The sequence below is a fragment of the Leucothrix pacifica genome (genome assembly GCF_003172875.1).
Lineage (GTDB): Bacteria > Pseudomonadota > Gammaproteobacteria > Thiotrichales > Thiotrichaceae > Leucothrix > Leucothrix pacifica.
Genome location: NZ_QGKM01000003.1, coordinates 1 through 57,671 on the forward strand (window position 1 = coordinate 1; position 57,671 = coordinate 57,671).

56 protein-coding genes and 1 pseudogene (1 of these 57 running past the window's edge) are annotated in these 57,671 nt (G+C 45.6%); 20 read left to right on the top strand and 37 right to left on the bottom strand.

The window, feature by feature from the left end:
• Nucleotides 1-539: 539 nt before the first annotated feature.
• Complete coding sequence (locus DKW60_RS00995) at nucleotides 540-875, top strand: hypothetical protein (protein WP_109835803.1); 336 nt, start codon at nucleotides 540-542, stop codon at nucleotides 873-875.
• A gap of 145 nt (nucleotides 876-1,020) precedes the next feature.
• On the opposite strand, the gene DKW60_RS01000 is transcribed toward DKW60_RS00995, so the two are convergent.
• The 6 genes from DKW60_RS01000 to DKW60_RS01025 all read right to left on the bottom strand — a co-directional run bounded on the left by DKW60_RS01000 (nucleotide 1,021) and on the right by DKW60_RS01025 (nucleotide 7,564).
• Nucleotides 1,021-1,782: a toll/interleukin-1 receptor domain-containing protein gene (locus DKW60_RS01000; RefSeq protein ID WP_109835804.1), complete on the bottom strand. Its 762-nt coding sequence runs from the start codon at nucleotides 1,780-1,782 to the stop codon at nucleotides 1,021-1,023.
• Between the two features lie 300 nt (nucleotides 1,783-2,082).
• Entirely contained in the window at nucleotides 2,083-2,943 is an 861-nt protein-coding gene (locus tag DKW60_RS01005) for an ATP-binding protein (protein ID WP_219988593.1), read from the bottom strand.
• Between the two features lie 123 nt (nucleotides 2,944-3,066).
• The gene (gene vapC / locus DKW60_RS01010) at nucleotides 3,067-3,465 is read right to left on the bottom strand and encodes a type II toxin-antitoxin system tRNA(fMet)-specific endonuclease VapC (RefSeq protein ID WP_109835806.1); all 399 of its coding nucleotides are present in this window, start codon (nucleotides 3,463-3,465) and stop codon (nucleotides 3,067-3,069) included.
• Nucleotides 3,465-3,761, bottom strand: coding sequence for a type II toxin-antitoxin system RelB/DinJ family antitoxin (locus DKW60_RS01015; protein ID WP_181389542.1), 297 nt, complete (start codon nucleotides 3,759-3,761; stop codon nucleotides 3,465-3,467). The genes vapC and DKW60_RS01015 overlap by 1 nt, the downstream gene beginning before the upstream one ends.
• A 99-nt stretch (nucleotides 3,762-3,860) precedes the next feature.
• Entirely contained in the window at nucleotides 3,861-6,680 is a 2,820-nt protein-coding gene (locus DKW60_RS01020) for a 2-oxoglutarate dehydrogenase E1 component (RefSeq protein ID WP_219988594.1), read from the bottom strand.
• Nucleotides 6,681-6,790: 110 nt separating this feature from the next.
• Complete coding sequence (locus tag DKW60_RS01025) at nucleotides 6,791-7,564, bottom strand: gamma-glutamyl-gamma-aminobutyrate hydrolase family protein (RefSeq protein ID WP_109835809.1); 774 nt, start codon at nucleotides 7,562-7,564, stop codon at nucleotides 6,791-6,793.
• Nucleotides 7,565-7,788: 224 nt separating this feature from the next.
• Between DKW60_RS01025 and DKW60_RS01030 the strand changes: the two genes are divergently transcribed.
• Complete coding sequence (locus DKW60_RS01030; protein WP_109835810.1) at nucleotides 7,789-8,490, top strand: GntR family transcriptional regulator; 702 nt, start codon at nucleotides 7,789-7,791, stop codon at nucleotides 8,488-8,490.
• A gap of 70 nt (nucleotides 8,491-8,560) precedes the next feature.
• Here the strand turns inward: DKW60_RS01030 and DKW60_RS01035 are convergent, their stop codons facing one another.
• A complete protein-coding gene (locus DKW60_RS01035) occupies nucleotides 8,561-10,252 on the bottom strand; it encodes a sulfatase-like hydrolase/transferase (protein WP_109835811.1) in 1,692 nt (563 codons plus the stop codon).
• Nucleotides 10,253-10,603: 351 nt separating this feature from the next.
• Here DKW60_RS01035 and DKW60_RS01045 point away from each other — a divergent pair, with 351 nt between their 5' ends.
• A complete protein-coding gene (locus tag DKW60_RS01045; protein ID WP_109835813.1) occupies nucleotides 10,604-11,044 on the top strand; it encodes a VOC family protein in 441 nt (146 codons plus the stop codon).
• 10 nt (nucleotides 11,045-11,054) lie between these two features.
• Nucleotides 11,055-11,825, top strand: coding sequence for a hydroxyacylglutathione hydrolase (gloB, locus tag DKW60_RS01050; protein ID WP_109835814.1), 771 nt, complete (start codon nucleotides 11,055-11,057; stop codon nucleotides 11,823-11,825).
• Here gloB and DKW60_RS01055 read toward each other — a convergent pair.
• From DKW60_RS01055 to DKW60_RS01065, 3 genes are all read right to left on the bottom strand, one after another.
• The gene (locus DKW60_RS01055; protein ID WP_219988595.1) at nucleotides 11,822-12,064 is read right to left on the bottom strand and encodes a hypothetical protein; all 243 of its coding nucleotides are present in this window, start codon (nucleotides 12,062-12,064) and stop codon (nucleotides 11,822-11,824) included. The genes gloB and DKW60_RS01055 overlap by 4 nt on opposite strands.
• Nucleotides 12,065-12,075: 11 nt before the next feature.
• Entirely contained in the window at nucleotides 12,076-12,597 is a 522-nt protein-coding gene (locus DKW60_RS01060; protein WP_109835815.1) for a GntR family transcriptional regulator, read from the bottom strand.
• A gap of 405 nt (nucleotides 12,598-13,002) precedes the next feature.
• Nucleotides 13,003-13,767: a GntR family transcriptional regulator gene (locus tag DKW60_RS01065; RefSeq protein WP_109835816.1), complete on the bottom strand. Its 765-nt coding sequence runs from the start codon at nucleotides 13,765-13,767 to the stop codon at nucleotides 13,003-13,005.
• Between the two features lie 204 nt (nucleotides 13,768-13,971).
• On the opposite strand from DKW60_RS01065, the gene DKW60_RS01070 reads away from it, so the two are divergent.
• The 3 genes from DKW60_RS01070 (at nucleotide 13,972) to DKW60_RS01080 (ending at nucleotide 17,731) form a co-directional block, all read left to right on the top strand.
• The gene (locus tag DKW60_RS01070) at nucleotides 13,972-15,159 is read left to right on the top strand and encodes an MATE family efflux transporter (protein WP_109835817.1); all 1,188 of its coding nucleotides are present in this window, start codon (nucleotides 13,972-13,974) and stop codon (nucleotides 15,157-15,159) included.
• A 215-nt stretch (nucleotides 15,160-15,374) separates the two neighbouring features.
• The gene (gene pyk / locus DKW60_RS01075) at nucleotides 15,375-16,817 is read left to right on the top strand and encodes a pyruvate kinase (protein ID WP_109835818.1); all 1,443 of its coding nucleotides are present in this window, start codon (nucleotides 15,375-15,377) and stop codon (nucleotides 16,815-16,817) included.
• 140 nt (nucleotides 16,818-16,957) lie between these two features.
• The gene (locus DKW60_RS01080) at nucleotides 16,958-17,731 is read left to right on the top strand and encodes an SMP-30/gluconolactonase/LRE family protein (protein WP_109835819.1); all 774 of its coding nucleotides are present in this window, start codon (nucleotides 16,958-16,960) and stop codon (nucleotides 17,729-17,731) included.
• Between the two features lie 98 nt (nucleotides 17,732-17,829).
• Here DKW60_RS01080 and uxuA read toward each other — a convergent pair whose 3' ends face one another.
• The 5 genes from uxuA to DKW60_RS01105 form a co-directional block, all read right to left on the bottom strand.
• Nucleotides 17,830-19,011, bottom strand: a complete 1,182-nt coding sequence (gene uxuA, locus DKW60_RS01085; protein WP_109835820.1) for a mannonate dehydratase — start codon at nucleotides 19,009-19,011, stop codon at nucleotides 17,830-17,832.
• Between the two features lie 19 nt (nucleotides 19,012-19,030).
• Nucleotides 19,031-19,942: a sugar kinase gene (locus tag DKW60_RS01090; protein WP_109835821.1), complete on the bottom strand. Its 912-nt coding sequence runs from the start codon at nucleotides 19,940-19,942 to the stop codon at nucleotides 19,031-19,033.
• Nucleotides 19,943-19,996: 54 nt separating this feature from the next.
• Complete coding sequence (locus DKW60_RS01095) at nucleotides 19,997-20,746, bottom strand: FadR/GntR family transcriptional regulator (protein ID WP_219988596.1); 750 nt, start codon at nucleotides 20,744-20,746, stop codon at nucleotides 19,997-19,999.
• Between the two features lie 110 nt (nucleotides 20,747-20,856).
• Complete coding sequence (gene mutM / locus DKW60_RS01100) at nucleotides 20,857-21,669, bottom strand: bifunctional DNA-formamidopyrimidine glycosylase/DNA-(apurinic or apyrimidinic site) lyase (RefSeq protein ID WP_109835822.1); 813 nt, start codon at nucleotides 21,667-21,669, stop codon at nucleotides 20,857-20,859.
• A 2-nt stretch (nucleotides 21,670-21,671) separates the two neighbouring features.
• Nucleotides 21,672-22,181 (bottom strand): DUF4340 domain-containing protein, encoded by a 510-nt coding sequence (locus DKW60_RS01105; RefSeq protein ID WP_109835823.1) that lies wholly within the window; start codon nucleotides 22,179-22,181, stop codon nucleotides 21,672-21,674.
• Between the two features lie 226 nt (nucleotides 22,182-22,407).
• On the opposite strand from DKW60_RS01105, the gene phbB reads away from it, so the two are divergent.
• The 3 genes from phbB to DKW60_RS01120 all read left to right on the top strand — a co-directional run bounded on the left by phbB (nucleotide 22,408) and on the right by DKW60_RS01120 (nucleotide 25,417).
• Nucleotides 22,408-23,130 carry an acetoacetyl-CoA reductase gene (phbB, locus tag DKW60_RS01110; protein WP_109835824.1) on the top strand — a complete coding sequence of 241 codons (723 nt, stop codon included), beginning with the start codon at nucleotides 22,408-22,410 and terminating at the stop codon, nucleotides 23,128-23,130.
• Between the two features lie 224 nt (nucleotides 23,131-23,354).
• Nucleotides 23,355-24,059, top strand: a complete 705-nt coding sequence (locus DKW60_RS01115) for a response regulator transcription factor (protein ID WP_109835825.1) — start codon at nucleotides 23,355-23,357, stop codon at nucleotides 24,057-24,059.
• The gene (locus tag DKW60_RS01120; RefSeq protein WP_109835826.1) at nucleotides 24,056-25,417 is read left to right on the top strand and encodes an ATP-binding protein; all 1,362 of its coding nucleotides are present in this window, start codon (nucleotides 24,056-24,058) and stop codon (nucleotides 25,415-25,417) included. The genes DKW60_RS01115 and DKW60_RS01120 overlap by 4 nt, the downstream gene beginning before the upstream one ends.
• Nucleotides 25,418-25,469: 52 nt before the next feature.
• Here DKW60_RS01120 and DKW60_RS01125 read toward each other — a convergent pair whose 3' ends face one another.
• Entirely contained in the window at nucleotides 25,470-25,877 is a 408-nt protein-coding gene (locus DKW60_RS01125) for a hypothetical protein (protein WP_109835827.1), read from the bottom strand.
• A 261-nt stretch (nucleotides 25,878-26,138) separates the two neighbouring features.
• Here DKW60_RS01125 and DKW60_RS01130 point away from each other — a divergent pair, with 261 nt between their 5' ends.
• Both DKW60_RS01130 and DKW60_RS01135 read left to right on the top strand, forming a co-directional pair.
• Nucleotides 26,139-26,747, top strand: a complete 609-nt coding sequence (locus tag DKW60_RS01130; protein WP_109835828.1) for an SCO family protein — start codon at nucleotides 26,139-26,141, stop codon at nucleotides 26,745-26,747.
• 129 nt (nucleotides 26,748-26,876) lie between these two features.
• Nucleotides 26,877-29,729, top strand: a complete 2,853-nt coding sequence (locus tag DKW60_RS01135) for a response regulator (RefSeq protein WP_109835829.1) — start codon at nucleotides 26,877-26,879, stop codon at nucleotides 29,727-29,729.
• 14 nt (nucleotides 29,730-29,743) lie between these two features.
• Here the strand turns inward: DKW60_RS01135 and DKW60_RS24575 are convergent, their stop codons facing one another.
• From DKW60_RS24575 to DKW60_RS01185, 11 genes and pseudogenes are all read right to left on the bottom strand, one after another.
• Entirely contained in the window at nucleotides 29,744-30,697 is a 954-nt protein-coding gene (locus DKW60_RS24575) for a hypothetical protein (RefSeq protein ID WP_342767106.1), read from the bottom strand.
• Between the two features lie 48 nt (nucleotides 30,698-30,745).
• Nucleotides 30,746-30,862: pseudogene (locus tag DKW60_RS24450) on the bottom strand (hypothetical protein); the annotation flags it as partial.
• Between the two features lie 14 nt (nucleotides 30,863-30,876).
• A complete protein-coding gene (locus DKW60_RS01145; protein ID WP_109835831.1) occupies nucleotides 30,877-31,137 on the bottom strand; it encodes a hypothetical protein in 261 nt (86 codons plus the stop codon).
• Between the two features lie 139 nt (nucleotides 31,138-31,276).
• Entirely contained in the window at nucleotides 31,277-32,425 is a 1,149-nt protein-coding gene (locus tag DKW60_RS01150) for a deoxyguanosinetriphosphate triphosphohydrolase (protein ID WP_109835832.1), read from the bottom strand.
• Nucleotides 32,422-33,495: a 3-dehydroquinate synthase gene (gene aroB, locus DKW60_RS01155; RefSeq protein WP_109835833.1), complete on the bottom strand. Its 1,074-nt coding sequence runs from the start codon at nucleotides 33,493-33,495 to the stop codon at nucleotides 32,422-32,424. Before aroB ends, DKW60_RS01150 begins: the two co-directional genes overlap by 4 nt.
• Nucleotides 33,476-34,012 (bottom strand): shikimate kinase, encoded by a 537-nt coding sequence (locus DKW60_RS01160; protein WP_109835834.1) that lies wholly within the window; start codon nucleotides 34,010-34,012, stop codon nucleotides 33,476-33,478. The genes aroB and DKW60_RS01160 overlap by 20 nt, the downstream gene beginning before the upstream one ends.
• A 126-nt stretch (nucleotides 34,013-34,138) precedes the next feature.
• Nucleotides 34,139-36,295: a type IV pilus secretin PilQ gene (locus tag DKW60_RS01165; protein ID WP_146203414.1), complete on the bottom strand. Its 2,157-nt coding sequence runs from the start codon at nucleotides 36,293-36,295 to the stop codon at nucleotides 34,139-34,141.
• 66 nt (nucleotides 36,296-36,361) lie between these two features.
• Nucleotides 36,362-36,844: a pilus assembly protein PilP gene (locus DKW60_RS01170; protein ID WP_245929528.1), complete on the bottom strand. Its 483-nt coding sequence runs from the start codon at nucleotides 36,842-36,844 to the stop codon at nucleotides 36,362-36,364.
• A 53-nt stretch (nucleotides 36,845-36,897) separates the two neighbouring features.
• The gene (locus DKW60_RS01175; protein ID WP_245929529.1) at nucleotides 36,898-37,524 is read right to left on the bottom strand and encodes a type IV pilus inner membrane component PilO; all 627 of its coding nucleotides are present in this window, start codon (nucleotides 37,522-37,524) and stop codon (nucleotides 36,898-36,900) included.
• The gene (locus DKW60_RS01180; protein ID WP_109835836.1) at nucleotides 37,514-38,092 is read right to left on the bottom strand and encodes a PilN domain-containing protein; all 579 of its coding nucleotides are present in this window, start codon (nucleotides 38,090-38,092) and stop codon (nucleotides 37,514-37,516) included. Before DKW60_RS01180 ends, DKW60_RS01175 begins: the two co-directional genes overlap by 11 nt.
• Nucleotides 38,092-39,141, bottom strand: coding sequence for a pilus assembly protein PilM (locus DKW60_RS01185; protein ID WP_109835837.1), 1,050 nt, complete (start codon nucleotides 39,139-39,141; stop codon nucleotides 38,092-38,094). The genes DKW60_RS01180 and DKW60_RS01185 overlap by 1 nt, the downstream gene beginning before the upstream one ends.
• Before the next feature lie 189 nt (nucleotides 39,142-39,330).
• Here DKW60_RS01185 and DKW60_RS01190 point away from each other — a divergent pair, with 189 nt between their 5' ends.
• Nucleotides 39,331-42,105, top strand: coding sequence for a penicillin-binding protein 1A (locus DKW60_RS01190; RefSeq protein WP_109835838.1), 2,775 nt, complete (start codon nucleotides 39,331-39,333; stop codon nucleotides 42,103-42,105).
• 90 nt (nucleotides 42,106-42,195) lie between these two features.
• Here the strand turns inward: DKW60_RS01190 and hemE are convergent, their stop codons facing one another.
• Together hemE and rpsU are read right to left on the bottom strand one after the other, a co-directional pair.
• A complete protein-coding gene (gene hemE, locus DKW60_RS01195; RefSeq protein ID WP_109835839.1) occupies nucleotides 42,196-43,263 on the bottom strand; it encodes a uroporphyrinogen decarboxylase in 1,068 nt (355 codons plus the stop codon).
• 219 nt (nucleotides 43,264-43,482) lie between these two features.
• A complete protein-coding gene (rpsU, locus tag DKW60_RS01200; RefSeq protein WP_109835840.1) occupies nucleotides 43,483-43,698 on the bottom strand; it encodes a 30S ribosomal protein S21 in 216 nt (71 codons plus the stop codon).
• Nucleotides 43,699-43,927: 229 nt separating this feature from the next.
• On the opposite strand from rpsU, the gene DKW60_RS01205 reads away from it, so the two are divergent.
• From DKW60_RS01205 to DKW60_RS01220, 4 genes are all read left to right on the top strand, one after another.
• Entirely contained in the window at nucleotides 43,928-44,218 is a 291-nt protein-coding gene (locus tag DKW60_RS01205) for an outer membrane protein assembly factor BamE (RefSeq protein WP_181389543.1), read from the top strand.
• Between the two features lie 74 nt (nucleotides 44,219-44,292).
• Entirely contained in the window at nucleotides 44,293-45,282 is a 990-nt protein-coding gene (locus tag DKW60_RS01210) for a cell envelope integrity protein TolA (RefSeq protein WP_109835842.1), read from the top strand.
• 48 nt (nucleotides 45,283-45,330) lie between these two features.
• Nucleotides 45,331-45,822 carry a single-stranded DNA-binding protein gene (gene ssb, locus DKW60_RS01215; protein ID WP_109835843.1) on the top strand — a complete coding sequence of 164 codons (492 nt, stop codon included), beginning with the start codon at nucleotides 45,331-45,333 and terminating at the stop codon, nucleotides 45,820-45,822.
• A gap of 84 nt (nucleotides 45,823-45,906) precedes the next feature.
• A complete protein-coding gene (locus DKW60_RS01220; protein WP_109835844.1) occupies nucleotides 45,907-46,158 on the top strand; it encodes a CDGSH iron-sulfur domain-containing protein in 252 nt (83 codons plus the stop codon).
• Here the strand turns inward: DKW60_RS01220 and DKW60_RS01225 are convergent, their stop codons facing one another.
• Complete coding sequence (locus DKW60_RS01225) at nucleotides 46,159-46,449, bottom strand: YhbY family RNA-binding protein (protein ID WP_245929530.1); 291 nt, start codon at nucleotides 46,447-46,449, stop codon at nucleotides 46,159-46,161.
• A gap of 25 nt (nucleotides 46,450-46,474) precedes the next feature.
• Between DKW60_RS01225 and rlmE the strand changes: the two genes are divergently transcribed.
• The 3 genes from rlmE to glmM all read left to right on the top strand — a co-directional run bounded on the left by rlmE (nucleotide 46,475) and on the right by glmM (nucleotide 50,690).
• Complete coding sequence (gene rlmE / locus DKW60_RS01230) at nucleotides 46,475-47,101, top strand: 23S rRNA (uridine(2552)-2'-O)-methyltransferase RlmE (protein WP_109835846.1); 627 nt, start codon at nucleotides 46,475-46,477, stop codon at nucleotides 47,099-47,101.
• A 109-nt stretch (nucleotides 47,102-47,210) separates the two neighbouring features.
• Nucleotides 47,211-49,124 (top strand): ATP-dependent zinc metalloprotease FtsH, encoded by a 1,914-nt coding sequence (gene ftsH / locus DKW60_RS01235; protein ID WP_425451276.1) that lies wholly within the window; start codon nucleotides 47,211-47,213, stop codon nucleotides 49,122-49,124.
• Nucleotides 49,125-49,352: 228 nt separating this feature from the next.
• The gene (gene glmM / locus DKW60_RS01240) at nucleotides 49,353-50,690 is read left to right on the top strand and encodes a phosphoglucosamine mutase (RefSeq protein ID WP_109835848.1); all 1,338 of its coding nucleotides are present in this window, start codon (nucleotides 49,353-49,355) and stop codon (nucleotides 50,688-50,690) included.
• Between the two features lie 218 nt (nucleotides 50,691-50,908).
• Here the strand turns inward: glmM and DKW60_RS01245 are convergent, their stop codons facing one another.
• The 7 genes in view from DKW60_RS01245 to ccoN are tightly spaced (at most 59 nt apart) and all read right to left on the bottom strand, a layout consistent with a single transcriptional unit that may run on beyond the window.
• Nucleotides 50,909-53,419 (bottom strand): heavy metal translocating P-type ATPase, encoded by a 2,511-nt coding sequence (locus DKW60_RS01245; RefSeq protein ID WP_109835849.1) that lies wholly within the window; start codon nucleotides 53,417-53,419, stop codon nucleotides 50,909-50,911.
• Complete coding sequence (locus DKW60_RS01250) at nucleotides 53,419-54,192, bottom strand: FixH family protein (protein ID WP_109835850.1); 774 nt, start codon at nucleotides 54,190-54,192, stop codon at nucleotides 53,419-53,421. The genes DKW60_RS01245 and DKW60_RS01250 overlap by 1 nt, the downstream gene beginning before the upstream one ends.
• Nucleotides 54,193-54,207: 15 nt before the next feature.
• Nucleotides 54,208-55,620 (bottom strand): cytochrome c oxidase accessory protein CcoG, encoded by a 1,413-nt coding sequence (gene ccoG / locus DKW60_RS01255; protein WP_109835915.1) that lies wholly within the window; start codon nucleotides 55,618-55,620, stop codon nucleotides 54,208-54,210.
• Nucleotides 55,621-55,679: 59 nt separating this feature from the next.
• On the bottom strand, nucleotides 55,680-56,603 hold the full coding sequence (ccoP, locus tag DKW60_RS01260; protein WP_109835851.1) for a cytochrome-c oxidase, cbb3-type subunit III: 924 nt from the start codon (nucleotides 56,601-56,603) through the stop codon (nucleotides 55,680-55,682).
• 1 nt (nucleotide 56,604) lies between these two features.
• Nucleotides 56,605-56,799, bottom strand: coding sequence for a cbb3-type cytochrome c oxidase subunit 3 (locus DKW60_RS01265; protein ID WP_109835852.1), 195 nt, complete (start codon nucleotides 56,797-56,799; stop codon nucleotides 56,605-56,607).
• 33 nt (nucleotides 56,800-56,832) lie between these two features.
• Nucleotides 56,833-57,591, bottom strand: coding sequence for a cytochrome-c oxidase, cbb3-type subunit II (gene ccoO / locus DKW60_RS01270; protein ID WP_219988597.1), 759 nt, complete (start codon nucleotides 57,589-57,591; stop codon nucleotides 56,833-56,835).
• 27 nt (nucleotides 57,592-57,618) lie between these two features.
• Nucleotides 57,619-57,671 carry the end of a cytochrome-c oxidase, cbb3-type subunit I gene (gene ccoN / locus DKW60_RS01275; RefSeq protein ID WP_109835853.1) on the bottom strand. Its footprint extends 1,396 nt past the window's final position, so the window shows 53 of its 1,449 coding nt (coding positions 1,397-1,449); the start codon falls outside the window, past its right edge — the gene reads right to left on this strand; it ends in the stop codon at nucleotides 57,619-57,621.

The following is a 57,671-nucleotide window of genomic DNA, read 5'->3' on the forward strand; positions in this document are numbered from 1 at the left end:
CTACTTTCAATCATAACTCATGCTCAATATGTAAACAATCAAGTTCTGAAAAATATGCAATGTATAACAAAGCTTCTAGAGGCACGGTAGTTGGATAAAGGCATGGTTCAGAAGTTAAACATGCAGTAAGTGGCCAGACAAATATATTTTTATAGAATGAACCAAGTGATGAAGGTTAGATACATATAACGACACATAAGCTAAAATTCATCACTATATGAACCATTATTCAGCAGCTAAACACTTTGGCATCAGCGAAGAAGATATCATTAACATTGATGGGAGAATAATCCATGAACAAATGAATAAACATAGGACAAACAGTATTTTTGGCGTAAACGTTGTTACCGATGAAACACTGACCAGGAAAATCGCTAATATAATTATTAAAAGACACAACCTGAACGAAACAGATGCAATGGCTTTAGCTAATGACAGAATGAAATCTGTAAGAAATTCTAAGAGAATTAACAAAGCGATATTATTTATTGTAATTTGCGCCATCACTTTTTGGATACAATCTTAATCAAGGAAGTATTATGGGACTTTTCGATATATTCAAAAAAAAACCTCTCCCACCAAAGGTTGAAAAGGCCGAAGGTGATGTTTTTGCTGAAGCAGGCTACAAACCCATTGCTACAGTACAAGTAATTAAAGGCATAGATGCACAGTATATCTATACTGTAGGTAATACTTTTACCATGTACGAGATAGGTAAGTATAATACTAGTCATATCCATACATATGAAACTATAGAATTAGCCAGCCAAGGTGCTCTTGATTACCTTACTCATACTAATTCACAAGGCTTTACAAATTGCCTTCATATTGAAAATTCAGCACACAACGCTATGCTAAAAAGTGGGTTGATCTGAATTCTGGGCATTTTAGCCCCAAGGCACAGATCGGACTAATCGAGGTTTAATTGCCTGGGTTGTTCTAGTTTGAGGGGTATGCTTATGCTGCGCGGCGTTGTCCTTAGGGGTTGGAGGCTAGATACCTCCGGCTACTTGATTTAGCCTATTCTAGTGTAGCCGCATCAAAATGCGAGGCTTCTATGTCGTACCCAAATTCCTTACAAAGTTTTAGCAATCTTTTCCACTGCTCACTATCTACACTATCCTTGTCATGCGACTTGTAGAACATTACTTTGGTTAAAGATATTATTATGTCTTTCCTTGAGTAACACGTTCCATATATATAAATCGGGAAATGATTATCTGGAAATTCTGCAGCTTCAAATATATTGAAAGCGAGGCCGTCAGTAGAATTTACAAGTAGCTCTCCTCTACCTTGGAGGAATCGCCACTGCGGATTTTCATAACATGGTGTTACACCGACAATAGGTGAATTGTGTGAGATTACCTTGGAAATTTTCGTCGCTATTTCTGAGATACTAGCAATACTGTTCAGTGCGATAATCCCAGATAGTCCCGGATTCCATTTGTCTACTTCTTCTTTAGTTGTGCCATGGTAAAGCGGTAGAAGCCTTTTCCCCTCTTCAATATGTTGCCGGTGAAGAAGATCCATTTCATAGCCAGTCCACTTCTTGCTAAGGTACGCTGGGGACAATAATAACACCCCACACATTGACGAATTTATTCCAACATTAATAGAATCGAGCAATCTATCCCCGATTTCTAGAGACAAAGGCGCAAACCAAACACTGAAACCTCGATATTGCAAAGCCTCGGCTAGTTTTTTTGCATACTCTTCATCTTCAGTTGCATAGCTAATGAAAGCGTCGTATGGATATTTATTCATATAGGTATTTTGATTCATTTTTACATCTAGAGTACACCCTATTTAGAGGACTCAATTCACAGTTTTTAGATGGATTCACAAAACATCTAAACCCCACTTAAACTATCTCCGGAGATAATCACAAAGAAAACAAATTTTTAGACTCGATTTTGACGGCAGTGCTTCACTAACCACAGAAAGCACTACCTAACTTACACAAACTCAGCGATTCATGATTCGGGTAGTTTACTTAGCTTATCAACACCCATTGATTAAGTGACCATTGGCTCAACACTAGCTACTTTGAGAAGACAGACATTAAATGCGCTCTTGTTTGATTTACGCCTGATCACCCAAATACAGCGTTAAACGGAATAACTCACCAATATTTTCAAAAGCGATTCTATCTTGCATCGCCTCCAGCATCATGGGGATGCCTCTACCTAGGCCATCAAAGTAACGTAGGTTATCGAGAAACTTCACCAAAAAAACATTGCGAGGGGCTGAGTTTCCGTAACGGATTTTCTCTAGCGTCAGCGTATTGGGTAGGCCACCAGGTGATGTGATTTCAACGCGGTCACTGTAGATATAGACTTGAGTTTTACGGTGGCTGATTGAGTAATCACGGTGCATCACCGCATTCACTATCGACTCCCGTAATACTTTGGGTGAGGCCGCTAGACTCTCTTTTCGCTTCGCACCTTCTATGGTTGAAGGTGTCGGCAGGTAGAGCTGTAGTAAACCAAGGGTTTTATCAATGAGTTCTGGCAAGGTGCCTGTAATTTCTTTTTTATCAGCCAGATCATCCGTAATGCTTGTGCCTTTAAAAACCGCAAACACGATACTGCTCTGTGGCAAGCGTCGTTGTGGTTGCTTACCAAACATGAGTAACCCACCAACACTGACTACCCACTCACCCTCATGTTGAATCAGAATGTCAGTATTGACCAATAAACGCTGCTGTTCATCATCGCTTAAATCAATGAAAGCAGTGCTGTAATAACTGCGGTAATAAGCATCCACCGCTTCCTTATCGATGTAACTCATATCAGTATTCGCCACGGGGGAAATATCGAAATGAATCAGGCCCGCTTGTTGGAATAGTCGTGAGAGCTCTTCTTTATCGGATTTGAACTCAATATGAGCATTTTCACCTTGCTCTAATAAAGCTTGAATGGTGGTAGTTGGGTCAGTGCTCACGTTCTTCATCTCCGGTTACTGTTCCAGAAGCATTAGACGCTGAAATTCTTCTTCAATCAAGCGGACTTTCCAATGCCCATTGAGAAAGGTAATTCTTAAAGTGTGAAGCATGGGAGAGCGGGATTATGACTGCCAGTCTTCTAAACGCAACCCTATGACACGAGAAAACTCACGGGTATTGTTAGTAACTAAAATAGCATCGTAGGTGCGGGCAAGCGCAGCAATCAACAGATCATTTGGCCCTATGAGTTGACCTTGTGATGCTAGAACCGCTTTTATTTGGCCGTATTCTTCGGCGCAGAAGTCATCAAAAGGAAGGCTTTCTAATGGGGCACAGAAGAACTTCACGCGTTCCAAGTTCGATTCGACTTTTTGGCTTTTACGTGCACCGTAAAACAGTTCTGATTTTACGATGCTGCAAACTTTAAGCTGGTGAGGTTGGTGTCTGTGAAATCGTTCAGCGACTGGCCCAGTAGGGCGGTTGATGATTTGAATGCAAGTATTCGTATCTAACAAATACATTATTCAAACTCCAGTCGCGTTTCATAGTCGCCTTGTTCTGGTCGAACGATACCCTCACCTTCCCAAGCTGCTAAGCCTTCGAAATAGCCTTCAGGCCATTGGCTAACTTTGGGTGCAGTTTGTGGCGAAGAGGGGTCAATGAGTGTGACGGAAAAAGGCAAGCCACGCTTCATTTTGATTTGTTCGAAGTACATGGTAATGGCTTGCGTTGTTGTCATGCCTAAACGAGACAATATTGATTCAACATCATCTTTTAATTCAGGCGCGATACGTGCATTAATGGCTGCAGTTTTCATGACTATCACCTCTTTGTATTGCGTTGAAATTACATTGCAATACATATTGTAGCGTTAGTTTTCCTGAAAAACCAGCTCGATGCTTACTATCTCACACAACTAGCTTAACCCTTCCAACCCCAAAGCCGCATCAACCAAAGTCTCCTGCTGCCTCTTATGAACCCCCAACGACCCAACCGCAGGAGCAGCAGACGCAGGCCGGCTAACACAAGAAACTGCCAACTTACTAAACACCTCAAAGCGATGTCGAATACCATCCCAGGCACCTTGGTTTACCGGCTCTTCCTGACACCAGATCAATGCTTCAAGGTTAGGATATTGCTCAAGCACTGCATTTAAATGATCCTTAGGAAATGGGTAGAGTTGTTCCAGACGAAGCAATGCCACCGAGCCCAATTCCAGCTCCCGCCGTTTTTCCAGTAAGTCATAAAACACCTTGCCACTACTCACGATCAGACGAGTCACTTGCGCCTTGTCCGCCCTCTGCACATCCGGATCATCAATAACCGGTTTAAACTCACCCTCAGTAAAATCAACCACCTCACTCACCGCCAACGGATGACGCAATAAGCTTTTCGGAGTAAATACAATCAGCGGCTTACGATATTGACGCAGGCGCTGGCGCCGCAGCATATGAAACACTTGCGCGGGCGTTGTCGGGATACAAATCTGAATATTGTGCTGAGCGGCCAGTTGAACGAATCGCTCCAGACGCGCCGATGAATGCTCCGGCCCCTGCCCTTCAAAACCGTGCGGCAGGAACATTACCAAGCCACATAAACGCTGCCATTTTTGCTCACCGGAACTAATAAACTGGTCAATCACCACCTGAGCGCCATTGGCAAAGTCGCCAAACTGCGCTTCCCAGATCACCAGATTATTGGGCACGGCGGTTGAATAACCATACTCATAAGCAAGCACCGCCTCCTCCGACAACAAGGAGTCAATCACGGTAAATTTACCTTGAGCGTGACCGGTATGTTCCAGCGGAATCCATTGTTGACGGCGTTTCTGATGATGAATTACCGCATGACGGTGCGAGAAAGTACCGCGTCCGCAGTCCTGTCCGGCCAGACGAATATTAATCCCGTCTTGCAACAGCGAAGCATAAGCCATGGTCTCCCCGAATCCCCAATCTGCCGCAATCTCACCACGCCCCATGGCGGCACGTGATTCATAAATTTTACGCACTCGCCGGTGAACTTCAAACGCCTCCGGAATCTTCGCCAGCCATTGCTCAGCCAACTGCGTGAATCTGTTTTTTGGGAACGTGGTATCGACATGATCCGTCCAGTGAGCGGCTTTATACACCTCCCAAAGGTTACGCACTTGTGCAGGCAAACCAGCATCGGCGACCGCCTCCCGATGAAAACGCCCCACCACCTGACCTTCCGATAAATGATCACGATAGTCAGCAACCATGGCTTTATCTTCAGCCGCAGTAATCACACCCTCTTGCTGCAACTTCGCGGCATATTTTTCACGGGTAGTCGGCAATTTGCGGATAATGTCGTACATCACCGGCTGCGTCATCGCAGGCTCATCGGCTTCATTGTGACCAAGCCGTCGATAACACACCAAGTCCAGCACCACATCCTTATGGAAGATTTCACGGTAGTCCAGCGCGACTTTGGCGGCATAAATCACCGCTTCCGGATCATCCGCATTCACATGAATAATCGGTGCATTGATCATCTTGGCAACATCGGTCGGATAATAGGTGGAGCGACTATCCATCACCGTGCTGGTGGTAAATCCAATTTGGTTATTCACCACGATATGAATCGTGCCATGTGTGCGATAGCCGCGCGTCTGCGCCATGCTAAAGGTCTCCATGACCACACCTTGTCCGGCAAAGGCGGCATCCCCGTGGATCACCACGCCCATTACCTTTGTGCCATCGGTATCCTGTCGACGCTCTTGTCTGGCCCGCACGGAGCCTTCAACCACCGGACTTACAATTTCGAGATGGGAAGGATTGAATGCAAGCGCCAAATGCACACCACCACTTGGGGTACTGACATCCGCAGAATAGCCCTGATGGTATTTCACATCACCGGTGTAAGCACTGTTATGGTTCTTTCCGGCAAACTCATTAAACAACTCTGCCGGCGGTTTGCAGAAGACATTAATCAGCACATTCAGGCGGCCACGGTGTGCCATGCCCAAGACGATTTCCTGTAAACCTTTGGCCGCGCCTTCCTGCACCAGTGTTTGCAACAGAGGAATCAGGCTCTCACCACCTTCCAGACCAAATCGCTTTTGCCCGACATAGCGTTTATGCAGGAACTGTTCAAAACCTTCAGCTTCAGTGAGTTGCTCCAATAGCTGTTTACGCGCCGCATTATCAAAATATTCAGACGCTTCCATCGGCTCAATCCGTGACTGAATCCAGCGTTTTTCCTGAACATCCATCATGTGCATATATTCAAAACCGATGCTGCTCAGATAGGTCTTGCGCATGGCTTTGATAATGTTTTGGAGTGTCGGCTGTTGATCCATATTAAATGAGCCGGGATCAAATACCGTATTTGGATCGGTATCTTCTAATTCGTGATATTCCAGCAGTAATTCCGGTACCATGACTTTGTAAGCATAATCGCCTAATGGGTTGGTATCGGCCTGTAAGTGCCCGAGATAACGGTATGCGCTAATCAGCTGTGACACTTTGGCCTGCAGGCTTCGCCGCTCCAAATCAACCAGACGGCTCTGTGCATCATCGCTGATATCATTGAGTGCCGAGTGTCTGTTGTGCTTTACGGACTGATTAGCAGATTGATCCGTCTGATTATCCAGCTGCTGAAAGTAGGATTGCCAAGTCTCATTTAGCGATGCCGGATCATCTTGATATTGCTCATAAAGCTGTTCCAGATACACGGCGTTTTGCCCATCGAGAAAGTTTTCATTATTGTTATTCATTCCTGCCACTCCTGTTTTTTGTATTATTATCATTACAGGTCAGGTGTGACTACCGGCAGAGCCTTGCCCTATCTCTATTTATCTCAAATATAGCCCCAATGAAATATCCGCTACATACGTTGGCGAATCGCATCACCAAAGGCTTTAAAGATCGCGGCATAAAACGGCGTCTGTGCAAACTGCCACTCAGGATGCCACTGAACCCCAAGCACAAAGCGACTCTCATCATCCAGACGAAACGCTTCGATCAAACCATCCGGCGCGCGGGCTTCGACAAATAAACCATCTGCTAGTCGATCGATCCCCTGACCATGGATAGAGTTCACCTGAGTCACTTCCGCACCCGCTAGTTTGGCTAACAAGCCTCCCGGTGTTAAATGCATATCGTGCGCCATTTGGTATTGTCCGGCGGTGTCCAGCGTGGAATCTTCGCGATGATCAAAATAGCCCTCGACCTCCTGCACCTGCTGATGCAGCGTTCCACCAAAAGCCACATTCAACTCCTGAAAACCACGACACACCGCAAGGATTGGAATATCCATTTCAATGGCCAGATGGATCAGTTGCAGCGTGGTTTCATCGCGTTGCAGATCACGTGGTAAGTCAGGTGTTTCCAGCTCAGCGCCATAACGGGCTGGGTCAACATTAGCGACACTACCCGGCAGGAAAAGGCCATCCAGCTTGCTTAGCACCTCACGCAAATCAACGGCTGAATCAACCGCTTGCAATTGTTCACCCTCAGCCAGCGCCGGAATGATGAAAGGAAAACCTTGTGAGCCGTGTGCGACAGCATTGATGTACTTCTCACCAACACAATGAAAAGGCATCCCTTTAACGTCTTTAACATCAGCCGGAATGCCGATCAGTGGAATTGAGTGAGTCATAGTGAGATATCCTGCCAATATAAAATCGCTAATATGTGATCACAAATATTAACAAGCTTATGATAATACCGCACCTTTCTTTGATAGCCATTTTTCAGTCATTTCTGTTCTTAAATGAAACAGCAGGTATGCACCAAGCAGAGACGATAATGCTATACTGCTTAGCACGCTACACCTTGTGATCACAATAGCCGTGTCATTTAACTGAGAATCTTGCCCAAACAATGCCAGCAAAAACGACATACTCTCTCAGCCCAATCGAAAAATCAGACTCTCAAAACGTTAATGAGTGGGTCTATCAAACGCTTCGCAAAAACATTATGTCGGGCGAAATATGCCCCGGTAGTGCGCTGACTATTCGTGGAGTTGCTGAAAAGCTGGATGTCAGCCCAATGCCGGTGCGTGAGGCATTGCGTAAATTGGCGTCAGAAGCTGCGGTGGAAATAAAAGATAATCGCCGCATCAGTGTGCCGCTAATTTCACCGGAGAAGTTTAAGGCATTGTTTTCGCTTCGCACCCTGCTGGAAACACATGCTGCAGAGAACGCACTGCCCTACTTTACTGATGAGAAAATTGCTGAACTGGAAGCCTTAGATAATGATGTCGATGATGCTTATGCTGCCGGGGATATTGCCGCTGGCAGTCTGGCGAATCAGGCGTTTCACCGCTTTATGTATGAGCAAGACCCAAACCAAGTCTGCCTGCCCATGATTGAAAGTGTCTGGCTGCAACTGGGGCCATTTGTACGCATTGGTCTCAGCAAACTGGAGTCTTATTACGACTATGACCGGCATCAGGAAGCGATTCAGGCGATTCGCGAGGTGGATGCATTTGCTCTACGCCGCGCGATTGAGTCGGATATTCTTGATGGTCTGTCGATGATTCGCAATGTTGATCAGATTTATGAGGATCTCAAGCCTAAATAGCTCGAAACGTCGACTGAAGCAGATGCAGGCCCAGCTGATGTATAACCAGACGAGGAGGCCAATACAAAAACTATTCCAGACTAAGCCGTTGCTCTGCAGCTCTGCCTTCATATCTCACCATTAACTCTCGCTCAATCTCCGTCCCATCATAGACACCCAGCACCACACCTCTGCGCCGTGACGTACCCCGCATCGCTCTGACCTGTTGCTCAGATACCGTGGTTCTTTGGTTTAAGCGGCGATTCCACTCATTAAATCGCTGGTACATAAGGTCAATTACCGCCAAATGCTCCGGCAATGTGCTTTCCCCCAAATCATTTAACTCACGAGGATCAGCCTCACGGTCAAACAACATAGGCCGAATACCACCCTCTGCATGCATAAACTTCCAACGTTTATCAGCGACCATAAACAAACGCGCGTCACGTGGTGCAATATCTAATTTAACCGCTGCAGGCGTCATCGAATAATCGTATTCACTCACCACATACTCACGCCAGTCAGTTAGCGGTTGTCCCTGTAGAATCGGCATTAATGAGCGCCCTTCCAGAATATGATCAAGCTGATCTTTTAACACACCACCACTGGCTTCATAGAAAGTCGCAGCAAGATCAATACTTTCGACTAATTCATCGCAGACCGTTCCCCGTGTACTATCTGCCTGCTCCGACGGGTCATAAATAATCATCGGTACTTTCACCGATGGCTCATGGAATAAGTCCTTCTCACCTAGCCAGTGATCGCCCATATAATCACCATGATCCGCCGTGACCACAATCATGGTGTCATTCATGCGACCGGTTTCTTCGAGGTGCTGAAATAAACGACCCAGCTGATCATCAGCTTGTTTAATCAATCCCATATAAGCCGGAACCACGGATTCCAGTACTTCATCCCGTCGAAATGCCTGACCAATGACATTATTCATAAACGCCTGATACACCGGATGCGCGTTGTTTTTCTCAGACTCTGCACGGTTCGGTGCAATCACATCCTCTTTGCCATACATACCGTGATACGGCGCAGGCACGATATAAGGCCAGTGTGGTTTGATATAGGATAAGTGACACAACCAAGGCTTGCTGTCAGGGGTATTCATTTGGTCAATAAAATCAATACAGCGCGAGGTCATATAAGGCGTTTCTGAGTCCTCTTCCCGAATATTTGCAGGTTTATCTGCATGCATCATCATCCAGCCCGACGCGATATCACCCTGATCATCTACCCCTGAGTTTGCGTAGTCATGCCAAGGATTATTGCCACCGTAACCTTTGGATTTGAGGTATTCGTTATAGGTGGATTTTTGCTGATCATAGAAACCATCCGGTCCTTCTGCCCACAGGCCATCATCGCGATCAAACACATCAAAGCCGCACTCGGCCACTCTTGCGCCAATCGTACTGTCCGGTGAAATACCTAATCTCGCCATGCCTTCAACATCGGCACGCATATGTGTTTTACCAATGAGGTAGGAATCCATTCCCTGTGTGCGCAGATGATCACCAATAGTCATTTCGCCAACTTTTAGCGGAAAGCCGTTCCACTGTGCGCCATGACTCGATGGATAACGTCCTGTATAAAAACTCATTCGTGAAGAACCACACACCGGCGACTGCACATAACAATTCGTAAAGCGGACTCCATTTGACGCCAGCCTGTCCATATTAGGGGTTTTTAAATGCGGGTGCCCATAGCAGCTGAGATAATCAAACCTCAGCTGATCAAACATGATAAAAAGAATATTCTTAGCATTAGATGTCATAGCATATAACCTAGCCCAAAAATTGCATTACCCAGAGTAAAATAGCAGTGAAGTGAATCATTTAAGCAAAAAAAAACATTTATATCAAACATTTAGTAATCATCACTCATTTTTATAGGGTAATCAGCCAAAATGCTCACGTTTATCAGCATTAATTATACCAAAGACATCAAGTCAAAAAACAACAATATTGAATACCCACAATGCATTAGAGATCCTGCAATGGATCCATGGCAATCACATCAAGATCTGTCAGATCAGACAATTGTCCGACTGATCTCACAGAAACAATTACCACCAAAGCAGCTAGCCTTGTAAACTAATCGCCAAATCGATTTCAGGAGCAAGCGCATGCAATACCTTCACACAATGATTCGGATTAGTAACGTTGAAGAGTCCCTCGACTTTTTCTGCAATAAACTCGGCATGGTATTACTCAGACGTAACGACTACGAGGAAGGCCGCTTCTCGTTGATTTTTCTATGTGCACCGGGTGATGAGGAGCGCGTGAGAGAAACACGTCAAGGAGAATTGGAACTCACCTATAACTGGGACCCGGAAGAATATACCGGTGGCCGCAACTTTGGGCATCTGGCTTATCGGGTCGACAATATTTATGAAACTTGTCAAAAGCTGATGGACGCAGGCGTTACCATCAACGTCCCTCCCCGCGATGGTCACATGGCCTTCGTCAGATCACCGGACAATATTTCTATCGAGCTACTACAAGCGGGTGACTCATTAGCGCCGGCTGAGCCTTGGGTCTCTATGGAAAACAGTGGAACCTGGTAAGGACGAACAGATGAGTAAGTTAGAATTTTTCCAATTCCCCTATAACTGGGATGATAACTACGGTGTATTGATTCACTCTCCCGACACAGGTGAAACGGCTTGTATTGATGGTGGAATCGCTGAGACGTACCAGCAAGCACTGGATGAAAAAGACTGGAAGCTGACCCACATTTTTGTCACACATCACCATGCGGATCACACCACTGGTGTTGTCGAACTCAAAGAAACCAATAATGCCAAGGTCATCGGCCCTAGCTATGTTGGTGCTCGCCCAATTAAGGGGATTGATGAGTCGGTAAGTGACGGAGACCGCTTTGAATTTGCGGGCGTTGAAGTTCAGGTTATACACACACCGGGACATACGATGGATTTGATTTGTTATTACATTCCATCCGAGGGCGTCATTTTTGTGGGTGATACGTTGTTTGCCTTAGGTTGTGGTAAAGCTTTTGAAGGCACGCCGGAGATGATCTGGGAAAGCCTGAAGAAATTACACGCGCTGCCACCGGAAACACTGATTTACTGCTCCCATGAATACACGCAGGAAAATGCAGGTTTTGCGATTCAGATTGACCCAAACAATGAAGCACTAAAAGCACGTATCGAAGAGATTAACCGTTTACGTGCGGATGATATTCCAACAGTGCCGTTTACATTAGCAACCGAGCTTGCAACAAATCCGTTCTTGCGTGCGGATGATGCGGGGATTCGTGAGCAACTGGGAATGAAAAACGCGCCTGAGGTGGAAGTCTTTACAGAAATCCGCCGGAGGCGCGGCTAAATTGCCCGGATAAAGTCATCATTTTCAAACAACGTCTGAAAGTGTTCAAAACCAATCCATGGACTTCCGTCGATACCTTTAAAGATACTGTAGTCTTTAAAAGCAATTTGTAATCCGTACATCGGTTTATACAAAAAGACGATAAACCAGATAATCGTCGGGGCCAGCATTAAATATAATTGCCATTCCCGCTTAAGGTGCTGAACTAACCATTGGGACTTGCTCAGTGAGTTAGACATATATCCTCCTACTAGAGTCCTTCGGGATGGTCAAAGACGTTACCGGTGTCACCGTCAAATACTTTGATCATTTCAGGCTTGAAGTGAAATGCGTTGACCTCTTCGAGATGCTTGATATCACCACGGGTCTCTGCTTTCACAACAAAAGGCTTGTCCATTTGCAAACCAATATTCCAGTTACCCCGTTGCTGAGCTGCTCGTCTTACAGCGCCAAATTCCAGCTGCAAACGGATAAAGCAAGCTTCGACATAACGGTCGATTTGTATAGGGGTTACAAAAGTTCCTCGCTTAGGAACAATCGATACCAGCCCAACGCTTTGCAAACGAATCATGGCTTCACGAACAGGTGTCTTACTAGCCATCAATGCTTCTGCAACTTCCTTTTCAGAAAGCCTTTGTCCCGGATAGAGCTGAATGGTGATGATCAGCTCTTTGAGTATGGAAAATACCTGCGAGGTCAGCGACTTTTCCGGATCTAATATCTTACCTTCCAGCAAGTCAGAAATCGGCAATATGTGGCCTATAGACTTCACAAACGTTTTCTCTCCTCAATGATGAGCCGTGAAATATCTCATAGCCCTATCTAATATCTCAGATGATGAGATTTTCAAAAAAGATAATTTACAAGTTATTTTAAAAATAAATATTTATTAACACAGACTGAAGAAGTTAAACAATCACAGACGACACTCAAATAAATTTTTTAAATTATTGTTTTTATTAAATAAATTTCAATTTATATACTTTTCAACAGAACACTGGTTTATTTCGAAAATAGCCAGTCTTAAGATCGAAAAGAGCTCTTTACAAATCAGTAAAATTTGTAAAAAAATAGATATCATGACTAGATTTAACTAAGATATTAGTTATTAAATGAAGTGAAATTTGAGAGTCGGACGAATGTCTGACTCAGCATAATGCCTTAAAAATAGGCACGATCAACGGCTATTACGTGGCCGTTTTCCTGTCGCGTTTAGCGTCTCAATGAAATCGAGCAGCTCTGGATTTGCTGACAATGTATCAATCTCAGTTTCCAGTGAACCGATATGATTAATGATGGCCGCCTCAGCAGCATCCGGAGAGCCGGCACGAATTGCGGCAACAATCGCCTGATGCTCTTCGATGACCTGAGCACCACGACGGATCTTATAAATTCGTTTGAGATGTCTGATGCGGTACACATCAGATTGAGACTTCTTCACAAGCTTCCAAACACCGGGGACACCTGCCATTTCGTAGAACGCTTTATGCAAGGCTTCATCATACTTAAAGAATAGTTCGTGCTCTTCGTTTTCAAGCGCCTTAATCTGCCGACTGACCATCGACTCCAGATTGAGCACGCCTTTTAAGTCGTTACTTCGTTCTGCGGCACGTCGTACTGCCCCTACTTCAAGCTGAAGACGCGTGAAACAAGCTTCAATATAGCGCTCCAGACTGATGGGAGAGACATATGAACCACTCTTGGGGACAACTTTGACAAGTCCGGTGTCTTCAAGCTTAATCAACGCCTCACGGACGGGTGTCTTACTGGCTTTTAAGGCTTCGGATATCTCTTTTTCAGACATGATCTGTCCGGGCTTGAGTTGGATGGTAACTATTAACTCCATCAAAATACTGTATATCTGTTGCACCAGACTCTCTGAGGAGTCAAGTACGACACCCTCTAATAACTCTGAAACAGTATTGTCTTTCAACTTGGCCATTTTATTATCCTACTAACTATTCTTACAATTCTAACATACTAATTGGCAAATCTGACATATTAGATGTTATTATGAACCACTAACGTATTCGTTCACAGTATATCTGATGCATGAGATATATCAGACTATATCATTAAATACTTTAATAACTTAACTTCATTGCGATCATTACTAAACAAAGCTCCTCAAACCTGAGACAACTGAATGACCCAGGACGTACCCGGCAGACAACAAGTATTCACTTTGGCATGGCCCATTGCGATGAATGCAGTTCTGTTACAGTTAATTTTGGTGATCGATACTGTGCTGGTAACACCGCTTGGTGAAGAGTCACTAGCAGCCATGGGGCTTGCAGCGGGCTTGGGCATTGTGTTTATTTTGACTTATGCTGAGCCACTAATTTATTCAATCGCCGAAACAGAGCCAATGGCTGCCAAATCCTTCGGCTACCTGAAAGTATTTTCTGTGGTGTTGATTGGTGTCGCTCTGAGCCAAAACATCACCGTCTATTTCAATGCAACCGGCAATAGCAAACTCCCGTTCTACGCGAATCTTTTTGAGCTGCCCGTTAATGTCGTTGTCAGCTACATTTTAATCCATGGCTTGCTTGGGCTACCGGCCCTGGGATTGATTGGTGCAGCACTCGGCTCTGCCGTGGCAGTCTTGTGCCGCACCCTATTTCTGCTAGCGTTTTACGCCAAACAATATATGCAGCCGAATGAAGCGATTCAAAGACTGACAGGGCATGACGTCAAGTACCACCTGAAATATGCGACTCCGATTGCCGGTACATTTGTCAGTGCCGTACTGGCTTCCAGCGTGTGTATGCTGATCTATGCCAGGCTCGGTATCAATCAGTTTGCTGCACTCACCTTGATTACGCCGTGGATTAAAGTTGCCGGACACCTTTCTACTGCCTGGGCACAAGCCACCAGCATCATCGTTGGTCAACTACTGGGGAATAAACGTTGGGAGCTACTGGATAGTTTCATCAGTAAGGCCTGGCGAGCCTCATTCATCATTAGCATTGTCATTTCGCTGGCTTATCTGAGTATGTTTTTCTTATTTGAATGGATATACCCGGAACTGCAACCCGAAACCCTCAGTACACTCTGGCAATTTATGCCGATTTTGGTATTGGTTCCCTTTATAAGAACGTCCAACACGATTTGTGGCAACGTAATGCGAGCTGGTGGTGATGCGAATCATATTTTCTGGATTCATGCGCTAACGCAATGGCTAATCATTGTGCCACTCTCCGCGCTACTGGTTTTGTATCAGGAAATGAGTGCAGTCTGGGTGTTCGCGCTCATCTTATTGGAAGAACTGATTAAGGGCGTCCCATTTCATGTACGGATGCATGGAGGGCAATGGAAGAAAAGTCTGGCCTGATACCTGAATCATTGTTTCATGATTTTTACAGGCCAAATCACAAAATATATTTATTTATGTAGTAAAACTACATAAAATCATACTTAGATCGCAGAGAAAGCATGAATGGCTGCTATAATGCCACCAAGATACATACTATTTGTACAAATTAACAAGAATCAAATGTACTTTCTCTACAAAAAAAGAGTATTTGATTAAAGGATATTAAAAGCACTATGAGACGCACTAAAATTGTCGCCACCCTTGGCCCAGCTACAGACACACCTGAAAGTATTGAAAAACTCATCGCTGCAGGCGCTAACGTCGTACGCTTAAACTTCTCTCACGGTTCACCTGAGGAGCACGCGCATCGCGCACAGATGGTACGCGACGCCGCAGCTAAGCTAGGCAAGGTCGTCGGCATTCTCGGTGACTTACAAGGCCCTAAAATCCGTATCGATCGTTTCCGCGACGGAAAAATCACACTCGCCACTGGTGATGCGTTCTATCTGGACAGTGATATGGGCGTTGAGGACGGTAATCAGGAAGGTGTTGGCCTTACTTATAAGACCTTGCCTCAGGAAGTTCACGAAGGCGATGAACTACTACTGGATGACGGTCGTATTGTATTTGTCGTAAAGAGCGTTGTTGGTAACCGTATTCATTGCGAAGTGGTCAACGGTGGTATCTTGTCGAATAACAAGGGGATTAACCGCCGCAATGGTGGTTTGTCTGCAGACGCACTGACTGAGAAAGATATTCGTGATATCAAAACAGCGGCTGACATTAATGTTGATTTCCTGGCTGTGTCATTCCCACGCTCTGCTGAAGATATGCACTACGCACGACGCCTGATGAAAGAAGCTGGCGGTAAAGCGGCCATGGTTGCAAAACTGGAGCGTGCTGAAGTGGTTGACCAACCGGTGCTCGATGAAATTATCTGCGCGTCTGATGTGCTCATGGTTGCTCGTGGCGATCTGGGTGTTGAGATCGGCGATGCTAAGCTACCACTAACTCAGAAAAACATTATCAACCGTTGTCGCAGCTTGAACCGCATCATCATTACCGCGACACAGATGATGGAAACCATGATCGACAACCCAATCCCGACACGTGCTGAGGTATTCGACGTGGCGAACGCGGTGATCGACGGAACTGACGCAGTCATGCTGTCTGGTGAAACAGCAGTGGGTAAGCACCCGGATAAAGTTATCTCAATCATGAATGAGATCTGCGAACAAGCTGAACTATCACGTGACGCGACCGTTTCTGCTCACAGACTAGAGTCGCAGTTCCAACGCGTCGATGAAGGCATTGCGATGGCAACAATGTACGCCGCTAACCACATGAACATCAAAGCAATCGGTGCACTGACAGAGTCAGGCTCAACAGCTCGCTGGATGTCTCGTATCAGTTCAGGTATTCCTATTTTCGCACTGACCAATCACGAAAAAACCTGTCGCTTGGTGAGCTTGTACCGTGGTGTTTACCCGGTGCTACTGACTGAAAAGCTGTCTAACCCATTGGTTGCCAATCAGGTCGTTATCAATCATCTGCTAGAAGCTGAAGTCGTTTCTAACGGTGATAATGTAATCGTCACTAAAGGTGACTTGATGGGTCACGATGGTGGTACTAACCAGATGAAAATCATCAATGTTGGAAATCACAAAGCCGCATAAGTCGTGAGCAACAAGCGCGACTAAGCAAGACAATGCCGCAATCGTTGATGTAGCTATATCAATGCTTGTGGCATTTTTCGTTTTACCTCTGCGGTAAGAGTCTTCCGACAACTGCAACCAAACCCACCAATAAGGAATCTATGAGCCAAATAGCCATCGACTGCGTGTTGGATATCAAAGCTGACATTGGGGAGAGTGCCGTTTGGTGCACCGAAACACATTCACTTTTTTGGGTAGATATTCCGAAAGGAACTCTGAACAGCTTTGACCCGACAACCGGACACAACCAAAGCTGGTCAATGGGTGAAAGCTTAGGCTGCTTTGCACTGACCAATCGCGCGACAATTGTGCTGGCGCTTGCTTCTGGTTCAGTGTATTGCTTGGATGTCATCACAGATCAGGATGAGCCTGAAGACAAGGAAGCAGCCGTAAACGTACGAAAGATCATGAGTGGATTTCATATTCCGAATGGCATGGCATTCTCTCCGGATGGAAAGACTGCCTATATTTCGGACTCCTTTCCTGAGATCCGTACGATATGGGCTTATGACTATGATCTGACGGATGGCGTTTGGTCAAATCAGCGAGTCTTTTTCGATACCAAAGGACGTCCGGGGCGACCTGACGGTGGCACTATTGATGCTGATGGTTGTTACTGGATGGCGGGCGTCAGTGGCTGGGAGCTAGTGCGTATCACACCAGCAGGAAAAGTTGATATGGTGATTGAGTTTCCGGTTGAAAAGCCAACCAAAATCGCATTTGGTGGTGACAACCTAGACACCCTATTTGTGACGTCTTTGGGTTGTGACATCACTGAAGGCACTCACCAACCTCATGCGGGCGGCTTGTTTGCTCTAACCGTACCAGGCGTAACCGGTTTGGCAACACCACGCTTGCCGCTTGGTCGTACATAGACCGACATCAATAAACAAAAAATCCCCAGTAACAATGATTGCAGAGCAAGGTTTCACTGGAGATTTATTGCTGATATTTGGAGAATTATCAGTCTTCGCTAAGCGGCCGTCAATCGCTCCACCGCCTGCACCACGCCTCTGAGCTCAGCCATCCCTTTTAAGCGCCCCAGATACGAATATCCCGGATTCACTTGTGACCCTTCCTCAAATACCAGCAAATGCCCATGATCCGGTCTCAGGAAAATGTCATTGCTACGACGCTCATTTGCTTTAGCGTCTTTCTCAGCGGCTAATAAGGCCTGAATAATCGCAATCATGTCCAGATCACCATTCAGGTGCTCCGCTTCATAGAATGAGCCATCACTATCACGACGAACATTTCTGAGATGAGTAAAGTGAATACGGTCAGCATACTTGCCCGCCATTTTCACAAGATCATTATCTGCACGCGCGCCAAAAGACCCCACACAGAAGGTCAGGCCATTGGCCGGACTTTCAACCGCACTAAACAAGAAATCTAAATCCGACTCTGTTGATACAATTCGGGGTAATCCAAACAATGGGAACGGAGGATCATCCGGGTGAATCGCCAGACTGATTCCCTGAGCCTCGGCTGTCGGTGTAACAGCCTCAAGGAATGAAACCAGATTATTTCGCATGTCGTCATCACTAACGTCATCAAAACGAGCGATACGCTTAGCAAACTCACCAGCGCCATGACTTTCTGCGCCACCGGGTAAACCAGCAACGATATTTTTTTCCAATAAGGCGATAGCTTCATCAGACTTTGACTTCAAGCGTTCCTCTGCCAGTGCTAATGTCTCAGCACTATAGTCCTGAGCAGCCGACTCGCGTTTAAGCACGAATACATCATAAGCAACAAAGTCGATCATATCGAAACGTAAAGCAATGCCCTGTCCTTCCAATCGATGATTCAGGTCTGTGCGCGTCCAATCCACCACCGGCATGAAGTTATAGCAGACCGTCTTTACACCAGCCGCACCCAGATTTTCCAGCGTCTGTTTCCATGCCGCGACTTCTTCAGTCGCTCCGGCACCTTTGAGCTTAATCTCATCTGACATCCAGATCGATTCACACACATCCCACGTCAGCCCCGCTGCCTCGATGCATTTTTTGTGCTCGAGAATATCTTCCATCGGCCAAACTTGTCCCGGTGAATAGCCATGCAGTGCCGATACAATCCCTTCACTACCAGCCTGCCGGATATTTTCCAGAGAGATCGGATCGTTCTTACCAAACCAACGCCATGTCTGTCTCATACTGTTTACCTAAAACTGTTTATCCTGCCTGAACCAGCTCGAAGGCGACCAATGCGCCTTTGTTACATACCACGGCTGCCGCACAGCGCTGTGCTACTGCGATGGATTTATCGATATCGCCGGAAGCCATATACTCAGCCAAATAAGCACCGTTAAAAGAATCACCCGCTGCGGTGGTATCAACGACACCCGTGGTTGCTGCAACTGGGTAATAACGATAGCTGTCACCCTCGGCAAATAGCGTATCCTCTTCACCATTCTTAACCACCACCTGACTAACGCCTAACGCTTGATAGCGCTGCGCGGTTGCCATCGGCGTTTCATCACCAAACGTAATTTGCTCATCTTCAAAGCTTGGCATTACCACATCAGAAATTGCCGCAGTGCGCGTGATGACGTCTTTCATTCTTTCTTCGGATATCCACAAACGTGGCCGGATATTAGGGTCAAACACTACGATAGCGTCTTTTTTCAGTGCACCACGCAAGCCCTTTATCAAAGTTTCAGCGGCATCATCCGGTAAAATAGCCATAGTGATACCAGACAAATAGACAACATCAGCTAAGGCAACAGCATCCCACAGTTTACTTGGGTCTTGCATCATCTGTCGTGCGGCAGACGAGTCACGCCAGTAACTAAAAGAACGCTCTGCACCATTAAGGTGTATCTTATACAGTCCGGGCACGCCTCCTTTAATGTGAGGCACATGTGTGGTGGCAATACCTGCACTCTCGACAAATGACAGCAACTCTTTTGAGTTTTCATCATCACCGACTGCCGTGAAAAAAGCAGCTCTTGAATCATTGTTCATTAAGGCACGGGCGTACCATAAGGTATTAAATACATCGCCTGCAAAGCCTTGCTTCCAAAGCTGGTCTCCCATTGATGAAAGTTCCATCATGCATTCGCCAATACCAAGTAATGACTTCATTTATACGTCCTCAGACTATCTTGAATAAGTTGTTAGGAATTATGCTGTGCTCGTTTACGAGCTTGACACTTCACCATCAAACACGCGCTGTCTTGCATTATCAATATGGCGACGCATGGCATCACGCGCAGCAGGTGCATCACCTTCAATGATTGCCTCGATGATCTCACGATGCTCTTGCTGCACCAGCTCCAAACGTGTCTTCGGTTTCATCAGTGATAAGTTTCGCGTCAAGTTCATTCCCGTCAGAATGTTCGCATTCATCGAGGTTCTGGCTGATGCAAAATACTGGTTATCTGAAGCCCGACAGATTGCAAAATGGAACGCTTCATCAGCATCCACACCCAGCTCATTATTTTCAACACAACGGTCCAGCTCTTTAAGCGCCGCTGTCATCAAATCAATATCAGCCTGTGAACGTCGCTTTGCTGCCAAATAGGCCGCCTCGCCTTCAACCGCTGCACGAAACTCAAAGGTTCTCTGAATGTCAGCGATAGACCCCACCGGAGCAAAATCGAGTATTGCCTCATCAGGCCTGCGCTTTACAAAGGAGCCGGAACCTTGGCGTGATACAATCACATCATCTTCACGCAATTGCTTGAGTGCCTGACGCAAAATTGGTCGCGATACTTGCATTTGTTCACTCAGTACGTGCTCGGTGGGAAGCTTATCTCCGACAGCTATTTCCCCCTGAACAATCATAGAAAGCAATCGTTCATAGACACGATCCGACAGGCTACTATCCTTAAATGCCTGCTTCTCTGAGCGATGTGATTTTTCTTGTGATGATTTCATTGGCTCCATCTGGCTTTCCTCTGTCCATGCAGTCAGTATAGTAATTTGTTAATAATTTGTAAATTTAAATTATTGACAATTGCCTGCCATAAAGAGAGATGACTGGTCTTACTAAAAAACTATTTCTGACAGTTACTACAATAAAACGTTGAACGTTGACCTTGCTTGATTTGTTTGATGGGGGCAGCACATAAGCGGCAAGGCTCATTAGTTCGTCCATATACATTCAATTGTTGCTGGAAATAACCTGGCTTACCTTCAGCCTGGACAAAATCCCTCAAAGTAGTCCCACCTTGTGCAATGGCACGAGCAAGCACCTGCTTAATACTCTCCGTTAACTGCACATACCGTGCTTTCGACACCTTGTTCGCAGCACGCTTGGGCGAAATACCAGCCATAAACAGTGACTCACTCGCGTAAATATTACCGACACCTACCACAACCTGCGCATCCATAATGAACTGCTTGACCGCGACCGAACGCTTTTGCGCTGATGCATGCAAATACTCTGCATTAAAAGCATCCGTTAGTGGCTCAGGCCCAAGGTGTTGTATCAACTTGTGTTGTGCGATCGGTTGTTGCGTCCAAAGCACTGCTCCAAATCGTCGCGGGTCATGCAAGCGAATTGACTTACCGGACGCTAATACCAAATCAACGTGATCATGTTTCTCAGGTGCAAGGCCTGCCTCCACAATCCGTAGACTCCCTGACATGCCCAGATGGAGCATTACGGTTCCCGTGTCTGCCTCCAGCAACACATACTTGGCACGCCTCGACACTGTGTTAACCGTTTGCCCAACCAAGTCCTGCAGATCATCCGGAACGGGCCAGCGCAATTGCGCCTGCCTGACTACTACATCACGCACTACCTGCCCTTCTGTATGAGGTGCTATTCCACGGCACGTTGTTTCGACTTCGGGCAATTCAGGCATTGCTATTCCTCAATAAAACCATTAATTCCGCGGCCAAGTAATTCATAGACCACTTCATTCACTAACAAGATGCGCTCATCCACCAAAACATATCGATAATGATTCACAGGGTTTAATTTTCCAAGTGCATATTCTACCTCATTAAAGCGCACCCGTATCGCAGAATCCCCCAAGCCAAAGTCTTCAAGTTGTTTACCAGCTGAGGAATATTCTGCCTGTATCGGTTCGGCTAACAAGGTCGTCAGTTGCTGAAGTGCCTTGGTACTGGCTTTTGCTTTGACTGGCTGCGTAATTAACCAATCCGCACCGTCGGCTTGCATACTAATGATGGGTTGGTCCGGAAGTTTGATACTAATGGAACGCATTAGGTCGCCAACCTTGTCACTATAAAGCGTATCCGGACCACGCTGGTCTTTTTGCAACTGAAGGTAGACCAGCCAAGATAATAAAAGTACGACAATAAACAATAGCAAATTAATGTATCTGCGTTTATTGGTACCAGATTGCTGCATTCTTCTGCCTTTTTTAATAATGATAATTTATCGATCATATCATGACCAAGCCGCTTTTTTGGTGTCTCAGGATAATATTCATAGATTAAACAACCAATTACAGCCGTATTCTATTATTCCGCAGTGCAGCATATAAGTCACTGATTTTTAGACAAATATTCATATATGACCTATAATTAAGGGGCAGATCAAATGCAAATTCTATTAATTCGAAAAGGAGATTCTTATGGGTCGAGTCGCAGTTGTAACAGGTGGCACACGCGGTATCGGTGAAGCCATTTGCTTAAGATTGAAAGATGCAGGCTATACGGTAGCTGCAACCTACGCAGGCAATGACGAGTCTGCAAATGCATTTTCTGAAAAGAACGGTATTGCCGTTTATAAATTTGATGTCAGTGACTTTAGCGCCTGTGAAGCTGGTATCGCGAAAATCGAGGGCGACCTTGGTCCTGTTGAAGTACTTGTCAACAATGCCGGTATCACGCGTGACGGTACAATGCACAAGATGAACTTCGAGCGCTGGAATGAAGTTATCCAAACCAACCTGTCATCTTGCTTCAATATGTGTCGTACAGTTATCGATGGCATGCGTGAGCGTAACTTCGGGCGTATCGTCAATATTGGCTCGGTAAATGGCCGTGCGGGACAATATGGTCAGGTTAACTATGCTGCTGCAAAGTCTGGTATTCATGGTTTTACTAAAGCTTTGGCACTGGAAGGCGCAAGCAAGAACATTACAGTCAACGCAATTGCACCGGGTTATGTGTTAACGGACATGGTGCGCAAGGTTCCACAGGAAATTCTGGACAAGATTATTGCCACAATTCCGGTAGGACGTCTGGGTGATCCTGATGATATTGCGCGTAGTGTGATGTTCCTGATTGAAGATGAAGCGGGCTTCATCACTGGTGCTACTTTAGACATCAATGGCGGGCAACAAATGTACTAAATGATTGTCCGGCCCTTCCGGATAAATCGCAATATAAATACATCGGTAGTTTTCTGGCTGCCGATGTGTTTTAGCTCACACCTCGCACCAACGACCACATTACCGACACCCCTCCCCTGCAGCCTGTAAAGACTTCGTAAAATCCCCCACCCTGTTATCTGATTGCGTTATTATTTTAATCATAACTACTAATCGCGATGCGATTCACACAGGACATGAAGGCTATGACTCAACATAATATTTTACTTGCCGATGACGACATTGTTCTTGCAGAGATGTTGACAGAATACCTGCAAGGAGAAGGCTTTGACGTCACCTTGGTTCACAACGGCGAAGATGCTTTAGAAGCCAGTAAATCCCCTAAGGACATGATCATTCTCGATATCATGATGCCTAAAATGGATGGTCTGGAAGTGCTCAAGGCAGTTCGTCAAACTGACACAGATACACCAGTCATCATGCTAACCGCGCGTGGTGATGATATTGACCGCATACTTGGGCTTGAGCTTGGGGCAGACGACTACATGCCGAAACCGTGCAATCCACGTGAGTTGTTAGCACGGGTAAAGGCTATTTTACGTCGCGCAAGTACTAGTGGCAAAGCATCGTCATCACAGAGTGATTTGCTCAATGTTGGTGATTTGGAAATGAACGTACATAACCGTCAGGCTAAGCTACAGGATGAAGTGTTGATTTTGACACAAACGGAGTTCGACATCCTGCAGCTACTGATGCAATCAGCGGATGAACTGATTACCAAACAGAAAATATCCGAAGATATTCTGGGCAGAAAGCTAGGGGCTTATGATCGTAGCATCGATGTGCACATTAGTAACCTGCGTCGTAAATTATCACAATCAACAATGCTGAATATCCAAACAGTCCGTGGCAGCGGCTACTTATTGAATGTTAAGCGAGACGCTGCATGACACGCTTATTCTTTAAAATTCTAGCGCTGATATTGGTCACCAGCGTGGTTGTCGGTGCCAGTGGTTACGGTCTGATCAAATGGCTGGAACATGAGCGTATCCTGATCTCCCCACAGAATGCACCAAAGGTGCTGGCTGAGCATGTGGTGGAAGCATGGCAACAAGGTCGTATCAATAACTACGCTGAGGAGTTAGAAAAACACGGTACATATTTTGCTTTGTTAGGCGCTGACCGTGAAGTCATATACACCATGCCCGAGTTGCGTCGGTTTGTACAAAACCGCTCACGTTTATTGCAAAGGCGTGATGAGTTTCGACCCTCAAACAATCGCGGCTCACACAGATTTAAACGCCCGGGCGTCCAATTCACCCAGGAAGTAAATACCAGTGATGGTGATACATTCTATGTAATCTCACGCAGTCGTAACCCGCTACATAACTACTTTCCTCAACGTCCCTGGAAACGCTACGCGCAATGGATCGCACTGGGTATAGGTATTTTGTTAGCAAGCTCATTATTGAGCTTCTACATTACCCGCCCCATTCGCAGCTTGCGCAAAACGACACAGTCTCTGGGTCAGCGTGATCTGTCTGCACGCGTTGAGGCCACGGTATCAGAACGTAAGGACGCGATAGGTGAACTCGGTCGTGATTTTGACCGCATGGCACAGCGACTGGATGATACCTTGCGCAACCAGCATCAATTGCTTCGGGATATTTCACATGAGCTGCGCTCGCCACTGGCAAGAATTCAGGTGGCTGGCACACTGGCTGAACAAAAAACCGGAAATAGCGCGGAACTGGAACGCATTGATCGGGAGACCCAAAGGCTGGATGGTTTGATTGAAACGATTCTCCGCCTAACTCGGTTGAATGATATGCCGGAGCTAACGTTTGAACCACTCGACTTATCCGTGCTGATTAACGAAGTAGCCAGAAACGCGCAATATGAGTACCAAAATACGGATAAAACCATTGTCACTAAGCTCTCGGTATTACCAGAGATCAAAGCCGATTATGAGAACCTGAGTAGCGCAATCGAAAACATTGTGCGCAATGCGATGTATTACACCAAGGATGCTAGCGCGGTTACTATTTCAGCCAAGGTGGTTGAGCAAGCGTTGGAAATATGTGTGACGGATCAAGGTCATGGAGTTCCTGAGGAAGATCTCAGTCGCTTGTTTGAGCCGTTCTTCAGAAGTGATGTATCACGTAATGAGAAAACGGGGAGCAATGGAGTGGGGTTGGCGATAACACACCGTATTATCGAGCTTCACAATGGCACTGTGTGGGCTAAAAATATTACGGGCGGAGGTTTAGCGGTAACAATACGCTTGCCATTATCGACGATCAATTGATACCTAGAGCAGCGTTTGTTTTGCACAAACGCTGCCTTTTAAGAGGAACGTCTTATTCTGTTTTAGCGGGTTCCTCAGTCGCTTCTGCAGTCTCCTCAGTGGCTTCGGCTTCTACTGCAGGTGGATTACCATCCTCATCGCAGATTGGCAGTGCAGCCTCTGCCTCAGCAGTTTCTTCTTTTGCTTCATCACCGCCTTCGGCAGGTGCAACTTCTTCGGCTTCCGGTTTATCAGCCTCTTCGGGCTTCGCTTCCACTTCCGCATTACCGTCGGAAGGTACTGTCGCTGCTTCAGCTTCTTCACGAGGAATACACAAACGCGGTGCTTCCATTGACTCAGTCGCTTCGGCGGCCTCCTCTGGTGCTTTGACTTCAGCTGAACTGTGGCTATCAGCCCAGGCGTGAGATCCGAGTACGAAGAGAGCGATGACTGACGTTAGCGCGACTATTTTGTTTTTCATAATATCCATCCTTGGTTATTAGTGATAAGAGTGCCGGAATTATCAACCCGGCAATAGTAGTGACCGGCTGTTTACCAGTTAGTTTTAAGCGATATCGACAGATTGCACTGATAGTTTTTATAGCTATAAATCATGAAGTTCTATTTTACTTTTTACACATCGAAGACTAATGAAAATGTAATCCATACAATACTTTGTTGATTCCTGACTAAGCTTTATAATCTCGCCTTATCCAACAAACCATGTATTCAGGTAAACAGCATGAAACAAATTATTTTTATCCTTTCGGTATTAGCCTTTATCGGTGGTCTTGTTGTTGCTCAGCAATTTCTGTCGAATAAGCAAACGGCAGGAGAAAGTAAGATGACTCCGATTGCGGGGAAAAGCTTTGGAGGAGACTTTACTTTAACGCCAAAGGACGGAAAGCCTGTTTCCCTGAGTGATTATCGTGGAAAGATTGTGGTGCTCTATTTTGGCTACGCCTCATGCCCGGATGTCTGCCCGACTTCTCTGGCGGTGATAGGCTCAGCGATGAGAAGCCTGTCTGATACAGAGCTTGAAGACGTTCAGGGGCTCTTTGTGAGTGTTGATCCTGAGCGGGATAATGGCGAAAAACTTCAGCAGTATGCGGCCTATTTCCATGAAAAATTTGATGGCATTACCGGCACACCGGAAGAGATTCAGAAAGTCGCCCGCCAATACGGCAGCTATTTCGCGAAAGTAGATACTGAATCAGCGATGAGCTACCTGATGGATCACACCTCTACAACCTTCATTATCGGAAGAGATGGTAAATTCGTCAGCTCTCAACCACACGGAGCAAATGCCGCGGCAATTGCTGAAGCGATCCGCGAAGCCCTGAAAGGCTAAGCGAGTAATGATTGGGGTGCATCACTAATCTCTTGGCTCATAACACTTGCCATGATTGTGAAGCTCGTCGATAATTGTTGTAATATTGGGCATAAAAATAACTAAAACCTCCTCACGAGACAACAACACATGCAGCTGCAGCAGAATGAACAAAGTCCGGCCGATGATATATTTACTCGCTACATCGTTTTTATACTGGCCTTATTTTTGATTCTTGGATCTGGCTTTGTACTCTGGCGTAGCTATAACGAAGCCACCAAGCTCAATCAAGCGAGTGCTATTGAAGATACCACTCGCTTCGCTCAATCCGTGGCACAGTTTCGTAACTTCTATTCCAAAACGATCGTTCCCAAGGCGAATGAAGCAGGCCTTGCTGTTACACATGACTATTTAGACCGGGAAAATGCCCTACCACTACCCGCGACATTCGCTAAAGATTTTGGTAGCTTTCTGGAAAGTGAAAATACCGAATATCAAGTACGCCTATACAGTGACAAACCATTTCCCTGGCGGACTAAGACTGACCTTGATGACTTTGAGGTTGCAGCACTTAAAAGCTTGTCAGCTAATCCTGACAGGACTTTTTCAAGAATCGAAACACTCAATGGCACTCAAGTGCTTCGGTTTGCTCAGGCTGATGTGTTGGGTGAAAGCTGCGTTGGTTGTCATAATAATTACACAGGAACACCTAAAAACGATTGGAAAGTCGGGGATGTTCGAGGCGTCTTAGAAATAACCCGTCCGTTAGCTAGCTTTGAATCAGCGGCACAGAAGTCATTACAGCAGTCATTTTTGATTATGCTTGGTGTCGTGCTAGGAATGGTGGCCTTGCTGTTTACCGTGCTAAAACGACTACGAAATTCACTCAAAGCCACGCACTTAGCGCTGACCGATACTAACCTCAGCAATCAGAAAAAGTCACAGGAAATTGAGCGCCGTAAAACCGTTACCAAAACACTGAAAGTCACTGAAGCCAAAATGCGCGCCGTCGTTAACTCAGTCCAGGACGTGATTGTTGCGATCGATCAATACGGTGTTATTACTGATGTGAATTCCGCCGTCGAAAAAGTCTTTGGTTACACTGTAGGTGAACTGGTCGGGCAGAACGTCAACATACTGATGGGCGATGATCACAAACACGCTCATGATGGTTACCTGAAAGCTTACATAAAAACCGGCGAAGAACACATCATTGGGATGCGTCGAGAGCTGTGTGCAGTCCGTAAAGATGGATCACAGTTCCCGATTGAGCTGTCTGTGAATGATGCACGCGTTGATGATGAAATCCTGTTTACGGGAATCATTCGTGACATCACTCACCGTAAAGAAAATGAAAAGAACATTGCAGAAGCCCACCGGGCCGCGGTTGAGTCAGCTAATTTGAAGTCTGAATTTTTAGCTAATATGAGCCATGAAATCCGTACACCCATGAATGGTGTTATCGGGATGACTGAAATGTTGCTTGACTCTAAGCTAAGTCTCGAGCAACGCAACCTGACACGTACGGTGCATGAAAGTGCAGAATCACTACTGGTTATTATCAATGACATTCTGGACTTTTCAAAAATTGAAGCCGGAAAATTAACGATAAAACCGCATGACTTCCAGTTAATTCACATGTTGGAAGCTGTGATTGATTTATTAGCTGAAGAAGCGTCGCGTAAACAAATCAATCTGGCACTATTTGTCGATAAGGATGTGCCGCAAGTCATGGTGAGTGATTCGGGACGCTTACGTCAAATCCTGATTAACCTTTTGGGTAATGCCTTAAAGTTCACCGAACAAGGCTATGTCATCCTCCATTTATCTTCACAAGACGGGCTTATCCGTTTTGATGTCAAAGACAGTGGTAGTGGCATTCCCGAAGAAGCTCAGAAAACCTTGTTCGACGCTTTCTCGCAAGTGGATGGCTCGAGCACTCGTGAACACGGAGGAACAGGCTTAGGTTTGGCGATCTGTCATCAATTGGTTGACCTGCTTGGTGGCGATTTAGCCGTTGAAAGCCAGCAAGGCGAAGGCTCCAACTTCTACTTCAGTCTGCCATCCGGAATCACTGCAAAGGCAGCTGACTCGGCCCACCCCTATATTCAGGCGAATGGCTTGAGCGTATTGATGTATAGCACCGATGCTGTGCTCAACCGTTACCATGAACGGCAAATGCTCGATTGGGACATGAAACCTAAAATGGTGTCCACACTTAATCAGTGCTTTAGTCAGGTTGAAGCGCAACCCTATGACTTGATTGCTATTGATGCTGATAACCTTTATTACGACCCTGAACATCCTCTCGGTGCGCTTAGCCTGATTAAATCAATCAGAGAGGTTAGCACTGCGCAAATCGTTCTGTTTGGCAGCATGCAAAGCTTTATGAGTCTTGAAGCGGTTTCACTGGGTGACAATATTCACTTGATGCAAAAACCACTCAAACACACTGAAATAAAGTTGATTACGGGACAAGAGCCGGAACAGGTCAGTACAGAACCATCGGGGTCATCTGACACCTTAGACACAGAAGTAGCCATCATACCAAGTAGCCCTACTCCGGTCGTCGCTCCAATTTTGTTTGAGCTATTGTTAGCCGAAGACAACAAGGTTAACCAAATGGTTGCTACAACCATGTTGAAAAAGCTGGGCTATCAGGTCGATGTGGTTAACAACGGGCGAGAAGCATTGGAAGCACTCAATGAAAAACCCTATGACCTGATCTTTATGGATTGCCAAATGCCAGTGCTTGATGGCTATGAAGCCACTAAGGAAATACGAAAATTCAGCAGTAGCAACTTACTCAACACGACGCCGGTGATTGCACTCACCGCTCATGCGATGCTGAATAATGATCAGAAATGTTTTGACGCTGGCATGGATGACTTTTTATCTAAGCCTGTACGCGTTAAAGAGATGAAAGAGATTCTTAACAAGTGGCTACCTGTTATGACAGAGCGACGCAGTCAACGACAAGGGATGGCAAACTCTGAATCCTAAGCAGCGTGTGTTTTCTACTGACTTGTCACAATCGCCAGTGCCGGGTCAGTTTGCTTGCCAGATTGCGCGTTAGACAAGGCGTTTGATTTATCGTACAGGACAACCACTTTAGCAGGATCAGATTTGGAAATACCGTCATTGTTATCCAGATAATCAGGTATCCCATCGTTATCATTATCCGCTGATGACCCTTCAAGCTTGGTTAAGCGGCTGTCACCGTCATCATTTGCATCCTGGTAATTAAACACACCATCATTGTCTGTATCCAGCTTATGCTTCAAGGTTTTAGATAGCTGAATTTCTTTGCGTGTCAGAATACCATCATTATCATCGTCAGGATCAAGTGCATCTATCGCACCATCGCGGTCGCTATCTTGTGGTGATTTTAGATCAATGCCGACCTCAAGTGCATCATTCAATCCATCACCATCAGAATCTGCCTTAGATGGATTTAGCCCAAGCGCTAGCTCAATTGCATTACTAAGACCATCACCATCTGAGTCATCGTGCATTTGTACTTTTTTTGCAATGGTTTTGGAGTGAACTACTTCTTTGATTGGCTTCCTCGCTTCAGAATGATTACTGATGCTGATAGCTGGTGCGACTTTATTCTGTACTTTCTGAGCGGGACTCTTTTTTGCGGGCTTTGCTGCGGCAATGTTTCTGTGACTTGTCAGGCCACGAACCGCCTTATCTAAAAAGTCTGCAATTTGATTACGATTGGAGTCTGCAAACGTGAATTGATCGAGAATGCCATCACCGTTTGCATCGACTCCGGAGTGTATATCTGCATCAAAGCGATCATCTACTCGGTCAGAATCTACGTCTTTGAGACTCAATACAACTTCATCACGATCCGGAACACCATCTCCGTCTGAATCTGTATCAAGGTAATTTGCTAAACCGTCACTGTCGGCATCACTGGTTCCTTCATAAACGCTGGGAATACCATCGCCATCATCATCCATATCCAAAATATCAGGACGGCCATCGTTGTCATGATCATAGAGGGACTTTGTTTGCAGGTTAACTTCAGCACCATCAGGAATGCCATCCCCGTCAGTGTCAGTCAGCAGTGACTCTGAACCGATTTTAGTCTCCCAGATATCTGACAAGCCATCGCCATCACTGTCCGGTGTACCAGTTTTTACCGTAAGGTTTTTTTTTCTGCTGAAACAGCACCATTAGAAATGACTGAACTGACTTCTTGATTAAACACAATCTGATTGTTCGTATTGTCCTCTGAAAAAATCTGAGGCGCTTTGTCAGCAAACACTGGAATGACATGAAAACCAATTAGAAATAAAGCGCCACTGGCAACGGCTATGGTTGTAATCGACTTGATTGTGTCTACGAATATATTGAAGTTTTGCTTCTGATTTGAAGCCTTTAGATCTGAGTTTTTCACGGCGTGCCCCTGTGTGAAACTAGGTCAGAACCTGCTTCACTTAATTTTAATTATTCTTGTGTATTAATTTTACACACTTAAAACAAAAAGGCAAGAAAAGACTCACATCCATGTAATACAGGATGGATTTAGAGGTTCTTTAAAGTAGGTTTCCACTCATCGAAAACAAGCGATCATATTCCTTAATCGCAAAACGGTCAGTCATGCCAGCGATATAGTCTGCAACTACTCTGGCATAATCCGCCTCACCACCGGACAGCTTAGCTTCTTTAGCGTAGGCCTGATGTTCAGGAGGTAACAAACGCACATCATTGATGAACGCTTCGAATAAGGATTCGATAATCCGGTGCGCTTTGCGAGTCATGCGATAGACTTTGTGATGAAAATAAAGGTTCTCTCGCAAGAATTTTTTCATCAAGCGACTTTGTGTAAACATCTCATCACTAAATCGGATCAAGGCTTCAGAATGCGATCTGACGTCTTCTATCGTTTCAATATTTGCATTACTGATCAGTTCACGACTGGTTTCAACCAAATCCACGACCTGCTCTCCGATCATACGGCGAATGGTTTCATGCACACTACGGTTTTCATCTAAGTCAGGGTATTTCCATTTGACCTGATCGTAATGCACGGCAAACAAGTCCGTTTCGCGAAGTTGCTCAACCGTTATTAAGCCTGAGCGGATACCATCATCGATGTCATGATTATTGTATGCGATCTGATCTGAAATATTGGTTAGTTGAGCTTCCAGACTCGGTTGAGTCTTATCTAAAAAGCGCTTAGCAACTGACCCAAGCTCTTTGGCATTTTTTAATGCACAGTGTTTTAGGAGCCCCTCGCGTGTTTCAAATGTGAGGTTCAAGCCGGGAAACTCTGCGTACTTTGTTTCTAAGTGATCCACTACACGCAGCGACTGCAGATTGTGCTCAAAGCCACCAAACGGTTTCATACAGGCATTAAGCGCATCCTGCCCTGCGTGACCAAACGGGGTATGACCCAAATCATGCGCTAACGCAATGGCTTCCGTGAGATCCTCATTGAGCTGAAGTGTACGGGCAATGGATCGGGCAATCTGTGCCACTTCCATCGAGTGCGTCAAGCGCGTTCGGTATAAATCACCCTCGTGATTGACAAATACCTGCGTTTTGTATTCCAGTCGGCGAAAGCCTGTGGAGTGAATGATTCGGTCGCGGTCACGCTGATATTCCGTGCGGAAAGTGGGTGTAGGCTCAGGATATTGCCTGCCCTGACTCGTCTCAACCTTTGCCGCGTAACTCGCTATCATTGTCGCTCCAACACCGCTCTGAGTGCCTGTGGGTCATAATCACTCGTCAATACACCTTCACCTAACTGACGCAGTAGCACCAAGCTAAGCACACCATCCTGCACTTTCTTGTCCCTGGACATATGCTGCATAAACTCATCCGCTGATAATGAAGCAGGTGGCTCGACCGGTAAATTAGCTTTTAAGAATATGTTTTTTACAAACTCAAGGTCGTCTGCACTCAACCAACCCATGTTATGAGACAACTCTGCAGCCATGACGGTACCGGTTGCTACCGCCTCGCCATGTAACCAATTACCGTATCCCATCCCTGTTTCAATGGCGTGACCAAAAGTATGACCCAAATTAAGCAAGGCTCGTTGTCCAGCTTCGCGTTCGTCTGCAGCCACTACCCGGGCTTTATTTTGACAGGATCTGTAGATTGCATAACTCAGCGCATCAGTCTCTCTCGCCATCAGTGCTGACATGTTCTTAGTCAACCAGTCTAGAAATTCTGGGTCACCTATCAATCCGTACTTAATGACCTCTGCTAGACCTGCACTCAACTCACGGTCATCCAGTGTCGATAAGGTATCGGTATCAATCAACACACATTGTGGCTGATAAAAAGCACCGATCATGTTCTTACCCATCGGATGATTGACGCCCGTCTTTCCGCCGACTGATGAATCAACCATCGACAATAATGTCGTCGGGATCTGAATAAAATTCACTCCACGTTGATAGCAAGCCGCAGCAAAACCACCCATGTCCCCTACAACACCGCCTCCCAGTGCCAATAATGTGGTTCTGCGATCACATTGGTTTTCCAGCATGCTACTGAAGATTTGATCCAATACTTCCAGTGTCTTAAATTTTTCACCATCCGGTAAGGTGACCTGACAGTTCTTAAGCCCTTGTAAATTCTGCTGCACTTTATCCATATACAAAGGCGCGACCGTTTCATTACTCACTGTAACCGTGCTTTTACCTTTGATAAAAGGAGTGATTAATTCAGGCTTACTCAGCAAGCCAGGACCTATGTAGATTGGATAACTTCGGTCGCCTAAATCAACGGTTAGCGTTTGCATTGCGTCGCTCCTTTTTAATTGCCTGCTCAATACGGTGAATCACGATGCCTACTTTCTGATTGCCAGTGCGAATGACGATATCCGCTGCTTCTAAATAAGCAGGTTCGCGCTCAGCTAACAGGTCTCTTAGAGTCTGTAGGGGATTATCGGTTTGCATGAGTGGTCGCGCCTGGTCATGCTTGATGCGGGAGTAGAGACGCTCCGCGGAGGTTCTGAGATAGATAACGCAGCCTGTTTTGGCAATGACTTCACGATTCTCGGGACGAATCAAACTTCCACCGCCCGTTGCGATTACGCATCCATCGTAGTGACTTAATTCGCGCAGGGTATCCGTTTCTCTGTCACGAAAGCCTTGTTCGCCTTCAATATCGAAAATCGTTGAGATTGGCACGCCAGTCTTCTCAACAATCACACGATCAGAATCATAAAAGTCTAATTTTAAACGACGTGCTAGTTGACGGCCTACTGTTGACTTTCCAGCCCCCATCAGACCAACCAGATAAATATTTCGCTTCACAGGCTTCGAGCCACTCTATGCTACTTTAACGTTGTCTATTCTAAACGCTACAGCAATTGATTGCATGAAATGATTACGCGGAATTCAAGGATGCAAGTGAATTCCGCGCAAATACCTGTGTACAGCTTAGTTCATGATTTTCGGCGTAACAAAGATCAACAGCTCTCGCTTGTCATTACTCTTCACATTCTTCTGGAACAACTTCCCAAGGTACGGCAGATCACTAAGTACTGGTACTTTAGTCGTGTCATTCTGATTTGTTTCTTCGTGAACACCACCTAGTACCACCGTTTGCCCGTTATCAACCAATACCTGCGTTGTAATCTCACGAGTGTTAATGCTTGGTACACCTGAGTACACTTCACCAACTGTGTCTTGGTTCACTTTAAGATCCATGATGACATGCTCATCGGGTGTAACTTGCGGAGTTACTTCAAGACTTAGTACAGCCTTTTTAAATGATACACTGGTTGCACCACTTGAGCTGGCTTGTAGGTAAGGAATATCAACACCCTGCTCAATGACAGCCTTTTTCTTATCCGCTGTCACTACACGAGGTGTTGAAACAACATCACCTTTACTCTCAGCCTGAAGCGCAGAAAGCTCAAGATCCAGTAGATAATCTTTAGCTAATAACGAGAAGCCCAGTGAACCAGCCGCTCCAACAACCGGAAGATTAACATTCAGACGGTCATCAAGCCCTGGTACTTCAATACTCGTACCTGAAGCCATGTTGTCTGCAATGCTACTTGTTGATCCCAGGGAGCCTGAGGTAATTCCGCCACTGCTACCAATCTTTGTGACACCAAAGCGTGTACCCAGCTCCTTACCGAAGTTATCGCTAGCTATAACAATACGTGCCTCAACAGAGACTTGGCGAACCGGCACATCAAGGCTCTTCACCATGTTACGCACTTGGTCTACTCGTGATACTGTATCTTGTACTAACAAAGTATTGGTTCGGGTATCGACCGAAACGTTACCTCGGTCAGACAACATTGATGAATTTTTACCGTTGGTTTGGGAGTTAATCAGTGCCAACATTTCATCCGCTTTTGCGAAGTTCACAGAAATGTATTCCGTCACCAATGGCTCTAGTGCTTTCTTGCGCTCTAGTGCCTGAAGCTCTTGCTGCTCTTTAGCTTGCAACTCCACCGCTGGTGCAACCCAGATAACATTACCGTTACTACGCATGGCCAGTGCTTTTGATTCTAATACGATATCCAGCGCCTGATCCCATGGAACCGACTTCAGACGTAACGTGATGTTACCTTTTACGCTGTCGCTCACCACTATATTTTTATCGGTGAAATCAGCCAATAACTGCAATACCGAACGCACTTCAATATCTTGAAAGTTTAATGATAATGGCTTGCCTTTGTATTTCTTTTGCACAGGTTTTAGTGGATCAACAGGTTGTTCCTTACGCTGTACTTTTCCCATCGTAATGACGTATTGATTACCCTCACGACTAATTTTGTGCTCAAACGCAGTATTAGCAATAAGCTTAACCAGTGCATCCGCACCTTTGCGTTCAATATCGATGTACGACACAGGTGTAGCAAAATCCAGAACATTCAGACGCTTGCGTGGCTCTTTCGTTGCGGCATCACTGATTTTAACCATCAGAATGTTGCCATTTTTAGTAGCCGTCACTTTTGTTGCAGGATGTGGTAATTTAATAATTGCTTTACCACTGCCATCAGAATGACGGCGAAAATCAATTGGTGCCAACTGGCGAACAGTAACAGGACGCTGAACAGGTCTGATAGGTGCTTGAGAAGCAGGTCTCGGAATATAGTTACTTGCTTGTGCCTGTTGCGAGACAGCACGTTGCACGACCGCAGGTCCCTGGCGGTTTTGCTGTGCGACCTGAGCATCACCCGAGGCCGCGCCATGTCGACTAAAAGTAACGACAACTTGTGAGCCCTGAACCGATGTTTTATAGCGCGCTTGCTGAGTCAACGAGACCATGACTCTGAGCTTACCGCTACCCTTAGCCATTCGGACGCTCTTTACATACGGAGATTTTATCAGTTGCTTACGGACACCCATCGCAGAGTCAGCGTCAGCAAAGTCCAAAACAACCATGCTAGGCTGAGGCATGGCAAAACTCGCGGGCGCTCTTACTGCAGAGTCAAAAAAGAATCTTAGCTGAGTACTGGCATTCCCCTGACTCACTGCATCAACCTTCTGTAGTCGCGCAGCAGCATAGCTATCTGCGGACATTAATAATCCCAGCGGAAGCGCTATTGTGGTCATTAGACGCGTTATTGTTTTCATGTTCGGACCTATTTATTTTTATTCGTTTTTTAGTCAGTCGTTTATTGCTCTGATGTCTTGCTATGTTTACTGGGCGAGAAGGAGTTTATTTTCTCTTTCTTTATAGCTTCCAAGTCCATTCGAAACTGTTTCAGACAACTGAATTTCCCCTTCCAGAACAGCCCGGATCTTTCCATAATTCTGTCCCAGGTAGTTGCCTTTTTTGACACTTTGCACACCACCATCAGGGATCTTGATTAACGCCCACAAGTGATTATCTTTCTGTACCGTTCCTACCATTCTCAGGCTGTCCAAAGGAAAACCTTCAAGAAACTCTTTAACTCGTGTCGTATCAACACTAATCCCTGTATCAACAACCGGAACCTCATTCGGTGCCAACATCGACACATCAAAAGGATCCTTATCATTCTCAGGATACACATACCGAAGATAAGGTTTAACCTCTGGTATCGGCTCAATCTCACGAGCTTGTTTGGCCCGGTGATGTTCAAAGTACACGTCCAAATCTGACGTATCCTTAATACAACCTACTAAAACGACAGGACTCATGAGTGCTACGACGGATAGCCGCAGTACACGTTGAAATCGATTAATATTACACATTAGCTGCCTGCCTCCTCATTCTCATCAAGATATCGGTACGTGGTGATGGTTGCTTCCATAGTTAAACGGAATGCCACCTGCTTTTTCTTTTCTTCTTTAGCCACCTTTTCTGGCGCCAGACGAATATCCGAAATCGTTACGATACGAGGCAAACCTGAAATATCACTTACAAACGCAGCGAGCTGGTTATAAGTACCATTCGCTTTTAACATGATCGGCTTTTCAGCATAGAACTCTTTTTGCTGCTCAGGCTTCGGCTGAAATAATTCAATTTCTAAACCATTCGACAAACCTTTCTCCGAAATATCCAGAATCAAACCAGGGATTTCTGTTCCACTTGGTAATTGCTTCATTAACGAACCAAAGGAGTGTTGCATTTCCTTTAACTGTGTGCGGTAAGCGGGCAACTGGTTAGCTCGTGCCTGCTTGCTTTCAAAGGTCGTCCTCAATGTTGATTCTTTCGATACATGTCCATCTAACTCAGCCATCTTATCGACAATGACAAGCTTATAACCCATGAACAGAACCAATCCGCATACTGCAACAATCGCAATAATTTTTACTGGTAGTGACACATTAGCCGGATCATCGATTAGGCTATTTAATTCTTGTAGATCAATTGCCATTGTCAGAATCTCCTTCACCACCTGGCTTCAATAACTGAGTTACGCTCAAACTGAAGTTTCTTAAGCGATCCGTCTTTTCACGAGTATCAATCGAAATAATGTTTAGTGCCGATGAACTCAGCCAGGGTGACATATCCAAACGATTCATATAACTGGATACCCGAGCATTAGATTCGGCTTTACCTTCTAATTTGATTTTGGTTTTCTTCTGCTCAAGGCTCGTTAAGTACATACCTTTTGGTAGGGACTTCACCATCTCATCAAATAAGTGCACGATCCCAGGACGGGTAGACTGTAATCCTTCGATAATCGTAATACGATCCAGTAGTGCTTTACGGGTCACATCCAGCTTCTTGATCTCCGCGATGGTCTTATCCAGTGTTTTGATTTCAGCCTGAAGGTACTTGTTTCGATTGTCTTGCTTATTGATTTGGTCTTGATAGAAGCTAAAGACGCCAAATACAGTACTTGCTGCGACCACAATCGCACCAACAACCATGACGACAAATTTCTTCTGACTCTCTTTTCTGGCGGCTTCACGCCATGGTAATAAATTTAATCCTGCCATTAGAGAAGCCCTCGCAATGCTAGACCGGTTGATACCAACATCGCCGGTATATCACTGGTGAATCGCGCCGGATTTACCCGTGAGTTAAGGACAATGTTGGAGAATGGGTTAGCAAGTGTCGTTGCAATACCGGTCGCATCCTGAATTTGCTCATCAATACCCGGAATACTGGCACAACCACCTGATAGCAAAACCTTATCGACACTCCCCTGCTGCGTAGACGCATGATAGAACTGGAGGAATCGCTGTACCTGCCGAACCATGTTGTCCCGGAAAGGATCGAGCACCTCAGGAATATAGCCTTCCGGCAAATTACCGTTTTTCTTGGCAAGACCTGCCTCAGAATATGGCAGACCGTAGCGTTGCATGATTTCTTCGGTCAGCTGTTTACCTCCGAATGCCTGCTCACGTGAGAATACCACCCGGCCATTTTCAAACACGTTTACACCCGTCATCGACGAACCAAAGTCGACCAGGGCAACCGTGCTGTGTTTGACAACATCATCAACCAGCGTACTAAACAGCAGCTCAATCGCATGAGACTCTAAATCAACAATGTCGACATTCAGCCCCGCCATTTCCGCAGCTGCCAAACGAATTTCAACATTTTCTGTACGGGTAGCCGCTAATAATACATCGATCATTTCAGGTGCCTGAGATGAAGGCCCTAACACTTCGAAGTCAAAATTGACCTCTTCCATCGGATAAGGGATGTATTGCTCAGCCTCCAGAGTAACCTGTGCTTCCATCTCAGATGCAGGTATGGAGGCAGGCATCGCGATGACCTTATTAACAGCCATAGATGATGGTATACCCAGTGCACAACGACGAGTTTTTGTTCGACTTTGCTTGAGCACACGCTTTATTGCTTCACCGACCGGATCTGCTTCGACGATATCACGTTCGTATGCCGCACCTTCTGGTAGCGATGCAACGCCGTAACTGTCTACACGATAGGTACCACCTTTTTGAGAGAGCTCAATGAGCTTGACTGCCGAGGAACTAATATCAATCCCAAGGAGACCACCTTTTTTGTTGAAAGAAAACACCGAATGAATACCACCGTATTATTTTTATTGTTATATACTCACAGCTGAGCCGGAGTTTAGATTTATAGCTCAATGGTAGCGACAAGCAAAAAAATAGTCTACCCTCAACCATCTGATTGAGCGACTCTCTAGACAGACGGTTAGAGCTTACTCATTATCACTAAGCCGCTGTTAATACACGATTAAGACATGTCTACTATTATAAAATTTTTCTTTAAAAACGTCTTCTCACCCGCTGTAGTACTGTTTTCTATAGGCGCCATTTTCTTTACCGCACTGTACTTTTATTACGAGCCCAACCTCCCCAGAACTGAACAACTGAGGTCGACACAATTACAACTACCCATTCAGGTTTATAGTAAAGAAAATCAATTGATCGCTGAGTTTGGGCAGTTCCGTCGTCGTCCTGTGACGATTGAAGAAGTGCCTGACAATATGGTCAATGCCTTCATCGCCATTGAGGATGCACGCTTCAGAGATCACAAAGGTGTAGATGTTCGTGGTATCGCGCGTGCCGCATTTACAGCCATTAAGAATCGTTCTGTGTCACAGGGCGCTAGTACTATTACCATGCAGCTGGCGCGAAACCTCTTCCTGACATCAGAAAGAACAGCGGACCGTAAACTCAAAGAGATGTTCCTGGCGTTCAAAATCGAAAAAGAGTTCACCAAAGAAGAAATACTGGAACTGTATCTCAACAAAATTTTCTTAGGTAATCGCGCCTATGGTGTAGGCTCCGCAGCCGAGATTTATTACGGTAAAAAGCTGTCAGACCTAACGCTGGCGCAAAATGCCATGATTGCTGGTCTCCCAAAAGCACCTTCTCGCTACAATCCGATTAAACGTCCTAAGCGCGCCAAAATACGTCGTGACTACATACTTCTGCGGATGCAAGAACAAGGCTACATTACAGAAGCACAGTATAAAGAAGCATTGGCTGAGGATATCTCAGCGAAGGTTTATCAGGTTGAGGCAGAGACCTACGCTCCCTACATCGCTGAAATGGCACGCGCGCAGGCAGAAGAGCGTTATGGCGTTGAAAACATGTACACACTGGGCCTCAAGATCTACACAACACTCGATAGCCGGCAACAAGATGTTGCCCTGAAAACGGTCCGCAAACACTTAATCGACTACAGCCGTCGACATGGCTATCGTGGCCCCATTGAAAATCTTGATCTTCGTAAATTCAGCGACGAAACCAGTCGCCAAAAGCAATTAAAGTCTTATAAAAACTATCAAGATATCACGCCTGCTATCGTACTGGAGAGTAACTCAGAGACTGCTATCTTACAGCACCGTGATAGCCTGACACCGGTTGAACTGGAATTGAAACAAGTCAGCTGGGCGAGGGCCTACAAATCTGAAAACAGACGTGGGCCGGCCATAAAAAAGGTTAACGAAGTCCTGAAGAAAGGCGATGTAGTTTGGCTAGGCCAGAATGATGAAAAGGTCTGGGAGCTCAGTCAACTCCCCAAAGTCACCGGAGCACTAACCGTAGTAAATCCAAGAGACGGTGCAATAGAGGCAATGGTCGGTGGTTTCGACTTCACCTATAGTAAGTTTAACCGTGCAGTACAAGCAAAGCGCCAACCCGGCTCTAGCTTCAAACCATTTGTGTATAGCTCTGCACTCGCCACTGGTGAATATTCGCCTGCCAGCGTGATTGTGGATGAAGAAATCGTCATCCCCGGCAGTACATGGGCTCCTCAAAACTACGATGAGAAATACCATGGCCCCACTCCGCTTCGGGAAGCACTAAAAAAGTCACGCAACATCGTGTCGATAAAGCTGCTTCAGGCAGTTGGTATTGAACAAGCAACAACCTATGCCCGTCGTTTTGGTTTTACAGACCCCGCCTTACCTCAGGACTTAACCTTATCGCTTGGTACTGGCTCAGTTACACCTCTGGAAATGGCAACGGCCTATGCCACGTTTGCAAATGGTGGTTTCAAGGTCAATAACTACTACATTCGTGAAATACTGGATAAAGATGACCGTGTTCTTTTCAAACACAAACCTGACACGGTTTGTACACAGTGTCCTAATCCAAAACTCACAGAGCTTGATGCACCCAACATGCCAACAAGCATCAATGGCAACCCCGTCGCCAAGCGTATTATGGAGCCATATGTTCATTATCAGATTACCAGCATGTTACGCGATGTTGCGAGATCCGGAACAGCATCCAGAGCAAGCCGCATTCTGAAACGTAATGACTTAGCAGGTAAAACAGGAACAACAAATGACCAGCGTGATGCATGGTTCTTAGGATTCACACCCAGAAAAGTCACTGCGGTTTGGGTTGGTTTTGATAATTTAGCCAAACTTGGACGTGGTGAGACCTCTACCAGAGCGGCCGTTCCTTTATGGATCGATTTTATGCAAGAGGCTTTAAAAGGCACTTCTGACGCCAAGTGGCAGCCTGCTCCTAAGGGTATGACGCAAGCTGTTTTTGATATCAGAAATGGATTACCTCCTTCTGAGTTGACAACCGATACGGTATCTGAACTTGTCATTGGCTCACAGATTCCAACCGAGGAAGAAATCTTAGCGTACCGTGAATTACATCCTGAAGAGTTTTTGGTAACTGCAGAAGATCAGGCACGAGAACGACAGAATCAACGATTGAGAGCTGAGTACCAACAACAAGTCGATAATTACAACCGTCGGGTGGCCGCAAGACAAAAAGAGATTGCCCGTCTGGCATCAATCGGCAGTAGCTATGTACCGCCAGAGCTTGGCCCACCACCCGATGTACCAGAAGAATTAGCAAAACTGATGGAACGTGATCGCATTCTGGCACTCAAGCGTTCCGAAGCGGGTGTGACACTACCTGAAGGAGCTGCAGCAGCTGACCCAACAACGGTAAATGCTCAACCTGCGGAAAACCAAGCACTGACAGAAGATGAAAAGTTAATGGAGATGATTCGCCAATTTAACAATTCATTGCAAAGCAATTAGTCAACGATCCCGATCGCACATACTTTTTCAGATACAAAAAAGCCTGAGTATTATCTCAGGCTTTCTCACAGTTATGATTTTATTTGGGCTTTAAGCCTTACGCCCGAATTCATGCACACTGTCTACTAAAACTTTTAGGTGATCGGGATTAACGTGTTGATGTATTCCGTGTCCTAAATTGAACACATGCCCCGTCTGTTTATCACCAAAGTCTGACAACACACGCTTTACTTCAGTTTGTATTGTCTGCGCATCGGCATACAAAACGGAAGGATCCATATTACCCTGAAGCGCGACTTTATCACCTACCTCAGTAACGACTTCTTTCAAATCAATTGTCCAATCAACACCCATCGCGTCGCAACCCGTTGCCGCAATGTGTTGCGCCCAACGACCACCATTTTTGGTAAACAACGTTACCGGGACGGTTCGGCCGTCTGCTTCACGTTGCAGCCCATCGACAATTTTAGCCATGTAATTCAAAGAGAATTCACGATAAACATGAGGGCTGAGTACGCCACCCCATGTATCAAATACCATGACTGATTGCGCACCAGCTGCAATTTGTGCGTTTAAATAAAGGATTACACTGTCTGCGATTTTATCCAACATCGCATGCAGTGTTTTCGGGTCACTGTAGAGCATCCCTTTCACTTTAGAGAAGTCTTTACTACTGCCACCCTCAACCATATAAGTAGCCAATGTCCAGGGACTACCAGAAAAGCCAATCAGTGGCACTCTGCCGTCGAGCGCTTTCCGTATGGTTCTAACCGCGTCGGTGACGTAAGAAAGTTCAAGCTCAGGATCCGGAACAGGCAGCGCTTCAACATCTGCTGCAGTGCGAATCGTCTTCTCGAACTTCGGGCCTTCACCCTCTGCAAAATACAACCCTAAGCCCATTGCATCAGGAATGGTTAAAATATCCGAAAACAGGATTGCCGCATCAAGATCAAATCGCTCCAGAGGCTGCAATGTTACTTCACATGCCAACTCCGGGTTTGTACATAAATTCATAAAGCTACCGGCTTGCTTCCGCAATGCACGATACTCTGGTAAGTAACGTCCCGCCTGACGCATGATCCATACGGGTGTTGTATCCACTGGCTGCTGTAATAAAGCACGTAAATAACGGTCGTTTTTTAGCTCAGAAGTTGGCATACAAAATGATCCCAAATAAAGGTTGATGGAGGTCGGCAACTAGTAGCAGGAAGATACACGGTAATGATAGCAACGCAGCTCAACAATATGTCAGCTATACGAGCGCGATACCCACAAACTAACAAACGCCAATAAAGGCGCTTTGTCGTATAACATTATTTATAGATTGCCGCCGCGCTGTGCAAGGAACAACACAGCTGCGGCAGAGAAATCTACCGATCAATAAAGACGTGTACGGCGATTCAATTCACGCTTTAGATTTTTAATATTACGCTTTACAGCAGCCGCTTTTTCACGCTTACGAACTGAAGTTGGCTTTTCATAGAACTCACGACTTCTGACTTCTGCAACAACACCTGCTTTCTCACAAGTACGCTTAAAACGACGCAGCGCAACTTCAAACGGCTCGTTTTCTCTGATCTTTACGTTTGGCATAAAATTCGATTTCTCAATACAAAAAATTCACTAAGTAGCCGAGCATTATACCCCGAGTCTTAGCAATTGCAAAAGTTGAAATGCTATTTATTTACCGATTCACATTAAAATTCGTCGGATTATCATAAAATAACCTTGATGCAGCAGTTGGCTACGCTAGAATAACACTCGGCGGACTCTCATGCTGTACACTCAGCAGCACCGATCGACTAAAGTTTTAATGGACATTATGAAACAACTTATACTCATTGCTATTCTTACTACACTCATTACTGCTTGTAGTCGCTACCAGCCAACCATTCTTCAAGGCAACGCGCTAGACTCCGCAACGATTGCTCAAATTAAAGTTGGTATGAGTAAAGCTGATGTTATTCAAATCCTAGGCTCCCCGCTCATGCAAGATGACTTCCAAACTAAACGCTGGGACTACTTGTACTATAGTATTGAGCAAGGAAGAAAATCGGAGCAAAAAAACCTGACTCTCGAATTCAACGGTGACATTGTAAGCAAGATAAATTAAGGCATCTCTATTTATACACAGCGCGCATGGAAACCACCCCCAACTTCATTGTGCCTAAAGAAAGGTAAGTAACAGTGCGTAGAAACCCCCTACTCTATAGCGATCATGGTGAGATTGAAGAACCCATTGAAGTTCCGGAACCGCCAAAGCAAAAGCGCTCATTGTTTTTTTACTTCATCATATTAGCCAACTCATTATTAGTTGTATTCGTGCTTGGAATTATTTGGTTTTTGTTTCTCAAGTCTCCTGACTTACACATTAAAGAGTTAACCGAACGCTTCTTTGGCACCACAAGTACTCAATCGACATCGGCTATAACTGCTGCCCCACCTGCTGTAAAGACACAGAACGACACGTCTGACACTGAAACGTCTACGCCAAGCAGACAAGAACAAGAAGAGATACAACAATTACGCCTCAAGCAAATGCGTGAACAAGAAGAGTTAGCCGCTGAAAGAGAACGACTGGAAAAAATCCGTGCTGAGCTAGAAGCTGAGCAGACTAAGGCTAAGTCAGAACAAACACCTACAACCGGAACAATGACTTCGTCTGAGGTGGCGAAACCGACTACTTCGGAAATAACCGACATTATTACTAATCCAAGTGCCTCTGCAGTTACTCAAGCAGGTAATACTTCTGATACTAATACCGTTAGTGCAACGTCTAATTCAGATAACACTCAGGAAATGTCTACTGAGCAAGAAGATGTCGAGCCAGCAGTGGTACCTAATGCGGCGAGTGAGGCGTTAGTGCCTCCCAGTAATACCGTTGATACCCAGGTTGATCAAATCATGGAATTGATGAAGCAGCAAAAACAACAACAAGAAACTAATCAACCACTCAATGATTCTCGTGCGCCATCTGACGCAGATCAGGTCAAGAAAGTGATGAGCGAATCCACACCAGCCGTGAGCCCTGAATTAATCGAGCGACAATTGCAAGCAATCATCGAAACCGAAATATTGAAAAATGAAGCCGGGAAATTACTAAGACAGGCGAATGATGAAGATAAAAAGCTGCAGATCAACCAGAAACTATCGATATTGCAAGCGAACGCAGTATAATACACCGCTAAACAGACAATAATGATAATTGAACATAAGGAATAAAGCATGGCCAAGGGCATAAATAAAGTCATTCTGGTAGGCAATCTGGGGAATGACCCAGAGGTTAAGTACATGCCTAGCGGTGGCGCAGTAACAAATTTCAGCTTGGCGACTGCTGACAGCTGGAAAGATAAAACCTCCGGTGAACGTGTTGACAAAACTGAGTGGCATCGTGTGGTTTTCTTTAATCGCTTAGCCGAAATCGCGGGCGAGTATCTAAAGAAAGGCTCTCAGGTATATATTGAAGGCTCACTTCGCACACGAAAGTGGCAAGGTCAGGACGGACAAGATCGTTACACGACAGAAATTGTCGGATCTGAAATGCAAATGCTGGGTGGTCGTAGCGATGGTGGCTCTCGCGGTACTGCACCGATGGGTAACTCAGGCGGTCAATCAGCACCTCAACCGCAAGGTGGACGCCCAGCTCCACAAAACCAACCGCGTCAGGCTCCTGCCTCACAGAATTTCGATGATTTTGACGATGACATCCCATTCTAGGATAAACCGATAGCTCGTCACTACTGAGCCGCACCTCCTTTGCTGAGGTGCGACATACTAAATACAACAACTGGTGGAATTGTAATGTCTCACAAAACTCAGCCTGTAATTGCGAAGAAAGGCCCGTTTGTCGTTGAACTGGAAGCAGATAAAACTTATATGTGGTGCACCTGTGGCCGCTCTGAGAAGCAACCGTTTTGTGATGGCTCTCATGCTGGTACCGAGTTTACACCCATGAAATTTACCGCAAGTGAAACTAAGAAGTATGGGCTTTGTGGTTGTAAATATACAAAGAATGCTCCCTTCTGCGACAGAGAGCACGGTAAGCTGGACTAATTAAACCATCTCAAATACAGACGGTTTGTCCTTGTTTTTACGGTACAGTAATGCAACATTACCAACCCGCTGGATCAACTGTGCAGAATGTGTTGAAGCGAGCGTGTTGATTAGCTCGTCACGAGCCTCTCTATCGCCAACGCTAACTTTGATCTTCACCAGTTGATGGTAATCAAGTGCAATTTCAAGTTCGTTATTAATACTCTCTTTCATACCATGCTGCCCCACTGTAACAATAGGGTTTAGTTTATGGCCGAGAGACTTGAGGTGTTTAATTTGTTTAGTATTCATTTCCATTTGTGGATTGTATGACGTTATGGCCCGAAGCAAAAGCAGTACACGCTGGTTAAAAGAACATTTTGATGATGAGTATGTAAAACTCTCTCAAAAAGAAGGTTATCGCTCCAGAGCTATCTATAAACTGAAGGAGATTCAGGAAAAAGATCGTCTCATCACTCAAGGTATGACGGTGGTAGACCTTGGGGCTGCTCCGGGCGGTTGGAGTCAATACGCAACCGAATTGGTGGGCACTAAAGGACGGGTTATTGCCAGTGATATCCTGCCCATTGATCCGCTACCATTTGTCGAATTTATTCAAGGTGACTTCACAGAAGACAGTATTCTGAATGAACTGCTGGAATTGATCGGAAATGACAAGGCAAATGTTGTAATTTCAGATATGGCCCCCAATTTAAGTGGTAACGATGCAATTGATCAGCCCGGATCAGTTTATTTGTGTGAACTGGCACTGGACATGTCACAACGTATACTTGCACCAGGTGGTGCAATGGTTGTGAAATTATTTCAGGGTGTGGGCTCTGATCAGTATATCGAAGAAGTGAAACGTAGTTTCCGACAAGTTAAAATACGAAAACCAAAGGCATCACGGGCACGTAGTCGCGAAGTGTATGTCGTGGCAACACAGTATTTTTCGACCAATTAGCAGGGCCGAGGGTAATCAGATTAATTCATGATAGAATGGATTATATTGAGACTCGAAATTTAGCTTAATAGAGGATTTATTCTTGAGCGAATTAAACAAAAATATTTTGATGTGGGTAGTTATTGCCCTGGTTCTCATTGGAGTTTTCAGTAAATTTCAAGAACCTACATCATCTTCAGGCAGTCTGTCTTACTCTGCATTTCTTGAGCGCGTGAAGGGCAAAGAGATTACACGGGTTGAAATTCAAGATCAGACAATCACTGGTTATACTAGCAGTAATCAGGTCTTCAAGACCTATGCACCATACAATGACCCTAAAATGTATGATGAATTACTGACTAATAACGTTGAAGTGGTTGTTGACCCACCTGAGGGCCGGAATATTCTGGTCGACATTCTGATTAATACCATTCCGTTCCTGATCATTGTTGGTCTTTGGATCTATATCATGCGCCAAATGCAAGGCGGCGGCGGTAAAGGCGGCCCAATGTCATTTGGTAAGAGCAAAGCTCGTATGATGACTGAAGATCAGGTCAAGGTAACATTTGCTGATGTTGCGGGCTGTGAAGAAGCTAAAGACGAAGTGTTCGAGCTCGTAGAGTTCTTGCGTGACCCAAGTAAATTCCAAAAGCTGGGTGGTAAAATTCCACGTGGTGTTCTTTTGGCCGGCTCACCGGGTACAGGTAAGACGTTGTTAGCAAAAGCTATCGCGGGTGAGGCAAAAGTACCATTTTTCAGCATTTCAGGTTCTGATTTCGTTGAGATGTTTGTCGGTGTTGGTGCATCTCGCGTGCGTGACATGTTTGAGCAAGCTAAAAAGCATGCGCCTTGCATTATCTTCATTGACGAGATTGATGCGGTCGGCCGTAAGCGTGGTGCAGGCGTTGGCGGCGGTCATGATGAGCGTGAGCAGACACTGAACCAGTTACTGGTTGAGATGGATGGATTTGAAGGCACAGAGGGCGTTATCGTCATTGCAGCAACAAACCGTCCTGATGTACTGGATCCTGCTCTACTTCGTCCGGGCCGTTTTGACCGTCAGGTTGTTGTTCCTTTACCAGATGTACGGGGTCGTGAGCAAATCCTTAAGGTACATATGAGAAAAGTACCATTAGGTAACGATGTAAAACCATCATTGCTGGCACGAGGTACACCAGGCTTCTCAGGTGCTGATTTGGCAAACCTTGTGAATGAGGCCGCATTGTTCGCTGCACGCGCTGATAAGCGCACGGTTAACATGGAAGAGTTCGAAAAAGCCAAAGATAAAATCATGATGGGTGCAGAGCGCAAGTCCATGGTGATGAATGAAAAGGAAAAGCGTAATACTGCTTACCATGAAGCCGGGCATGCGATCATTGGTCTAAAAGTTCCTGATCATGACCCTGTATATAAGGTAACGATTATCCCTCGTGGACGTGCCTTAGGTGTGACCATGTTCCTTCCTGAGGAAGAGCGTTTCAGTCATAGCAAGCAGTCTCTTGAGAGTCAGATATCTACTCTGTTCGGTGGTCGTATCGCTGAAGAGATGATCTTTGGTAAAGACAGCGTTACTACGGGTGCATCAAACGACATCGAGCGTGCAACTGATATTGCGCACAATATGGTGACTAAGTGGGGCTTATCAGAAAAGCTAGGCCCACTTACCTACAGTGAAGAACAAGGCGAAGTTTTCCTTGGTCAAGGTACGAGTTCACACAAGCAAATGTCTGATGAGACAGCTAAATCTATCGATCAGGAAGTACGTACGTTTATTGATCGTAACTATGAGCGTGCTGAAACAATTCTACGTGAGAACATAGATACACTGCACCTGATGGCAGAAGCACTGATCAAGTACGAAACGATCGACACTGATCAGATCGAAGAGATCATGCAGGGTAAAAAACCAACGCCTCCTGAAGGCTGGTCAGATGATGACCATCCTGAGCAAGGACAAGGCGGCGGCGGTGAGCCTTCTGTTACAGACATCAACAAAGACCCGGAGGTTGTTGTTGACGGTGCTGATCCGGCGAGTTCACACTAATGTAATGCACTTATCTGATGTTACATAATCAGATTTATTAAAGCGGCTGAGGTAACTCATGCCGCTTTTTTCGTTTTAGCCAAACCACTTAATCAGTTTTTTAAAACCTCTAGTATCAATATTTCGTTACATTAACAAATAAATGTTAAAATACGATCATCATCAAACAGCATGTACAGTGTTTGTACATTATGAAATCAATAAAATAAAGAAACGGCAGTAAAAACTATGGATAGAAAATACTTCGGTACAGATGGTATTCGCGGAGAAATTGGTCAATATCCAATGACACCTGATTTTGTACTCAAACTTGGCTGGGCTGCAGGCATGGTCTTAGCGGCACAAAAGAAATCATTGGTAGTCATCGGTAAGGACACACGCATCTCCGGCTATATGTTGGAGTCTGCACTCGAAGCTGGTTTAGTGGCAGCTGGTGTAGATATTCGCCTACTCGGACCTATGCCTACGCCAGGTGTTGCTTACCTCACAAAAACATTCCGTGCTTCAGCGGGAATCGTGGTTAGTGCTTCTCATAACCCATACCAAGATAATGGGGTTAAGTTCTTCTCTGAAAACGGTACAAAATTAGCGGATGAAACAGAATTAGAAATTGAACATTACCTTGAGCAAGACTTAGTGACAGTAAAGTCAGACAAGTTAGGTAAAGTAGTTCGTGTTGATGATGCTTCTGGTCGGTACATCGAATTTTGTAAGCGCGCTCTACCCCAAGAGGTCAGTCTTGAGGGGCTTAAAATTGTGGTGGATTGCGCAAACGGTGCGACATACCACGTTACCCCACATGTTCTGTCTGAGCTTGGTGCAGAAATCATTACCGTAGCTGACTCCCCCAATGGCTTTAATATCAATGACGAGTGCGGTGCAACCTCGCTATCAATGCTGTCGAAGCAAGTACTTCTGCATGAAGCTGACTTAGGTGTTGCTTTAGATGGTGATGGCGACCGCCTTATGATGGTGGATCATACTGGTGCAACAGTCGATGGCGATGAAATACTGGCGATTATTGCAAAACACAGACTAGATAGAGATAACACACGCCAAGACATCGTTGGTACCTTGATGAGTAATCTTGGCCTTGAACAAGCTGTAGAAAAGATGGGGCTTAATTTCCATCGCGCCAATGTTGGTGATCGTTATGTGATGGAACAAATGATTAAAAATAACGGCTTACTTGGTGGTGAATCTTCTGGCCATATCATTATCCGTGACCGTATTGAAACTGGAGATGGCACCATTGCCGCGCTCCAAGTGCTCCAAGCCGTTATAGAATCCGGAAAGTCACTACATGACCTGAAACAGGTAATGGACAAATTCCCGCAGACACTCGTGAACGTGTCTTTGAGCGGCAATGTTGATTTAGGCACTAATGAAATGATCAAGCAATCTGTCGCTGATGCTGAAAGCCAGCTGTCACACAGAGGGCGAGTCCTACTGAGAGCCTCCGGTACACAGCCACTGATTCGAGTAATGGTTGAGGGTCAGGATTCCACAGAAACTAAGCTATTGGCAAATCAGATTGCTGATGTGGTGAGACAGCAAGCAGACTAAAATTCTCCAAGTCACACACCTTTGGGTTTGGTCACATTCGTGAAATGACCAAACCCAATAAAACCTAATAGCAGCATGAAGCTATTTATTCTGCCTGTACTCTAGTCTGTGAAGCTCGTAGACCGAGCATACTTAGGGATGTTTAAGATTGAGTTCAAGGTTTAGTACACGCTGTGAATAAAACAGCCCTCTGACAAAAAGGTACGTCTTGTTTGCCTTTACACTTCACGCTTCAGTCTTAGTGCATTCAGTACGACCAACAAAGAGCTAAATGACATTCCAATAGCGGCCATCCAGGGAGCAAGCACCCCAAAGGCAGCCAAAGGCAGTGCCAATAGGTTATACCCTAGCGCCCAAGACAAATTCTGCCGGATGATATTACGGGTTTTACCAGCCATTGCAGTGACTTGTGGCAGGACAGTAAGGTTATTGGACATTAGGACCATGTCGGCAGTTACTTGCGCTAACTGGCTACCTTCACCCATAGCCACTGACACCTCAGCTCCCGCCAGCACAGGTGCATCATTTACCCCATCTCCAACCATCAACACGACAGAACCTTGTGATTGTAACTGCTTTAGGAATGCCAACTTTTCATTCGGTAGTCTCTCAGCCGCGAAATTATCGACATGTAACTGATTAGCCAACCCTTCTACAACGTCATGACGGTCGCCACTTAATATTGTGGTTTGATAGCCTTGTTCCCGCAAATAATGAATACAGCCTTCTGCGCCAGCTCTTAACTGATCTTGCAGCTCATAAACTGCCAGAATTTGTTTTTTTGAAGCAAGATAAACAACATTCGGAATCGCCAAATCAGAACTATCAGAACTATCAGAACTATCAGAAAGTGAGTGCTGAAGTGTCTTGGAGTTCAAGCCCCCCCATTGCTTATCAATTAACTCATCACCTAACCATTCCGTAATAAATTTGGAGGTACCAATTCTAAAATCACTTCCCTGATACCGTCCCTCTACGCCGTAACCCGGAACACTTCGGGAGTTCTCAACCCGCAAAGGAGAATCACTAGCATTGAATATTGCCCGACCAACCGGATGCTCGGAAGACGCCTCTAAACCAGCTGCTAAGTCTAATAATTGCTGAGGGCTAGTAATTCCTGCACCGTCCAAAAAGGCTTTCTGACGCTTAAGCACTAATTGCCCTGTCGTCAGCGTACCTGTCTTGTCAAAAACAATATCTGTGACTTTAGACAGGCTCTCTAAGGTATGTCCGCGCGTCGTTAGCATGCCCATTCTGGTTAAACTACTGGTTGAAGTGGTGAGGGCAACCGGCGTAGCCAATGACAGAGCACAAGGGCAAGTAACAACCAGCACTGAAATTGTTATCCAGAAAGCTTTCTCCGGATCATAAAGAGACCACACAGAATACACGAGGGTAGCCAGAACCAAGATACCCAACACAAACCAAGCTGCTACAGAATCTGCCAGTTTAGCAATCGCCGGTTTTTCCAATTGTGCGCGATCCAGCAATCGGATGATCGATGAAAGCACTGTACTTTCACCCACCGCATTGACCTGCATTTGTAACGGGCTATCGATATTGACCGTACCACCACTTAACACATCATCCCGAGCCTTAAGCACTGGCATGCTTTCTCCCGTTAACATGGCTTCATTAACGCTACTTTCGCCCTGCAAAACAAGCCCATCCGCAGGCACTGTTTCACCCGGCTTTATCAATACAATATCTTCAGTTTGTAACTCTGAGACACTCACCACACTTCTGCTGTTATCAGGATTAATTCTGGTCGTCGTCGCAGGTAAAAGGCGAACTAATTCATCCGCTACCTTACCTGCACGGTGACGCGCAGCCATTTCTAAATACCTGCCCAACAACAAAAAGAAGGTGAACATCGTCACAGAGTCAAAATAAACTTCGCCTGTGTCAGTGATGGTAGCCCATACACTTGCTGAGAACGTAGCAATAATGGCTAAGCTCACTGGTACGTCCATGCCTAATCGTTTTCGTTTTAACTCACGCCATGCTGATTTGAAAAAAACGCTAGATGCGAAGATGACCACCGGTGTCGTGATAATAAGCCCAGCCCAGCGCAGCATTTGGCGAGCAGCATCCCCCATTTCATCAGCGCCAATGTAGAGTGCAAGCGCTGACATCATCACCTGCATCATTCCAATACCTGCGATGGCTATGCGGCGGAGCGAGCGCTTACGTTCCTCGTCATGGAGATTTTGAAGACGCCCTGAATCAAAAGGATAAGCCTGATAACCAATCCCATTGATCGTGGCAAGAATGTGACTAAGTGGAACTAATTGTTTATCCCACTTCACCGTCGCACGATGCGTGGTTAGATTCACTTGTATTGAAAAGACACCGGGTATTTGCTGACATTGGTGCTCTATCAGCCAGACACAGGCCGCACACACAATACCTTCAATAATCAGTGATGCTTCAGACACATTATCACTGCCATCACGAACAAACGATTGCTGAATGCTCTCATTGTCATAGGCGGTGAATTGTTGGAGCTGATCGGGAACAACAGCATCACCCTTTGGTGACAACTCTGTCCGGTATCGATAGAAATCATCCAGACCATTGTCTACGATTGCCTGTGCTACTGCCTTGCACCCCAAGCAACACATGGGACGCGCGGCATCATCAATAATGACACTAAACGCTGCACCATCGAGCGGTAATCCACAGTGATAACATTGGTCAGGCCCAACCAATGCTGTTGGTTCAGCCATTAGCTATCCGCTGATGTGAGTGCAATATCGATATTGCCTTTAATCTCGTGCACATCATTACCCCGTTTAATGGTGACAACAATCGTCCACTGACCTGGTACATTAAGTGTGGCCTCAGTCGCATAAACACCAGGCGACTTTTCAAGTAAAGTCACTTGTTTCTTATCCTGACGCGGATCTGCAGTGCTGAGATAACTTGCTTCAACATCGGCATCAGCAAGCAACACACCATCTTTATCCGTTACGGTGATCTCAAACGGCTCCGCTTTGTTTAATTCAGGTGTTTTATCCCAGCCACCATCAACAACCCAGCCACGTTGCTTTTGCACCTCTAAACGCTGCAAGTATTCGTTAAACTGATTCTCTTTTTGCCGAAAGTCATGCGCTACCACACCCGGGGCATATTTCATTGCAATTGCAATGATATTGGAATCTACGATGGTTAATACCAAAAAGAAACAAACAATCGATGCAGGCACCCAGTGGAACCAACCACCCTTTTTCTGTGCTTCGTCGCGACGAACCTCACGTGAATAGGTCACAATTCCCAAGCCATAAGCCGTCATGCTGAAGAAAGCAAAGTGAATGGCAAATACATCGATGCCAGGCCAATATAGGTAGGACAGCGGGATATATACCAACCATACGATCAGCACTGTAAGCGTTGCTGACTTACGCCCACTCCACTTAAGCCCTAAGTGAAAAAAGAAGAACAACAAAAACGCCGCTGCGATACCACAGCCCATCGTTATCAGAATATGAATATTAGCCATTTTCCGCCAACCTAATCAGGGAATAATAAACTGAGAATCCACGTACACAGGACTCTCAAACTCACCCGATATGGGTGTTAATTTAAAACGTATTGCACGATTTTTTTCTGCACCGTTAACACTAGGCGCTTGTCGCACGCGAATGAACATTCTCAAGCCTCTTCCGGCTTCAAGATGGACATTCTCCAGTTTACCGATATCTACGGTTGCTTCAGGGATTCCTTCAACAGTTAGATTAAAATCAGCCGGCTTCATCGTTTTGTTATAAAACTTAAAACGATAGCTGTTTTGCACGGAGCCGTCAGATAACACCACAAACAGTGGGTTTCTCACCTGTGATACATCAACAGTGAGATTTTGAGTAGCCACGACACTCCAAATCAGTACTGCAGCTGCCGCCAGTGTTGCTAAACCATATCCGACAGTCCGTACGCCAAATCGACTGGTCTTTTTGCCTTCCAAAGCATTTTCAGAAGTGTAGCGAATCAGTCCACGTGGCCAACCCTGCTTATCCATAATGGTGTCACAAGCATCCACACATAAGCCGCAATGAATGCAGGCAATCTGCAAGCCATCACGAATGTCGATCCCCATCGGGCACACTTGCACACAGTAATTACAATCAACGCAATCACCAATCCCAGCCTCATGACGCTGCTGCAGTGACTTCATTGCTTTGACAGGCTTGGCTCTTCCAGCTTCTGCTTCACCGCGGCGCTCATCATAAGAAACAATCGCTGTATTCTCATCAAACATCGCACTCTGAAAACGTGAGTAAGGACAGATATGAACACACACGGCATCTTTGATCACACCCGCTGCAAGATAGGTGGTCACAGTGATAATCAGTGTTGTCAGATAGGCTGCAAAAGGAGCTTGCCCTGTAAAGAACTCAACAATTAGCGTACGTGCTTCGGCCCAGTACAGCGTGAACGTCAGACCACTCCAAAAAGCCAACAGTAACCACAAGGCATGTGTGGAACCAACTTTCAATAATTTTTCTTTACTCGACCACGGCTGCTTTTTGAGGCGCAAACGAGTCACTCTTGTGCCCTGAATTTTCTGTTCAATTAGACGAAATGCATCTGTCCAAAGCGTTTGAAAGCAAAAGAATCCACAAAAAATCCGACCAGCAATGGTAGTAATAAAAAATAAAAATACAGCGGCTAAGAATAGCAACGCTGCCAGCGTCAATATATCTTGCGGATGGAAGACCAGATTAAACAGATAATATTTATGCGTGGCCAAATCAAACACTATCGTCTGATTAGGACCAACTTCACGAGACCACGGCAGCCAAGGCAACAGGAAGTAAACCAGATATGCCAAGACTAGAATGATGGTTTTAATATTACGGAAGCGCCCTTTGACAGAGCGTGGTTCAATGATTTTCTGATATTCAACGAATTGCAAAGGTGCTTCGTTCATCTCAATCACCATTGTGCGCTGTCACTGGCAGGATACCAGTGACAGACTAGTTGTATGACTTACTGGCCGCCAGCTCGCTTATTTAATAAGTAAGCGGTCAGAACCTTTATTTCTGTATCACTCAAACGAGAGCTCCACGCCGGCATAACCCGGTTAACACCGTTGTGAATCACCGACTTGACACGTTCCAGACGTTGTTCATCTGTTTCAGCACCACGTACATCAGCAATGGTCCAAATCTTGTCTGTCAAATTCGCAGCACCCTGAGACTTAAGTCCAGTACCTTCATTAGTATGGCAGTAGTGACAACCACCGGTTTGACCGTGGAAAATCTCTTCACCAGCCGCTGCCAGTGCCGGATCGCTTTTCTCACCAGACATACTCAATACATAGTTGGCAACCTGTGTTAGCTGCGCGTCATTGAATGTTTCTTCGTAAGCTGGCATAAAACCAATACGACCAATTTTCAATGTCGTCTCGATTTCGTGCGGAGCGCCACCCCACAACCAATCGTCATCAATCAGGTTGGGGTACTCACCAACAACACCGCCGGCACCACTTTGGTGACAAGCCGCACAATACTCACCAAACACACCATTACCGTAAGACTCAACAAACGCTAATTTGTCTGCATCCTTCGCGATATCGTCATAGCTGGTCGCAGCGATTTCGTTGAGGTAGGCTTTTTGTGCCATCGCACTTTTACCCGTCTGCATATCACGCGCCAGCAAAGCACGCGTATTCCAGTGTGATGTGACTTCTTCACCCGCATCCGTTTGATACGTAATGGTGTTGATACCCTTAATGAAGGTGCTACCCACCGGCCAGGACGGATAAATCACCCAATAAATTATTGCGAAGACGACCGTTGCATAAAAGGTCCATAGCCACCAACGCGGTAGCGGATTATGGAACTCCTGAATATTGTCGTCCCAAACGTGACCTGTCGTTTCAACACCGGTAATAGGGTCTTTCTCTATCATCTTATTTACCACCTTTTTGGGCAATATCGTTTGGTTCGTCATCAAGTGGAATATTCTTATACGATTCCAGTCTTTCGCTACGTTGTTTGCCGGTATAAACGTATAGGAGCATGCCGACAAACAATGGGAAGAAAATCAGCAAGGCTAAAATTTTGCTGTTTCCCAAATCGGTTAACCACATCCAAATTTCAGTCATCTCAAAAACTCCACAAGCACATTGCTAATGCTGCTATCGCGCCTTAATAAACTCATGCTCATCGTGAGCCTTGAAGTCAATGAGCGTGCCCAACATTTGCAGATAAGCGACTAGTGCATCCATCTCAGTAATGCGTGAAGGAATACCATCACGGTTATTATCCTGAGCTTCAGAAACCAGATTTTCATCGGCACGAGTAATGTCCAACTTGTCAGCAACTGCTTTACCAAATTGCTTTACATTAGAATCATATTCTTCCTGAGTCAGCGAGTAAGGAACCCCTACTTTCTTGAGTGCTTCCATACGTGCCTGAATGTCTGAGTAATCCAGATCGTTTTCGAGCAACCAAGGGTAGTTCGGCATAATTGACTCAGGTACCACAGACTTTGGCCTAACCAGATGCTTCACGTGCCATGTGTCCGAGTACTTACCACCAACACGCGCCAAGTCGGGTCCGGTTCGCTTAGAACCCCACTGGAACGGATGGTCATACTGAGACTCCGCTGCTAATGAATAGTGACCATAGCGCAATGCTTCATCACGGAACGGACGAATCATCTGTGAGTGACAGTTGTAACAACCTTCACGGGTGTAAATGTCGCGTCCACGCTGTTCCAGCGGCGTGTAAGGTCTGACCGCTTGAGTGCCATCAGCACGACGGACATCTTCAACTGTGTCGTTGATATAGAACAGCGGTGTGATTTCAACCAAACCACCAATACTAATCGCGATCATAGTAAAGATGATCAGCAAGCCAATATTTGTTTCAAAAATTTCGTGTTTCAATTTCATGAATAATTTCCAGCTTTCCCTGATCTTTTATGCATTAACCGTTTGCGCAACTGAACCAACCGCAGGCTCCCGCTTCGCAT

What these genes read in the sequence shown, in the direction of transcription:
- DKW60_RS01045 (WP_109835813.1), top strand. Translation starts at nt 10,604, where the DNA reads ATGCAATACCTTCACACAATGATTCGGATTAGTAACGTTGAAGAGTCC.
- ssb (WP_109835843.1), top strand. Translation starts at nt 45,331, where the DNA reads ATGGCCAAGGGCATAAATAAAGTCATTCTGGTAGGCAATCTGGGGAAT.
- DKW60_RS01105 (WP_109835823.1), bottom strand. Translation starts at nt 22,181, where the DNA reads ATGCAGCAATCTGGTACCAATAAACGCAGATACATTAATTTGCTATTG.
- DKW60_RS01035 (WP_109835811.1), bottom strand. Translation starts at nt 10,252, where the DNA reads ATGACATCTAATGCTAAGAATATTCTTTTTATCATGTTTGATCAGCTG.
- hemE (WP_109835839.1), bottom strand. Translation starts at nt 43,263, where the DNA reads ATGCCAACTTCTGAGCTAAAAAACGACCGTTATTTACGTGCTTTATTA.
- mutM (WP_109835822.1), bottom strand. Translation starts at nt 21,669, where the DNA reads ATGCCTGAATTGCCCGAAGTCGAAACAACGTGCCGTGGAATAGCACCT.
- DKW60_RS01020 (WP_219988594.1), bottom strand. Translation starts at nt 6,680, where the DNA reads ATGAATAACAATAATGAAAACTTTCTCGATGGGCAAAACGCCGTGTAT.
- DKW60_RS01135 (WP_109835829.1), top strand. Translation starts at nt 26,877, where the DNA reads ATGCAGCTGCAGCAGAATGAACAAAGTCCGGCCGATGATATATTTACT.
- ccoG (WP_109835915.1), bottom strand. Translation starts at nt 55,620, where the DNA reads ATGAACGAAGCACCTTTGCAATTCGTTGAATATCAGAAAATCATTGAA.
- DKW60_RS01015 (WP_181389542.1), bottom strand. Translation starts at nt 3,761, where the DNA reads ATGAAAACTGCAGCCATTAATGCACGTATCGCGCCTGAATTAAAAGAT.
- DKW60_RS01070 (WP_109835817.1), top strand. Translation starts at nt 13,972, where the DNA reads ATGACCCAGGACGTACCCGGCAGACAACAAGTATTCACTTTGGCATGG.
- DKW60_RS01205 (WP_181389543.1), top strand. Translation starts at nt 43,928, where the DNA reads ATGAAACAACTTATACTCATTGCTATTCTTACTACACTCATTACTGCT.
- DKW60_RS01025 (WP_109835809.1), bottom strand. Translation starts at nt 7,564, where the DNA reads ATGACTCACTCAATTCCACTGATCGGCATTCCGGCTGATGTTAAAGAC.
- DKW60_RS01055 (WP_219988595.1), bottom strand. Translation starts at nt 12,064, where the DNA reads ATGTCTAACTCACTGAGCAAGTCCCAATGGTTAGTTCAGCACCTTAAG.
- DKW60_RS01115 (WP_109835825.1), top strand. Translation starts at nt 23,355, where the DNA reads ATGACTCAACATAATATTTTACTTGCCGATGACGACATTGTTCTTGCA.
- DKW60_RS24575 (WP_342767106.1), bottom strand. Translation starts at nt 30,697, where the DNA reads ATGGATGATGATGGCGATGGTATTCCCAGCGTTTATGAAGGAACCAGT.
- DKW60_RS01095 (WP_219988596.1), bottom strand. Translation starts at nt 20,746, where the DNA reads ATGGAGCCAATGAAATCATCACAAGAAAAATCACATCGCTCAGAGAAG.
- DKW60_RS01165 (WP_146203414.1), bottom strand. Translation starts at nt 36,295, where the DNA reads ATGAAAACAATAACGCGTCTAATGACCACAATAGCGCTTCCGCTGGGA.
- DKW60_RS01030 (WP_109835810.1), top strand. Translation starts at nt 7,789, where the DNA reads ATGCCAGCAAAAACGACATACTCTCTCAGCCCAATCGAAAAATCAGAC.
- DKW60_RS01130 (WP_109835828.1), top strand. Translation starts at nt 26,139, where the DNA reads ATGAAACAAATTATTTTTATCCTTTCGGTATTAGCCTTTATCGGTGGT.
- ccoP (WP_109835851.1), bottom strand. Translation starts at nt 56,603, where the DNA reads ATGATAGAGAAAGACCCTATTACCGGTGTTGAAACGACAGGTCACGTT.
- DKW60_RS01225 (WP_245929530.1), bottom strand. Translation starts at nt 46,449, where the DNA reads ATGAATACTAAACAAATTAAACACCTCAAGTCTCTCGGCCATAAACTA.
- DKW60_RS01150 (WP_109835832.1), bottom strand. Translation starts at nt 32,425, where the DNA reads ATGATAGCGAGTTACGCGGCAAAGGTTGAGACGAGTCAGGGCAGGCAA.
- DKW60_RS01220 (WP_109835844.1), top strand. Translation starts at nt 45,907, where the DNA reads ATGTCTCACAAAACTCAGCCTGTAATTGCGAAGAAAGGCCCGTTTGTC.
- DKW60_RS00995 (WP_109835803.1), top strand. Translation starts at nt 540, where the DNA reads ATGGGACTTTTCGATATATTCAAAAAAAAACCTCTCCCACCAAAGGTT.
- DKW60_RS01120 (WP_109835826.1), top strand. Translation starts at nt 24,056, where the DNA reads ATGACACGCTTATTCTTTAAAATTCTAGCGCTGATATTGGTCACCAGC.
- DKW60_RS01245 (WP_109835849.1), bottom strand. Translation starts at nt 53,419, where the DNA reads ATGGCTGAACCAACAGCATTGGTTGGGCCTGACCAATGTTATCACTGT.
- rpsU (WP_109835840.1), bottom strand. Translation starts at nt 43,698, where the DNA reads ATGCCAAACGTAAAGATCAGAGAAAACGAGCCGTTTGAAGTTGCGCTG.
- DKW60_RS01080 (WP_109835819.1), top strand. Translation starts at nt 16,958, where the DNA reads ATGAGCCAAATAGCCATCGACTGCGTGTTGGATATCAAAGCTGACATT.
- DKW60_RS01265 (WP_109835852.1), bottom strand. Translation starts at nt 56,799, where the DNA reads ATGACTGAAATTTGGATGTGGTTAACCGATTTGGGAAACAGCAAAATT.
- rlmE (WP_109835846.1), top strand. Translation starts at nt 46,475, where the DNA reads ATGGCCCGAAGCAAAAGCAGTACACGCTGGTTAAAAGAACATTTTGAT.
- DKW60_RS01125 (WP_109835827.1), bottom strand. Translation starts at nt 25,877, where the DNA reads ATGAAAAACAAAATAGTCGCGCTAACGTCAGTCATCGCTCTCTTCGTA.
- gloB (WP_109835814.1), top strand. Translation starts at nt 11,055, where the DNA reads ATGAGTAAGTTAGAATTTTTCCAATTCCCCTATAACTGGGATGATAAC.
- DKW60_RS01065 (WP_109835816.1), bottom strand. Translation starts at nt 13,767, where the DNA reads ATGGCCAAGTTGAAAGACAATACTGTTTCAGAGTTATTAGAGGGTGTC.
- DKW60_RS01175 (WP_245929529.1), bottom strand. Translation starts at nt 37,524, where the DNA reads ATGGCAATTGATCTACAAGAATTAAATAGCCTAATCGATGATCCGGCT.
- DKW60_RS01190 (WP_109835838.1), top strand. Translation starts at nt 39,331, where the DNA reads ATGTCTACTATTATAAAATTTTTCTTTAAAAACGTCTTCTCACCCGCT.
- aroB (WP_109835833.1), bottom strand. Translation starts at nt 33,495, where the DNA reads ATGCAAACGCTAACCGTTGATTTAGGCGACCGAAGTTATCCAATCTAC.
- ftsH (WP_425451276.1), top strand. Translation starts at nt 47,211, where the DNA reads ATGTGGGTAGTTATTGCCCTGGTTCTCATTGGAGTTTTCAGTAAATTT.
- DKW60_RS01000 (WP_109835804.1), bottom strand. Translation starts at nt 1,782, where the DNA reads ATGAATCAAAATACCTATATGAATAAATATCCATACGACGCTTTCATT.
- DKW60_RS01250 (WP_109835850.1), bottom strand. Translation starts at nt 54,192, where the DNA reads ATGGCTAATATTCATATTCTGATAACGATGGGCTGTGGTATCGCAGCG.
- DKW60_RS01180 (WP_109835836.1), bottom strand. Translation starts at nt 38,092, where the DNA reads ATGGCAGGATTAAATTTATTACCATGGCGTGAAGCCGCCAGAAAAGAG.
- uxuA (WP_109835820.1), bottom strand. Translation starts at nt 19,011, where the DNA reads ATGAGACAGACATGGCGTTGGTTTGGTAAGAACGATCCGATCTCTCTG.
- pyk (WP_109835818.1), top strand. Translation starts at nt 15,375, where the DNA reads ATGAGACGCACTAAAATTGTCGCCACCCTTGGCCCAGCTACAGACACA.
- DKW60_RS01170 (WP_245929528.1), bottom strand. Translation starts at nt 36,844, where the DNA reads ATGAGTCCTGTCGTTTTAGTAGGTTGTATTAAGGATACGTCAGATTTG.
- ccoO (WP_219988597.1), bottom strand. Translation starts at nt 57,591, where the DNA reads ATGAAATTGAAACACGAAATTTTTGAAACAAATATTGGCTTGCTGATC.
- vapC (WP_109835806.1), bottom strand. Translation starts at nt 3,465, where the DNA reads ATGTATTTGTTAGATACGAATACTTGCATTCAAATCATCAACCGCCCT.
- glmM (WP_109835848.1), top strand. Translation starts at nt 49,353, where the DNA reads ATGGATAGAAAATACTTCGGTACAGATGGTATTCGCGGAGAAATTGGT.
- DKW60_RS01090 (WP_109835821.1), bottom strand. Translation starts at nt 19,942, where the DNA reads ATGAAGTCATTACTTGGTATTGGCGAATGCATGATGGAACTTTCATCA.
- phbB (WP_109835824.1), top strand. Translation starts at nt 22,408, where the DNA reads ATGGGTCGAGTCGCAGTTGTAACAGGTGGCACACGCGGTATCGGTGAA.